Annotated in this window: 55 protein-coding genes and 1 riboswitch (2 of these 56 cut by a window edge); of the genes, 32 read left to right on the top strand and 23 right to left on the bottom strand. The window is 69.8% G+C overall.

Going from position 1 to position 55,693, the window contains the following annotated elements:
* Positions 1–899: the 5' portion of a trehalose-6-phosphate synthase gene (locus ACIBHX_RS39125; RefSeq protein ID WP_397072506.1), read on the bottom strand. It extends 526 nt beyond the left edge of the window; the window shows 899 of its 1,425 coding nt (coding positions 1–899); the start codon lies at positions 897–899; the stop codon falls past the left edge of the window.
* 31 nt (positions 900–930) lie between these two features.
* On the opposite strand from ACIBHX_RS39125, the gene ACIBHX_RS39120 reads away from it, so the two are divergent.
* The 5 genes from ACIBHX_RS39120 to groL all read left to right on the top strand — a co-directional run bounded on the left by ACIBHX_RS39120 (position 931) and on the right by groL (position 5,601).
* The gene (locus tag ACIBHX_RS39120) at positions 931–1,485 is read left to right on the top strand and encodes an RNA polymerase sigma factor (protein ID WP_214326468.1); all 555 of its coding nucleotides are present in this window, start codon (positions 931–933) and stop codon (positions 1,483–1,485) included.
* A gap of 70 nt (positions 1,486–1,555) precedes the next feature.
* A riboswitch (SAM riboswitch) is annotated at positions 1,556–1,696 on the top strand.
* A 13-nt stretch (positions 1,697–1,709) separates the two neighbouring features.
* Positions 1,710–2,939, top strand: a complete 1,230-nt coding sequence (gene thrC, locus ACIBHX_RS39115; RefSeq protein WP_397072505.1) for a threonine synthase — start codon at positions 1,710–1,712, stop codon at positions 2,937–2,939.
* 15 nt (positions 2,940–2,954) lie between these two features.
* Positions 2,955–3,230, top strand: a complete 276-nt coding sequence (locus ACIBHX_RS39110; RefSeq protein ID WP_397072504.1) for a MoaD/ThiS family protein — start codon at positions 2,955–2,957, stop codon at positions 3,228–3,230.
* Between the two features lie 236 nt (positions 3,231–3,466).
* Complete coding sequence (locus ACIBHX_RS39105; protein ID WP_397072503.1) at positions 3,467–3,667, top strand: cold-shock protein; 201 nt, start codon at positions 3,467–3,469, stop codon at positions 3,665–3,667.
* A gap of 305 nt (positions 3,668–3,972) precedes the next feature.
* The gene (gene groL, locus ACIBHX_RS39100) at positions 3,973–5,601 is read left to right on the top strand and encodes a chaperonin GroEL (protein ID WP_397072502.1); all 1,629 of its coding nucleotides are present in this window, start codon (positions 3,973–3,975) and stop codon (positions 5,599–5,601) included.
* 64 nt (positions 5,602–5,665) lie between these two features.
* Here the strand turns inward: groL and ACIBHX_RS39095 are convergent, their stop codons facing one another.
* Both ACIBHX_RS39095 and ACIBHX_RS39090 read right to left on the bottom strand, forming a co-directional pair.
* Complete coding sequence (locus ACIBHX_RS39095; protein WP_397072501.1) at positions 5,666–6,091, bottom strand: GNAT family N-acetyltransferase; 426 nt, start codon at positions 6,089–6,091, stop codon at positions 5,666–5,668.
* Between the two features lie 57 nt (positions 6,092–6,148).
* Complete coding sequence (locus ACIBHX_RS39090; protein ID WP_397072500.1) at positions 6,149–6,679, bottom strand: YbhB/YbcL family Raf kinase inhibitor-like protein; 531 nt, start codon at positions 6,677–6,679, stop codon at positions 6,149–6,151.
* A 74-nt stretch (positions 6,680–6,753) separates the two neighbouring features.
* On the opposite strand from ACIBHX_RS39090, the gene ACIBHX_RS39085 reads away from it, so the two are divergent.
* A complete protein-coding gene (locus tag ACIBHX_RS39085; RefSeq protein WP_397072499.1) occupies positions 6,754–6,861 on the top strand; it encodes an FAD-dependent oxidoreductase in 108 nt (35 codons plus the stop codon).
* A gap of 18 nt (positions 6,862–6,879) precedes the next feature.
* Here the strand turns inward: ACIBHX_RS39085 and ACIBHX_RS39080 are convergent, their stop codons facing one another.
* Positions 6,880–8,922 carry a HelD family protein gene (locus tag ACIBHX_RS39080; RefSeq protein WP_397072498.1) on the bottom strand — a complete coding sequence of 681 codons (2,043 nt, stop codon included), beginning with the start codon at positions 8,920–8,922 and terminating at the stop codon, positions 6,880–6,882.
* Positions 8,923–9,014: 92 nt separating this feature from the next.
* On the opposite strand from ACIBHX_RS39080, the gene ACIBHX_RS39075 reads away from it, so the two are divergent.
* Complete coding sequence (locus ACIBHX_RS39075) at positions 9,015–9,341, top strand: hypothetical protein (protein WP_397072497.1); 327 nt, start codon at positions 9,015–9,017, stop codon at positions 9,339–9,341.
* Positions 9,342–9,518: 177 nt separating this feature from the next.
* Here the strand turns inward: ACIBHX_RS39075 and ACIBHX_RS39070 are convergent, their stop codons facing one another.
* Together ACIBHX_RS39070 and ACIBHX_RS39065 are read right to left on the bottom strand one after the other, a co-directional pair.
* Positions 9,519–11,162, bottom strand: coding sequence for a DNA repair helicase XPB (locus ACIBHX_RS39070; protein WP_397072496.1), 1,644 nt, complete (start codon positions 11,160–11,162; stop codon positions 9,519–9,521).
* 69 nt (positions 11,163–11,231) lie between these two features.
* Entirely contained in the window at positions 11,232–11,555 is a 324-nt protein-coding gene (locus ACIBHX_RS39065; protein WP_397072495.1) for a hypothetical protein, read from the bottom strand.
* Positions 11,556–11,642: 87 nt separating this feature from the next.
* On the opposite strand from ACIBHX_RS39065, the gene ACIBHX_RS39060 reads away from it, so the two are divergent.
* Entirely contained in the window at positions 11,643–12,143 is a 501-nt protein-coding gene (locus ACIBHX_RS39060; RefSeq protein WP_397072494.1) for a SigE family RNA polymerase sigma factor, read from the top strand.
* A gap of 1 nt (position 12,144) precedes the next feature.
* The gene (locus ACIBHX_RS39055) at positions 12,145–13,044 is read left to right on the top strand and encodes a hypothetical protein (RefSeq protein WP_397072493.1); all 900 of its coding nucleotides are present in this window, start codon (positions 12,145–12,147) and stop codon (positions 13,042–13,044) included.
* On the opposite strand, the gene ACIBHX_RS39050 is transcribed toward ACIBHX_RS39055, so the two are convergent.
* Positions 13,041–14,504, bottom strand: coding sequence for a class I adenylate-forming enzyme family protein (locus tag ACIBHX_RS39050; protein WP_397072492.1), 1,464 nt, complete (start codon positions 14,502–14,504; stop codon positions 13,041–13,043). The genes ACIBHX_RS39055 and ACIBHX_RS39050 overlap by 4 nt on opposite strands.
* A gap of 44 nt (positions 14,505–14,548) precedes the next feature.
* Complete coding sequence (locus ACIBHX_RS39045) at positions 14,549–16,882, bottom strand: helicase-associated domain-containing protein (protein ID WP_397072491.1); 2,334 nt, start codon at positions 16,880–16,882, stop codon at positions 14,549–14,551.
* A 115-nt stretch (positions 16,883–16,997) separates the two neighbouring features.
* Between ACIBHX_RS39045 and ACIBHX_RS39040 the strand changes: the two genes are divergently transcribed.
* On the top strand, positions 16,998–17,855 hold the full coding sequence (locus ACIBHX_RS39040) for a hypothetical protein (protein WP_397072490.1): 858 nt from the start codon (positions 16,998–17,000) through the stop codon (positions 17,853–17,855).
* Here ACIBHX_RS39040 and ACIBHX_RS39035 read toward each other — a convergent pair.
* Both ACIBHX_RS39035 and ACIBHX_RS39030 read right to left on the bottom strand, forming a co-directional pair.
* On the bottom strand, positions 17,848–18,510 hold the full coding sequence (locus ACIBHX_RS39035) for a TetR/AcrR family transcriptional regulator (RefSeq protein ID WP_397072489.1): 663 nt from the start codon (positions 18,508–18,510) through the stop codon (positions 17,848–17,850). The genes ACIBHX_RS39040 and ACIBHX_RS39035 overlap by 8 nt on opposite strands.
* 18 nt (positions 18,511–18,528) lie before the next feature.
* Positions 18,529–18,933, bottom strand: coding sequence for a hypothetical protein (locus ACIBHX_RS39030; protein ID WP_397072488.1), 405 nt, complete (start codon positions 18,931–18,933; stop codon positions 18,529–18,531).
* A 113-nt stretch (positions 18,934–19,046) separates the two neighbouring features.
* On the opposite strand from ACIBHX_RS39030, the gene ACIBHX_RS39025 reads away from it, so the two are divergent.
* Both ACIBHX_RS39025 and ACIBHX_RS39020 read left to right on the top strand, forming a co-directional pair.
* Positions 19,047–19,667 (top strand): HAD family hydrolase, encoded by a 621-nt coding sequence (locus ACIBHX_RS39025; RefSeq protein ID WP_397072487.1) that lies wholly within the window; start codon positions 19,047–19,049, stop codon positions 19,665–19,667.
* Between the two features lie 91 nt (positions 19,668–19,758).
* A complete protein-coding gene (locus ACIBHX_RS39020; RefSeq protein WP_397072486.1) occupies positions 19,759–20,160 on the top strand; it encodes a cold-shock protein in 402 nt (133 codons plus the stop codon).
* On the opposite strand, the gene ACIBHX_RS39015 is transcribed toward ACIBHX_RS39020, so the two are convergent.
* Positions 20,157–21,644: an MFS transporter gene (locus tag ACIBHX_RS39015; protein ID WP_397072485.1), complete on the bottom strand. Its 1,488-nt coding sequence runs from the start codon at positions 21,642–21,644 to the stop codon at positions 20,157–20,159. The two genes, ACIBHX_RS39020 and ACIBHX_RS39015, sit on opposite strands and share 4 nt — an antisense overlap.
* Positions 21,645–21,945: 301 nt before the next feature.
* On the opposite strand from ACIBHX_RS39015, the gene ACIBHX_RS39010 reads away from it, so the two are divergent.
* Together ACIBHX_RS39010 and ACIBHX_RS39005 are read left to right on the top strand one after the other, a co-directional pair.
* On the top strand, positions 21,946–22,761 hold the full coding sequence (locus ACIBHX_RS39010) for a DUF3027 domain-containing protein (protein ID WP_397072484.1): 816 nt from the start codon (positions 21,946–21,948) through the stop codon (positions 22,759–22,761).
* Positions 22,762–22,861: 100 nt separating this feature from the next.
* A complete protein-coding gene (locus ACIBHX_RS39005) occupies positions 22,862–25,885 on the top strand; it encodes a sacsin N-terminal ATP-binding-like domain-containing protein (RefSeq protein ID WP_397072483.1) in 3,024 nt (1,007 codons plus the stop codon).
* A gap of 24 nt (positions 25,886–25,909) precedes the next feature.
* Here ACIBHX_RS39005 and ACIBHX_RS39000 read toward each other — a convergent pair whose 3' ends face one another.
* Both ACIBHX_RS39000 and ACIBHX_RS38995 read right to left on the bottom strand, forming a co-directional pair.
* Positions 25,910–27,391 (bottom strand): alpha/beta fold hydrolase, encoded by a 1,482-nt coding sequence (locus ACIBHX_RS39000; protein ID WP_397072482.1) that lies wholly within the window; start codon positions 27,389–27,391, stop codon positions 25,910–25,912.
* 69 nt (positions 27,392–27,460) lie between these two features.
* On the bottom strand, positions 27,461–27,676 hold the full coding sequence (locus ACIBHX_RS38995) for a DUF2530 domain-containing protein (RefSeq protein WP_397072481.1): 216 nt from the start codon (positions 27,674–27,676) through the stop codon (positions 27,461–27,463).
* Between the two features lie 83 nt (positions 27,677–27,759).
* Between ACIBHX_RS38995 and ACIBHX_RS38990 the strand changes: the two genes are divergently transcribed.
* From ACIBHX_RS38990 to thpR, 5 genes are all read left to right on the top strand, one after another.
* On the top strand, positions 27,760–29,190 hold the full coding sequence (locus ACIBHX_RS38990; RefSeq protein WP_397072480.1) for an NCS2 family permease: 1,431 nt from the start codon (positions 27,760–27,762) through the stop codon (positions 29,188–29,190).
* 95 nt (positions 29,191–29,285) lie between these two features.
* A complete protein-coding gene (locus ACIBHX_RS38985; protein ID WP_397072479.1) occupies positions 29,286–29,738 on the top strand; it encodes a MarR family winged helix-turn-helix transcriptional regulator in 453 nt (150 codons plus the stop codon).
* A gap of 23 nt (positions 29,739–29,761) precedes the next feature.
* Positions 29,762–30,985, top strand: coding sequence for an MFS transporter (locus ACIBHX_RS38980; RefSeq protein WP_397072478.1), 1,224 nt, complete (start codon positions 29,762–29,764; stop codon positions 30,983–30,985).
* Positions 30,986–31,007: 22 nt separating this feature from the next.
* A complete protein-coding gene (locus ACIBHX_RS38975) occupies positions 31,008–31,274 on the top strand; it encodes a hypothetical protein (protein ID WP_397072477.1) in 267 nt (88 codons plus the stop codon).
* Entirely contained in the window at positions 31,271–31,816 is a 546-nt protein-coding gene (gene thpR / locus ACIBHX_RS38970) for an RNA 2',3'-cyclic phosphodiesterase (protein ID WP_397072476.1), read from the top strand. The genes ACIBHX_RS38975 and thpR overlap by 4 nt, the downstream gene beginning before the upstream one ends.
* Before the next feature lie 161 nt (positions 31,817–31,977).
* Here thpR and ACIBHX_RS38965 read toward each other — a convergent pair whose 3' ends face one another.
* Positions 31,978–32,946, bottom strand: a complete 969-nt coding sequence (locus ACIBHX_RS38965) for an aldo/keto reductase (protein ID WP_397072475.1) — start codon at positions 32,944–32,946, stop codon at positions 31,978–31,980.
* Positions 32,947–33,020: 74 nt separating this feature from the next.
* On the opposite strand from ACIBHX_RS38965, the gene ACIBHX_RS38960 reads away from it, so the two are divergent.
* The gene (locus tag ACIBHX_RS38960) at positions 33,021–34,052 is read left to right on the top strand and encodes a hypothetical protein (RefSeq protein WP_397072474.1); all 1,032 of its coding nucleotides are present in this window, start codon (positions 33,021–33,023) and stop codon (positions 34,050–34,052) included.
* A 49-nt stretch (positions 34,053–34,101) separates the two neighbouring features.
* Here the strand turns inward: ACIBHX_RS38960 and ACIBHX_RS38955 are convergent, their stop codons facing one another.
* Together ACIBHX_RS38955 and ACIBHX_RS38950 are read right to left on the bottom strand one after the other, a co-directional pair.
* A complete protein-coding gene (locus ACIBHX_RS38955) occupies positions 34,102–34,473 on the bottom strand; it encodes a hypothetical protein (RefSeq protein WP_397072473.1) in 372 nt (123 codons plus the stop codon).
* Positions 34,474–34,550: 77 nt separating this feature from the next.
* Positions 34,551–35,276, bottom strand: coding sequence for a TetR/AcrR family transcriptional regulator (locus tag ACIBHX_RS38950; RefSeq protein WP_397072472.1), 726 nt, complete (start codon positions 35,274–35,276; stop codon positions 34,551–34,553).
* A gap of 93 nt (positions 35,277–35,369) precedes the next feature.
* Between ACIBHX_RS38950 and ACIBHX_RS38945 the strand changes: the two genes are divergently transcribed.
* From ACIBHX_RS38945 to ACIBHX_RS38925, 5 genes are read left to right on the top strand one after another with little or no spacing between them, the layout of a single operon-like run.
* Positions 35,370–36,365, top strand: a complete 996-nt coding sequence (locus tag ACIBHX_RS38945) for an SDR family NAD(P)-dependent oxidoreductase (RefSeq protein ID WP_397072471.1) — start codon at positions 35,370–35,372, stop codon at positions 36,363–36,365.
* The gene (gene lhgO, locus ACIBHX_RS38940; RefSeq protein WP_397072470.1) at positions 36,362–37,549 is read left to right on the top strand and encodes an L-2-hydroxyglutarate oxidase; all 1,188 of its coding nucleotides are present in this window, start codon (positions 36,362–36,364) and stop codon (positions 37,547–37,549) included. The genes ACIBHX_RS38945 and lhgO overlap by 4 nt, the downstream gene beginning before the upstream one ends.
* Before the next feature lie 17 nt (positions 37,550–37,566).
* The gene (locus ACIBHX_RS38935; RefSeq protein ID WP_397072469.1) at positions 37,567–38,259 is read left to right on the top strand and encodes a response regulator transcription factor; all 693 of its coding nucleotides are present in this window, start codon (positions 37,567–37,569) and stop codon (positions 38,257–38,259) included.
* Positions 38,259–39,668 (top strand): ATP-binding protein, encoded by a 1,410-nt coding sequence (locus tag ACIBHX_RS38930; protein WP_397072468.1) that lies wholly within the window; start codon positions 38,259–38,261, stop codon positions 39,666–39,668. Before ACIBHX_RS38935 ends, ACIBHX_RS38930 begins: the two co-directional genes overlap by 1 nt.
* 41 nt (positions 39,669–39,709) lie before the next feature.
* On the top strand, positions 39,710–40,390 hold the full coding sequence (locus ACIBHX_RS38925) for a response regulator transcription factor (RefSeq protein ID WP_397072467.1): 681 nt from the start codon (positions 39,710–39,712) through the stop codon (positions 40,388–40,390).
* Here the strand turns inward: ACIBHX_RS38925 and ACIBHX_RS38920 are convergent.
* Complete coding sequence (locus tag ACIBHX_RS38920; protein ID WP_397072466.1) at positions 40,368–41,507, bottom strand: MFS transporter; 1,140 nt, start codon at positions 41,505–41,507, stop codon at positions 40,368–40,370. The two genes, ACIBHX_RS38925 and ACIBHX_RS38920, sit on opposite strands and share 23 nt — an antisense overlap.
* An 87-nt stretch (positions 41,508–41,594) precedes the next feature.
* Between ACIBHX_RS38920 and ACIBHX_RS38915 the strand changes: the two genes are divergently transcribed.
* Positions 41,595–42,038: a hypothetical protein gene (locus ACIBHX_RS38915; protein ID WP_397072465.1), complete on the top strand. Its 444-nt coding sequence runs from the start codon at positions 41,595–41,597 to the stop codon at positions 42,036–42,038.
* A gap of 116 nt (positions 42,039–42,154) precedes the next feature.
* On the opposite strand, the gene ACIBHX_RS38910 is transcribed toward ACIBHX_RS38915, so the two are convergent.
* The 3 genes from ACIBHX_RS38910 to tdh are packed head-to-tail and all read right to left on the bottom strand — an operon-like array spanning position 42,155 to position 45,284.
* Positions 42,155–43,033 (bottom strand): LysR family transcriptional regulator, encoded by an 879-nt coding sequence (locus tag ACIBHX_RS38910; protein WP_397072464.1) that lies wholly within the window; start codon positions 43,031–43,033, stop codon positions 42,155–42,157.
* 13 nt (positions 43,034–43,046) lie between these two features.
* Complete coding sequence (locus ACIBHX_RS38905; protein ID WP_397072463.1) at positions 43,047–44,216, bottom strand: glycine C-acetyltransferase; 1,170 nt, start codon at positions 44,214–44,216, stop codon at positions 43,047–43,049.
* 42 nt (positions 44,217–44,258) lie between these two features.
* A complete protein-coding gene (gene tdh / locus ACIBHX_RS38900; protein ID WP_397072462.1) occupies positions 44,259–45,284 on the bottom strand; it encodes an L-threonine 3-dehydrogenase in 1,026 nt (341 codons plus the stop codon).
* A 498-nt stretch (positions 45,285–45,782) separates the two neighbouring features.
* Here tdh and ACIBHX_RS38895 point away from each other — a divergent pair, with 498 nt between their 5' ends.
* The 6 genes from ACIBHX_RS38895 to ACIBHX_RS38870 all read left to right on the top strand — a co-directional run bounded on the left by ACIBHX_RS38895 (position 45,783) and on the right by ACIBHX_RS38870 (position 52,773).
* Positions 45,783–46,916 (top strand): ROK family transcriptional regulator, encoded by a 1,134-nt coding sequence (locus ACIBHX_RS38895; RefSeq protein WP_397072461.1) that lies wholly within the window; start codon positions 45,783–45,785, stop codon positions 46,914–46,916.
* A 146-nt stretch (positions 46,917–47,062) separates the two neighbouring features.
* Entirely contained in the window at positions 47,063–48,322 is a 1,260-nt protein-coding gene (locus ACIBHX_RS38890; protein ID WP_397072460.1) for an ABC transporter substrate-binding protein, read from the top strand.
* A gap of 1 nt (position 48,323) precedes the next feature.
* Positions 48,324–49,268: a carbohydrate ABC transporter permease gene (locus ACIBHX_RS38885; protein WP_397072459.1), complete on the top strand. Its 945-nt coding sequence runs from the start codon at positions 48,324–48,326 to the stop codon at positions 49,266–49,268.
* Entirely contained in the window at positions 49,258–50,070 is an 813-nt protein-coding gene (locus tag ACIBHX_RS38880; RefSeq protein WP_397072458.1) for a carbohydrate ABC transporter permease, read from the top strand. Before ACIBHX_RS38885 ends, ACIBHX_RS38880 begins: the two co-directional genes overlap by 11 nt.
* A 10-nt stretch (positions 50,071–50,080) precedes the next feature.
* Complete coding sequence (locus ACIBHX_RS38875) at positions 50,081–51,253, top strand: Gfo/Idh/MocA family protein (RefSeq protein ID WP_397072457.1); 1,173 nt, start codon at positions 50,081–50,083, stop codon at positions 51,251–51,253.
* A complete protein-coding gene (locus ACIBHX_RS38870; protein ID WP_397072456.1) occupies positions 51,250–52,773 on the top strand; it encodes a glycoside hydrolase family 13 protein in 1,524 nt (507 codons plus the stop codon). The genes ACIBHX_RS38875 and ACIBHX_RS38870 overlap by 4 nt, the downstream gene beginning before the upstream one ends.
* 74 nt (positions 52,774–52,847) lie before the next feature.
* Here ACIBHX_RS38870 and ACIBHX_RS38865 read toward each other — a convergent pair whose 3' ends face one another.
* From ACIBHX_RS38865 to ACIBHX_RS38855, 3 genes are all read right to left on the bottom strand, one after another.
* Positions 52,848–53,918 carry an SPFH domain-containing protein gene (locus ACIBHX_RS38865; RefSeq protein ID WP_397072455.1) on the bottom strand — a complete coding sequence of 357 codons (1,071 nt, stop codon included), beginning with the start codon at positions 53,916–53,918 and terminating at the stop codon, positions 52,848–52,850.
* A 261-nt stretch (positions 53,919–54,179) separates the two neighbouring features.
* Positions 54,180–54,611 carry an NfeD family protein gene (locus ACIBHX_RS38860; RefSeq protein ID WP_397072454.1) on the bottom strand — a complete coding sequence of 144 codons (432 nt, stop codon included), beginning with the start codon at positions 54,609–54,611 and terminating at the stop codon, positions 54,180–54,182.
* A 78-nt stretch (positions 54,612–54,689) separates the two neighbouring features.
* Positions 54,690–55,693, bottom strand: partial view of an Ig-like domain-containing protein gene (locus tag ACIBHX_RS38855; protein WP_397072453.1) — the 3' portion only. It continues 181 nt past the right edge of the window; the window shows 1,004 of its 1,185 coding nt (coding positions 182–1,185); the start codon falls outside the window, past its right edge — the gene reads right to left on this strand; its stop codon occupies positions 54,690–54,692.

The following is a 55,693-nucleotide window of genomic DNA, read 5'->3' as shown; positions in this document are numbered from 1 at the left end:
TAGGCCACCAGGCCGCGCACGATGTTCTTCGACAGCTCGGTCCTGTCGATGCGGACGATCAGACGGCGATCACCCACCTGCTCGCGCAGCGCGGTCACGTGCGACTCGACATCGGGCTCGCAGGCGCGGGCCCACAGCTGGTCGCCGTCCACGCCGAGCGCGTGCACGCCGATCTGGGTCGTGCGCCCCTCATAAGTAACGCTATTTTCGGAAATATCAGCACCTAGGAGGGCGGCGCAGCAGTCCATGAACGCCGACGCCCACCGCTTGGCCAGGAACCCGGCGTGGTCGGCGCCCAGGATGCCCTCGAGCACCTCCCTGGCCACCTCGTCGGGCAGCAGCGAGAAGTACTCGGGCGGCGCCCACGGGGTGTGGCTGAAGTGCGCGATGCGCAGGTCGGGCCGCTCGGCGCGGAGCATCGCCGGGGTCAGGGTCAGGTGGTAGTCCTGCACCATCACCCGCGCCCCATGGCCGGCCTCCTCGGCCAGCGCCATCGCGAACGCCCCGTTGTAGTCGCGGTAGGACTCCCACTCCCGCTGGAACCTGGTGCCGAACAGCGGCGCGTTCGGGGTGTTGTAGAGCAGGTGATTCACGAACCACAGCGTGGAATTCGCCACGGCGTTGTACGCCCGGTGGAACGTGGCGGGCGGAATATCCAGCATCCGCACCGCCCCGGTCTCGTAGCCGGCGAGATCCAGGCGGCCGCCGGGAGCCTGCCGTACGGCACTCCTGTCGCCGTCGGACAGAGCCGCGCAAACCCACAGGACACCCCCGTCCTTGGCCACTCCGGACAGCCCGGAAACAAGCCCACCACCACCGCGCCTCATGGTGAGAACCCCGTCGTCGGACACGGTGAACGACACGGGCCCTCTATTGGAGGCCACCAGGACGCTGTTCATTTGAGCTCCCTCCGACCATAGGATCCCAGCTATGGCGCTTGATGAGCTAACCGAGGAACTGGCCCGCTCCGCCGCCGCCGGAGATCATCGCGCACTCGGCGAGCTCCTGCGGCGGATCGAGCCCGATGTGTTGCGGCACTGCAGCCGGATCCTGCCGTATCACCAGGATGCGGAGGAGGCCTCCCAGGACACGTTGCTGGCCGTCGCGCGCAACATCGGGCGGTTCGAGGGGCGGGCGAGGTTCAGCACCTGGCTGCACATCGTGACCGCCAACTGCGCGCGGACCACCTACCGCACGCTGAAGCGCAGGGCGGCCGAGCAGAGCTCCGACGAACTGCCCATGCAGAAGCCCGACGTGCGCCGGGTCAGCGTGATCGCCGGGTCGCGGCTCGACCTGCTCGACGCGATGGAGGCGCTGGAGTCCGACAAGCCGGATCTGGCCCAGGCGCTGGTGCTGCGCGACATCGTCCAGCTCGACTACAACGAGGTGGCCGAGCAGCTCGGCATCCCGCTCGGCACCGCCAAGTCCCGCATCCACCAGGCACGCAAGTACGTCCAGGGCGTGCTCGGGGAGGACTACCGCTGAGTCTCATTTGCTGAGACGTTTTTCTGGGCCCCGTTGCGCCCGGGTACAGTACTGGTCAACAACCGAATATTGCTCATCCAGAGGGGTGGAGGGACCGGCCCTGCGAAGCCCCGGCAACCCTCCCGGTTTGAGACTCGCGACAGGGCGAGGCCGACCGGGACAGGTGCCAATTCCGGTCTGCGGTCAAGGTGGCCGCGGGCGAAGATGAGGGAAGGCCTCGCTTCATGTCGCTCGACTTTGGTCCTGCCGTCGCTCTGTCCTGCCGCGAGTGCGGCGCCCGTTACGACCTGGGTCCCAACTTCGCCTGTATCGAGTGTTTCGGGCCGCTCGAAGCGGCCTACGACTTCGGTACGGTGACCCGCGCGCAGATCGAGGCGGGTCCCACCAACATCTGGCGCTACCAGCCCCTGCTTCCGGTCCCCGCCGACGTGGCGTCCAAGCGGAACATGAACCCGGGCTGGACCAAGCTCGTCAAGGCGGACAACCTGGGCAAGGCCCTGGGGATCCGCTCGCTGCACGTCAAGGACGACTCCGGCAACCCCACCCACTCCTTCAAGGACCGGGTCGTGGCCATCGCCGTCGAGGCGGCCCGCAACTTCGGCTTCCACACGCTGTCGTGCTCCTCCACCGGCAACCTGGCCGGCGCCGTGACGGCCGCCGCCGCTCGTGCCGGGTTCGACGCGTGCGTGTTCATCCCCGCCAACCTGGAGCAGGCCAAGATCGCCATGGCCCGGGTGTTCGGCGGCAAGCTCATCGGCATCGAGGGCACCTACGACGAGGTCAACCGCTTCTGCTCGGAGCTGATCGGCGACCCGCTCGGCGACAAGTGGGGCTTCGTCAACGTCAACCTGCGGCCCTACTACGCCGAGGGTTCCAAGACGCTGGCCTACGAGATCGCCGAGCAGCTCGGGTGGAGGCTGCCGGAGCAGATCGTGATCCCGATCGCCTCCGGGTCCCAGCTGACGAAGATCGACAAGGGCTTCAAGGAGCTGATCGCGCTCGGGCTGGTGGAGGACACGCCGTACAAGGTCTTCGGGGCGCAGGCGCTGGGCTGCTCGCCGGTGTCGGCCGCGTTCAAGGCCGGGCACGACGTGGTCCAGCCGGTCAAGCCCGACACCATCGCCAAGTCGCTGGCCATCGGCAACCCGGCCGACGGGCCCTACGTGCTCGACATCGCCCGCCGTACGGGGGGAGCGGTCGAGGACGTCACAGACCCCGAGATCGTCGAGGCGATCAGGCTGCTGGCCTCCACCGAGGGGATCTTCGCCGAGACAGCAGGCGGGGTCACGGTCGGCGTGCTGAAGAAGCTGGTCGAGAACGGCACGCTGGACCCCGAGGCGGAGACCGTGGTGCTCAACACCGGCGACGGGCTCAAGACGCTCGACGCCGTCTCGGACGATGCCCAGCCGACGGCCGTGATCCGGCCCTCTCTCGACGCGTTCCGCGCGATCTGAAAGGAAGTTTTGGAAATGAGCGTGTCAGTGCGGATTCCCACCATTCTGCGCACCTACACCGGGGGTAACGCAGAAGTCAGTGGCGAAGGTGCAACTCTGCGTGAGGTGCTCGCGAAGCTCGACTCGGACTATCCGGGGATCGGCCCGCGGATTCTGGATGAATCGGGCAAGATTCGTCGTTTTGTCAACGTTTACATCGGCGAAGAGGACGTCCGATTCGCCGAGGGGCTCGACACCGCAGCCCCGGAGGGAGCACAGATCTCCATCATCCCGGCGGTCGCCGGCGGCTGACCCGCTGGACGAGAAGGCGCCCCTTGTGGGCGCCTTCCACATTTCTGGACAATTCAAGATTGAACAACTCAGCCCTGGATGAAATGCGGAGTTTTCCGATTGACTCTGTTGCCATACACCGTGCCACAGGTATGGTCGAGGGCGATCGTCTGGCTTGATTTCGCATAAGTCATGGCGATTGCGGGTCTCGCGAGAGGAATGGGCGAGATCTGTGAGCCCAGTAAGAGGAGTCGGAAGTGGCGCAGGGCACCGTCAAGTGGTTCAACGCGGACAAGGGCTATGGCTTCATCGCTGTTGACGGTGGTAAAGATGTATTCGTCCATTACTCAGCGATCATGATGGACGGATACCGCTCTCTCGAACAGGGCCAGCGTGTCGAGTTCGAGATCACGCAGGGACAGAAGGGGCCGCAGGCGGAGGGTGTCCGCGCGGTCTGACGTCATTGCACCGGCAGATCGCACGGCAGCGCAGTCCGTGCGACCTGCCACCCGTCTTACCGTTCGACCTGGGGTGCGGCGGGTCCTGAGGGGGACCCGCCGTGCCGTATGACCTGGGCAGGAGTGGCTGTCGCTTGCACTCGACGGGGTAGAGTGCTAAACAGTTCGTTGGCACTCTCTGATGCAGAGTGCCAGCACTGGATCGAGACGATGGGGTCTGCCGAACGGAGTTGCGGACCCATATGCCGTCGCGGGCGTCGGCTCGGTCCTTGAGAAGCCACCCTGCATCTGGGAGGTCTAGCCTTATGGCAGCCAAGATGATCGCGTTTGACGAGGACGCCCGGCGCGGTCTCGAGCGCGGTATGAACCAGCTCGCCGACGCCGTCAAGGTGACCCTGGGTCCCAAGGGCCGCAACGTCGTGCTGGAGAAGAAGTGGGGCGCTCCCACGATCACCAACGACGGTGTCTCCATCGCCAAGGAGATCGAGCTCGAGGACCCGTGGGAGAAGATCGGCGCTGAGCTGGTCAAGGAAGTCGCCAAGAAGACGGACGACGTCGCGGGTGACGGCACCACCACAGCCACCGTGCTCGCCCAGGCGCTGGTCCGCGAGGGCCTCCGCAACGTCGCCGCCGGCGCCAACCCGATGGCCCTGAAGAAGGGCATCGAGGCCGCCGTCGAGCGCGTCAGCGAGGAGCTGTCCAAGCTCGCGAAGGACGTGGAGACCAAGGAGCAGATCGCCTCCACCGCCTCCATCTCCGCCGCCGACCCCGAGATCGGCTCGCTCATCGCCGAGGCGATGGACAAGGTCGGCAAGGAAGGCGTCATCACCGTCGAGGAGAGCAACACCTTCGGCCTCGAGCTCGAGCTCACCGAGGGCATGCGCTTCGACAAGGGCATGACGTCGATGTACTTCGTCACCGACTCCGACCGTATGGAGGCGGTGCTCGAGGACCCGTACATCCTGATCGTCAACTCGAAGATCTCGGCCAACAAGGACCTGCTGCCCCTGCTCGACAAGGTCGTGCAGTCCGGCAAGCCGCTCCTGATCATCGCCGAGGACGTCGACGGCGAGGCCCTGGCCACTCTGGTCGTCAACAAGATCCGTGGCCTGTTCCGCTCCGTCGCGGTCAAGGCTCCGGGCTTCGGTGACCGCCGCAAGGCCATGCTGGGCGACATCGCGATCCTGGCCGGCGGTCAGGTCATCGCCGAGGAGGTCGGTCTCAAGCTCGAGAACGCCACCCTCGACCTGCTCGGCCGCGCCCGCAAGGTCGTCGTGACCAAGGACGAGACCACGATCGTCGACGGCGCCGGTGACGCCGACGCGATCGCCGGCCGGGTCAACGAGATCCGCGCCGAGATCGAGCGCACCGACTCCGACTACGACCGCGAGAAGCTCCAGGAGCGCCTGGCCAAGCTCGCCGGTGGTGTGGCCGTCATCAAGGCCGGCGCCGCCACGGAGGTCGAGCTCAAGGAGCGCAAGCACCGCATCGAGGACGCCGTTCGCAACGCGAAGGCGGCCGTCGAGGAGGGCATCGTCCCCGGCGGTGGCGTGGCCCTGCTGCAGGCCGGCGCCAACTCCTTCGACAAGCTCGAGCTCAACGGCGACGAGGCCACCGGTGCCGCGATCGTCAAGAAGGCTCTCGAGGAGCCCCTCAAGCAGATCGCGGTCAACGCCGGTCTCGAGGGCGGCGTCGTGGTCGAGAAGGTTCGCAACCTCACCCCCGGTGAGGGTCTGAACGCGGCCACCGGCGAGTACGTCAACATGTTCGAGGCCGGCATCATCGACCCGGCCAAGGTGACGCGCTCCGCGCTGCAGAACGCCGCCTCCATCGCGGCGCTCTTCCTCACCACCGAGGCCGTCATCGCCGAGAAGCCGGAGAAGAACCCGGCTGCGCCCGCCGGCATGCCCGGTGGCGGTGACATGGACTTCTAGTCCGTCCACGAAGAAGGGCGTCCGTAACGGGCGCCCTTTTTTCGTGCCCGCGTATGGCGCGCCGCTACAGCGGCTTCACCCAGCGGCCCCATTCGGGCTGGCGCCGATATCCGGCGGCGGACCAGGCGTGGTGGGCCAGCGTGTTGCCGTCGAGCACCATGGCATCGGCCCTGAACGCCCCGAACTCGGCGAAGCGCGCCTCGGCCGCGGCCAGCAGCGTCCTGGCCACGCCCTTGCGCCGGTGATCAGGATGTACGGCGAGCCGATACAGATGCGCCCGCCAGCCGTCCCACCCGGCGATCAGCGTGCCCACCATGTCGTCGCCGAGCTCGGCGATCATCAGGGCTTCTGGGTCGCGCTCGATCAGGGCGAGCACCTTGCCGGCGGAGTCACGCCGGTCGGTGCCCTCGGCGGCGAACAGCCAGAAGTCGAGCACGGCCTCGACATCCTCGACCGTCCCGGATCGGACCTTAACCCCGAACTCGCCCATAACCCGCGAAACTACCAGACCTCCCCGTCGCGGCCCGGGGCGCTTGCCGTACGCGAATCAGATGCCGAAGTGGGCGACGACGTGGCCGCGGGCCAGGGTGTTGGCGGTGATGTTGAAGCCCGCCACCGCGGGGCTGACCGAGTCGTCGATGCCGAGCTTGTCGACCCCGAGGGCGTGCACCGTGAAGACGTAGCGGTGCGGGTCACCGGGCGGCGGGGCCGCGCCGCCGTAGTCCTTGGAGCCGTAGTCGTTGCGGGCGTGGACGGCGCCCTCGGGCAGGCCCTTGAAGTCCGCCGACGTGCCCGCGCCCGTGGGGAGCTCCGTGACCGTGGCGGGGATGTCGAAGACGACCCAGTGCCAGAAGCCGCTGCCCGTGGGCGCGTCGGGGTCGAAGCAGGTGACGGCGTAGCTGCGCGTGTCGGCGGGCGCCCCGGACCAGCGCAGGTGCGGGGACTGGTTCTGCCCCGTCATGCCCCAGTCGTTGAAGACGTGGGCGTCGCTCAGCCGCTCGCCGTGGGTGATGTCGTCGCTCTCGACCGTGAGCGACGGGACGGAGGGCAGATGATCATGCGGAAGCGGTGCAGGCACGGCATCCTCCTTGGGTGAGAGCTCCTCGGCACCATCCTAGGAGTGGCCACGCCGGGCGCGGGTATCCCGGGATCATGGATGCCGACGTCGCCGTGGTGGGCGCCGCGACCCGCTGGGCGGGATACATGGACGGCGCGGTCGAATCCGGCCACCGCGCCGCCCAGGAATGCCTCACCGACTGACGCTCGGTGGAAGCCGGGTCAACCCGCCAGCAGTGCGGGGAGAGGTTTGCTGTGCAGGACCGTCAGGGAGGTGACGGCGCGGGTGAGGACCACGTAGAGGCGGGCCAGGCCGCGGGGTTCGGCGGAGACGATGTCAGCGGGTTCGAGGACGATGACGTGGTCGTACTCGAGACCCTTGGCCAGCGTCGCCGGGATGACCAGGACGCGGTGCTCCTCGGTCGACTCGGGACCCAGGACGGCGTGGGGGACGCCGGAGAGGTCCGAGGAGATCGAGGGGACCAGGTCGTCGGGGGCGATGACGCCGATCGAGCCCTCCCTGGCCAGCACCTCGCGGACCGTGTCGGTGATCGTGCCGCTGGGCCGTACCGTCAGGGAGCCGGCGCCGGGGCGCAGGGAGCGTGGCGGGGCGAGCTCGGGGGCGATGGCCGGGAGCAGCCGGGCGGCGAAGTCGAGGACCTCGCGCGGCACACGGAAGCCCAGCGTGAGCTCCGTGACCTCGCCGGTGGTCTGGCCGAGGTGCTCGAGGACGCTCTCCCACGAGCTGGTCGACCAGGGCGTGGTGCCCTGGGCGAGGTCGCCGAGGACGGTGGCCGATCCGGTGCGGCAGCGGCGGCCGAGCGCGCGCAGCTGCATCTCGGACAGGTCCTGTGCCTCGTCCACGACCAGGTGGCCGATCGAGGGAGTGCGCTCGATCAGGTCCGCGAGCTCGTCGAGCAGCGCCGCGTCGGCCGCCGACCACTTGGCGGACTTCCAGCTCCGGTACGGTCGTGTCGAAGACGCGCCAGACGAACGCTGTGGCCACAGGAGCATCTCCTGCTCGGAGGCCGAGATCTCGGTCTTGGCGCACGCCTGGGCGAGGAAGTCGGGGTCGGACAGCAAGCGGTAGAGGACCTGCGCGGGCACGAGCTTGGGCCAGACGGCGTCCACCAGCTCCTTGACCGGCTTGGAGCGGGCGACCGCGTCCTGGACCCGGTCGTCGGGCGACTCCCCGCGCTGCTCCATCCGCACCAGCACCTGGTGGGCCAGCCGCTGCGCCAGCGCCGCCCGCCCGGGACCGTAGCGGGTCGTGCCGCGCAGGGAGGCCACGATCTCGCGCACCTCGTGGTCGGCCACCCGGAAGCGGTAGACACCCTTGGTGTACACCACGCCCTCGGCGGGCTTGACGATGTGCAGCCACAGCGCCCGCTCGAGGACGGCGGCCATCCGCGCCGACCCCTTGATCGCGGCCACCTCGGGATCCTCCGGCGCCGCGTGGCCGCCGAGCAGTTCCATGGCCGTGGTCTGGTCGACCTTGACCTCACCGAGCGCGGGCAGCACGGAGGAGATGTAGGACAGGAACGCCTTGTTCGGCCCGACGATCATCACCCCGGCACGGGCGAGCCGCTCGCGGTGGGTGAACAGCAGGTAGGCGGCCCGGTGCAGGCCGACGGCGGTCTTCCCGGTGCCGGGCGCGCCCTGGACGCAGACGGTCTGGGCCAGCGCGGCACGGACGATCTCGTCCTGATCGGGCTGGATGGTGGCCACGATGTCGCGCATCGGGCCGGTGCGGGGGCGCTCGATCTCCTCGGTCAGGATCTTGGAGGCACCGCTCGCGGGTCCCAGCTCGGCGCCGTCCGCCAGCGATTCGTCCTCGAACGCGGTCAGCGCGCCGCCGTGGTATCCGAAGCGGCGCCGCCGTACGACGTCCATCGGGTCTGTGGGGCTGGCCTGGTAGAAGGCGCGGGAGACGGGGGCGCGCCAGTCGATGACGAGCGGGCGGCTGCCGCCGTCGTGCACGTGGCGGCGGCCGACGTAGATCGTGCCCGGCAGGTCGTCGACGGCGGCACGGTCGAGGCGGCCGAAGAACAGCGGGGTGTCGGGGTGGTCGGCCAGCGCGGCCACCCGCTGGTCGAGCAGCGACTGCAGGATCTGCTGCGAGACCCAGTCGCCGGCGGCGTCGGCCGACAGCGACTGCGCGTGCTCCCGCATCGCCTGCAGCGCCTGGCGCGACTCGGCCAGGTGGGCCTGCTCGGCCGCGAGGACGTCGGAGGGTATGTCGGGAGCCAATTGATGTCCGGGCATGCGAAAAGCACCTCTCGGCAGGTAGCGAATCGGACAGTCTAATCCGCGCCCCGGCAGGCTTCCAAAGCATTTACCGGGGGTAGGGGGAGGGCGTGGCACGCGTGCGGTTAGGGTTCTCACCGATCATCCCCACCATCGCGAGCTTCCTGCTCGCGGCGTTGTGGGGGCTGTCAGTGTTCGCCGGGTGGGGCCTGCAGGCGTTCTGCGACGGCTCCGCATCCTGCGCGGAACGGCTGGGTTCGGTCTCGACGATCTCGGGGCTGTTCGCGGTGCTGGCCGCCTGCTGCACGGCCGCCGCCTGGCTGCTGCCCGCCTCGCGGCGCGATCAGCGGACGTTCTCGCTGCTCATGGGGTCCGCGGTGGTGGCATGGGTGATCGCCGAGGGCGTGCTGTTCCTCGGCGGCCTGATTGCCAGCTGATTGCCAGGTAACCAAAAGCGAAAAATGCGGGCATACCAGGTGCGTTTGTCGGATCATGGGGTATGCCGCAGGCGGCGGCCAAGCACGTAGGTGAGGGGGGTGGTTCGATTGTCGACGGCCCGCGGAGTCTCGTGGACCTGAACGTTCACGCCGGGGCCTGGTCCAGCGGACCAGGCCTCAGACTTCCAGCACGTCGTCCGCGTCGATGATCTGGTAGGCGTATCCCTGCTCGGCCAGGAAGCGCTGCCGGTGTGAGGCGAACTCCTGGTCGATGGTGTCCCTGCTGACGACCGTGTAGAAGCGGGCGCCCCCGCCGTCGGACTTGGGCCGCAGCACCCGCCCGAGCCGCTGCGCCTCCTCCTGGCGCGACCCGAACGTCCCCGACACCTGGATGGCCACGGTGGCCTCGGGCAGGTCGATGGAGAAGTTGGCGACCTTGGACACCACCAGGACCTGGATCTCCTTGTCGCGGAAGGCCTGGTAGAGCCGCTCGCGCTCCTTGACCCGGGTCTCGCCCTTGATGACCGGCGCGTTCAGGTGCTCGCCCAGCTCGTCGAGCTGGTCGATGTACTGGCCGATGACCAGCACCTGCTCGCCCAGGTGCTTACGGACCAGGGCCTCGGCCACGTACGTCTTGGACGGCGTCGTGGCGCAGAAGCGGTACTTCTCGTCCGCCTCGGCCATGGCGTAGGCCAGGCGCTCCTCGTCCGAGAGCGTGACGCGGACCTCGACGCAGTCGGCGGGCGCGATCCAGCCCTGGTTCTCCATCTCCTTCCACGGCGCGTCGTAGCGCTTGGGGCCGATCAGGGAGAACACGTCGCCCTCACGGCCGTCCTCGCGCACCAGCGTCGCGGTCAGGCCGACGCGCCTGCGGGCCTGCAGGTCGGCGGTCATCCGGAAGATCGGCGCGGGCAGCAGGTGGACCTCGTCGTAGACGACCAGGCCCCAGTCGCGCGCGTCGAACAGCTCCAGGTGGCTGTAGACGCCCTTCCGCCTGGTGGTCATCACCTGGTAGGTGGCGATGGTGACCGGGCGGATCTCCTTCTTGGTGCCCGAGTACTCGCCGATCTCGTCCTCGGTGAGCGAGGTGCGCTTGATCAGCTCGGTCTTCCACTGGTGCGCCGAGACCGTGTTGGTCACCAGGATGAGCGTGGTGGCCTGGGCGTGCGCCATCGCCGCCGCGCCCACGATGGTCTTGCCGGCGCCGCAGGGCAGCACGACCACGCCCGAGCCGCCGTTCCAGAACGCGTCCGCGGCCTCCTGCTGGTAGGCGCGCAGTGACCAGCCCTCCTGCCGCAGCTCGATCGGGTGGTGCTCGCCGTCGACGTAACCGGCCAGGTCCTCGGCGGGCCAGCCCAGCTTCAGCAGCGCCTGCTTGACGTTGCCGCGGTCGCTGGGGTGGACGATGACGCTGTCGGGGCCCAGGCGCTCGCCCAGCATCGGCTGGATCTTCCTGGAACGGAGCACCTCCTCCAGCACCGCGCGGTCGCTGGAGGTCAGCGTGAGCCCGTTGACCGGGTCCTTCTCCAGCCTGAGCCGGCCGTAGCGGGACATGGTCTCGGCCACGTCGACCAGCAGGGCGTGCGGGACCGGGTAACGGCTGAAGCTGATGAGCGCGTCGATGACCTGCTCGGCGTCGTGGCCCGCGGCGCGCGCGTTCCACAGCGCCAGCGGGGTGACGCGGTAGGTGTGGACGTGTTCGGGTGCGCGCTCCAGCTCGGCGAACGGGGCGATCGCCTTACGGCACTCGTCGGCCCGTTCGTGGTCGACCTCGAGCAGCAGCGTTTTGTCCGATTGGACGATGAGCGGGCCGTCGTTCACGAACTTCCCTTCCTCCGGCTACCGCCTATCCAACACAAGTGACGGCAAGAACAGTCCCCGAACAGGCAATCAGCTGGATTCCTCGTCCAGATAGCCGTTGAGACCGAGGAAGAGGAACACGCCGATGCTGACCGCGAACCCCAGGCCGAACAGCACCCAGCTCCACACGAGCATGCGGCGGGCACCCGCGGTGTCGTTGTTGACCCTGCCCAGTGCGAGCCCGGCCATGATCGCCCCGGGGATCGCCAGGAGGTTGCAGCAGGAGGGAATCGCCAGACAGTTGAGCACGAGCGCCACGATCGCGTTGGCCCTGGCCTTGTCGGCCTCCGGGCGCGGCGGCGGGTGGCCCCAGCTGGGAGGTGGTTGGTTGCCGTACGGCTCGCCGTATCTCATAACCCGTCAACATTTATCACGCGTCGGCATAGATAGACCGATCTGATGGCGTCTAGGAGGGGGAGACCCCGAGCAGGGAGGCCCCGCTTGCACCCGGACGACCAGCGCGTCTTCACGGACTTCGTCGCCACGCGCTCCAACAGCCTGATCAGGTTGGCCTACGTGCTGACCGGTGACCAGCACGCCGCCGAAGACCTGCTCCAGAGCGCTCTCGCCAAGACCGCGGACCGCTGGAAGGGCATCAGGGGCGACCCGGAGTCCTATGTGCGGCGGGTGATGTACCACGAACAGGTCGGCCGCTGGCGCAGCCCTCGGTGGGGCCGCGAGCGGGTGATGGAGGCGCCGCCGGAGGCCGCCGAGAGCGACCGCACCGCGGGCGTCGACGAGCGGATCACCCTGGAGCAGGCGCTGCGCCGCCTGCCCGCCAGGAAGCGCGCGGTCCTGGTGCTGCGCTACTTCGAGGACCTGCCGGAGTCGGAGGTGGCCCGCATCATGGGCTGCTCGATCGGCACGGTGCGCAGCCAGACCCACCGAGCGATCAAGCACCTGCGCGAGGTCGTGGGCGAGCACGTCAAGCTGGAGGCCTGACATGGCGGTCGACGAACGCACGATCAGCGAGGCGCTGCGCACCATGGCCGCACGCGCCACCCCGGCCGACCCCGCCCCGCTGGCCAGGCGGGCGTTGCGATCCCGGGTACGGCGGCGCGGCACGCGCTGGGTGGCGGGGCTGGTGACGGCGGCGGCGCTGACGGCCTACGGAGTCGTCCAGCTGCGGCCGGTCGAGACGAAGGATCCCACCCTGGTGGGTCCCATCCCGGTCAACCCGTCGCCCATGTATCCCACGCCCACGCCGTCGCCCACCAACAGCGGGGCGCCCGCGCTCGGGCCGCTGCCGGCCAACGACTCCGAGCGGTTCGGCCAGGTCCTGGCCTGCATGCCGCACGGCGGGACCGTGCACAACATGGACGGCGAGCGGGTGCTGCCGCAGCACGGCGTGCCCCAGGACTTCCGCTGGCTGGTGGAGGCCGCCGACAAGGAGGGCGTGACCAGGCTGGTGGGCAGCCTGAAGGGGTTCGTGCTGTGCACGCCGGGCGTGCGCGGGGTGAGCTACCCGACCGACGCGCTCTTCGCCTACTGGGGCGTCGAACCGCCGGGCGACCTGGCCTTCGACGCGGCGTTGAGCGTGGACGTCTACGACCTCCAGATGCAGTCGATGATCAACCCGCCCAAGGACGGTGACCCGCTCTTCCACGTCGTGGCCGGCCGGGTGAAGCCCGAGGTCAAGCGGGTCGAGGCCGTGTGGAAGGACGGCAGGCGCGCCGAGGCGGTGCTGGGCAACGGCTTCTTCATCATCAGAACCCGCGCCCACAAGCCCTACGTCCATGGCGACCTGCGCACGGTGACCGCCTACGACGGGGACGGCCGGGTGCTGGCCGTCAAGGACGGCGCCAAGGTCCCCGGGATGGGCGCACCCGACGACAACGACTAGAGCAGGGCCCGCAGCGCCTTGCGGTCCAGCTTGAGCACGCTCGTGATCGGGATCGAGTCGACGAAGACCACCTCGCGGGGGTACTTCACCCGGCCGACCCGGTCGCGGGCCCAGGCGATCAGCTCATCGGCGGTGACCGTGCCGCCGGGGCGCAGCTGGACGAAGGCCACCACCTCCTCGCCGATGCGCTGCTCGGGACGTCCGACGACGCCCGACATCACCACGTCGGGGTGCTGGTTGAGCGCGTCCTCCACGTCGCGCGGGAACACGTTGAACCCGCCGCGGATGATCAGGTCCTTCTTCCTGTCGACGATGTAGAGGTAGCCGTCCTCGTCCACGCAGCCGATGTCGCCGGTGCGCAGCTCGCCGTCGACCAGGGCGGTGTCGCCGCTCTCCGCCGCGCCCCAGTAGCCCAGCATGAGCGAGCCGGCCCGGATGCAGATCTCGCCCACATCGTCGGCCTCCATGGCCGCGCCGTCGGCGTCGCGGATCGTGACCGTGTAACCGGGCATCGGCAGCCCGACGCTGCCCACCCGGCGGCGGCCGGGCGGGTTGAACGAGGTCACCGCGCTCGTCTCGGTCAGGCCGTACCCCTCGAGGATCTGCACGCCCGGCACCCGGCGCTCGAACTCCTCGAGCACGTCCCGCCCGAGCGGCGCCGCGCCGCAGGTCAGGTACGCCAGATCCGGCAACGCGGTCGCCTCCAGCGGCTCCGCGAGCAGCATCTGCAGCATCGCGGGCACCACGGTCCCGAACTGGACGCGCTGCTCGGCGGCCAGCGCCAGGAAGGCCTTGGGGTCGAACCAGCGCATGAGGACGGCCTGCTGCGGCTCGGTCGCGTGCATCCCGGCGACCGTGACGATCAGCCCGTAGGAGTGCGAGAGCGGCACCGGCACCAGCCCGCGGTTGATCCCCTCCTGGTGGGAGATCTGGAAGGCGCTCCTGCCGGTGTGCCACAGCCCGCCGTGGGTCAGCATGACCCCCTTGGCCTTGCCCGTGGTGCCGCCGGTGTACATCAGCGCGGCCAGGTCGCCTGGATCCCGCGCGACCGGCCCGTGCTCGGCGACCCGCTCCAGTTCCCCCGTGTCCACATATATCGGGATGTCGACGGCGGTGGCCTGGACGGTCGGCACCAGCTCCGGCGACGTGATGACCGCGCTCGCCCCGCTGTCGGTCAGGATGTGCCGCAGCTCCTCGGCCCCGACCAGGAACACCACGGGCGTCACCACCGCACCCGCCGACCAGACGGCCTGGTAGATGAGCGGCACCTCCGGCGAGTTCGCCATCATCACCACGACCCGGTCACCCGGCCCGATGCCCGCCTCTATCAGCCCGCCGCACACGCGCCTGGCCCGCTCGGCGAGCGCGTGGCTGCGATGCCAGGCGCCCTCGTAGAACACCGACTCGTAGTCCCCGAACCGCTCCCAGGACTCCTCGGCCAGCCGCCCCAATGTGGTCATGGCATCAAAGTCACCCGGGCGCGGGGCCCCGTCAAGACAGCGCGTCAAGAGAGGCCGGCGACCCCGGTGATGCGGTGCAGCGCGAAACGGTGCACCGCCGCCCGCGTCTCGTCGTAGGCGGTCAGGTAGCCGCCCTCCATGCGCGCCGGCTCCAGGATGCGCGAGGTCGCGTTGCCCTGCGAGTCGAGGTAGCCGATCCACACCCGCACGCCCTGCCTGATGGCCTCCTGCAGCGCGTTGATGGTCGCGGTGGCCGGCCCGCGCGGGATCTGACCGCCCGGTGCCGCCACCGGCTCGCGCCGCGCCAGGTGCGCCGCGTCACCGGCTCGCAGAGCCCGTACGGCTGCCGCCGCCACCTCCGGGTCCAGCCCGTTGGCCGAGGAGACCGTGCGCGCCGGGGGCAGCCCCTCGGTGCGCCGGCTGTCGAGCTGGGAGATGATCACATCGCCGTCCAGCGACTCGGCCACCGGCGCGTACCCCATCGCCCGCAGCGAGTCCACCAGCACCGCCCGCGACGACCTGGAGGCGATCACGGTGGGCGCCAGCCTGCGCAGCCGCAGCTGGGCGGAGCGCCTGTCGGCGGTGATCTGGTCGAGCAGCGCCGGGTCGTCGCAGCGGATGTAGGCGCTGGCCGTACCGACCCTGATGCGTCCGTGGCGGCGCGCGACATCCGCGACCAGGTAGGACAGGGCCTGCGGGACGGGCGTGGCCGAGTGGCGCTCCAGCATGGCCAGCATCTCTTCGGCACCCTGGCCCGCATCGAGCGCGCGCCGGATGGAGCCCTCGCTGAAGCGGTAGACGGTCGCGCCGCCCTTGGACTCCACGTCGGCCGCCAGCGTCATCCACCGGTTCAGGTCGCTGGTCAGCGGGCCCGGCGCGACGGCGGTGAGGTCGGCCTGCAGCAGCACGTGGTCGACCGGCTCGGGCAGCAGCGGCTCCAGCGCCACGGCCGCCGCGCCGCCCTCGAGCAGCGCCCGCCCGTGCACCGACAGCGCGCCCAGCCCTGTGATGCCGACCTGCTCGGCCTCGCGCAGCGTGAACTCCGTCAGCCGCTCCCGCAACGGCCCCCTGCGCCGCGGCTGCTCCCAGGCCAGCCGGTCCAGCACCGAGTCGCGGGTCGGCGCCAGGCCGGGCGCCGAGGTCAGCACGCCGAGCGCGGCCGCCCTGACCGCGGGCGCGGCCGAGCGCCGCAGGTCGGTGTGCAGCGCGTTGAGTGGCCTGTCGCGGTCGTCGCGCTCACCGACCAGGCCGGGCACGCGGTCCATCTGCAGCCAGGTCGCCGCCAGCGACACCCAGCGGTCGGCGGTCGCCCGCACCCGCCACAGGTCGTAGCCGGTGGTGGGCAGCCACTCGCCGTCCACGGTGCCGCCCGCCGCGACCAGCCCGGCCGCGTGCGTCACCTCGACCACCAGCGCGGCCACCCACTCGGGCACGTCCAGGTCGGCGGACGCCCGTTTCATGTCGCGTACGCCGAGCCCGCCCGTGCGCAACACGCCCGGCGGGTCGATGCTCCACCGCTCGCACAGCTCCTCGACCAGCCTGACGAACGTGAACGCCTGTCCCGCGGCCGTCCGATCGGCCAGTTTCATGTCCCGCGTGGAGCCGTCCAGCGCGGGCGGCACGGCGTGCAGGTCGCGGTGGACGCGCCCGTCACGCAGGTACAGCGCCACCTCGCGCGGCAGCGTCACGCTTTCCTCGCCGGTCGCCGCCAGCAGGCCGCGCGCCAGCAGCTGCTCGATGGGGGAGCGGGCCGACTCCACCCGCACCTCGCGCCTGGCGTTCGGCACCCGGCCCGTCGGCGGGCCCCACGCGAGCTGGTCCAGCGCCGTCCTGGCCTCCGGCGACACCTCGGCGATCAGCTGCGCGGGCTCGGCCAGCGCCGCGGCCAGCCGCTCCTTGCCCGTCCCCGTCGTGCCGGGCGCGATCTCGTCGGCCATGTCCTCCAGCTGCTCGGGCGGATGGTGGCGGAACACCTCGGCCACCGGCGGCCCCAGCCCCGCCGGGTCGTCCAGCACCTTGCACACGCCCGGCGCCAGCGCGATAGCGCTGTCAGGCCCGTAGACCAGCGCCAACTCCCGCAGCCGCTCCAGCGCCGTCTCGAGCGCGGGCCCCGCCTCGCCCTCGGCCAGCGCCTTGGCCAGCAGCCTCCTGAGCGCCGCCTTGGTCGGCGGTTTCCGCTGTACGGCGAGCGTCTCGACGACCGCCAGCGTGAACCGGTCGAGCCGGTCGAGGACGCGGCCGATCGCCGACGGGCTGCCGGCCCGGGAGGCAAGCCCTTCCAGGTGGGCGGGCACCGGAGTGATCAGCTCGGGACGCGCGGAAACCAGCGCCCTGAGCTGTGCGTCGGTGCGCCCCCTGATCCACTCCGTGAACTCCATCGATGCCATGGTATGTCCCACCCGATTGGGGCAGAGTGGCTCGCGTGAGCGAGCGCAGCGAGCGAACCATCAAACGCGGCTTGATCTCTATCAAGGGGCCCGCGAAGGAGGCCCCGTGATAGAGCGCGCGGACCAGCTCGTGCTGAATTACGTCAGCAAGGCCGCTGACGCCGCTCACGGTGTCCTCAGGTCCGATCAGCGGCTCGACTTCGTCAAGCGGCTGCGGGCCAGGATCGAGGAGGAACGGCGCGGCAGCCAGAACGCCCGCGACGTGGCCAGGGTTCTCGCCCGCTTCGGTGACCCCAAGGCCCTCGTGGCCCGCGAGGTCAACCGGCTGGCCGCCGGCGCTTCGGGAAGCCCGCCCACGGGCCCGGGCGGCCTGCCGGGCTATCCCGGCGCTGACGCCGCGTCCGACGGGTCCACCGTGATCTTCCCGGCGATCGTGGACGACGCCGAGCCCACGTTGCCGCCGCCGGGGGTGCAACTGGGCAGGAAGGTGGCGCAGGAGCGGCTGGCAGGCAGGGGGCGAGGGCTGTCGTTCGCCGGGTTACGCAGGGCCGCGATGTCCAGCGCCAACCCGATGGCCACCGAGGGGCGCGACGCCGTGTCCATCCTGCGGGAGCATCGGCGCGAGGTGGTGGCCATGGCGATCCTGGTGCTGTCGGCGCTGCTGATCCCCTTCAACCTGCCGGCCGTGGCCATCTTCCGGGTGCCGGTGCTGGTGTGGGCGCTCGGCGCGCTTCTGGTGCTGGCCGGCGACAGCTGGACGCTGCGTGACCGGCTCCTCGGCCTCGGCGCGCCGATCCTCGGCTACACCGTGGGAGGTGTGCTCGTGGGCGGCTTGCGGGCGGGCGGCCAGCAGGGGCTGCAGGCGTTCTTCGTCCAGTTCTACGACGTCAGCGGCGTCATGTTCATGATCGGCGCAGGGCTGGGCGTGGTCTGGCTGGCCTACCGGCTCTTCGACGTCAACTGACCGGCGCGGGGGTGGGCAGGAGGCCCACCGCCAGCCGTACCCAGGCCTGGACGAACTGGTCCTTCTCCGCGTGGCCCGGCGACTCGCCCACCGTCTCCTGGAACAGGCGGTAGTGGACCACCGAGCCGCCGAGCACGGCGGCGATGCCGGTCCAGTCGACCTTGGCGGCGGCGTACTCGGGCTGGGCGCGGAACCAGGTGACGATCGCGTCGAACATCGGCTGGAGCAGCCCCTCGCGCACCACCGAGACCAGTTCGGGGAACTGGCTCAGGTCGCGGAAGAAGACCCGGGTCAGCTCCGACTCCTCGCGGACCTTGGCCAGCCCCGCCCTGACCAGGTGCGACAGCCGTAGCTCCAGGTCGGCCTGCTCCATGGTGTCGAGGTGGGCCAGGCTCTCGGCCACCTGGGTGCGGGTGCGGGCGGCGTGCTCGTTGATCGCCGCGGCGAGGACCTCGTACTTGGACTTGAAGTGCCGGTACAGGCCCCCGGCGCCGGGGGAGAGCCCGGAGGCGGCCTCGATCTCGGCGACCGAGGTGGCCGAATAGCCGCGCTCGGCGAACAGGCGCAGGGCCTCGTCGATGATCCGCTCGCGCGTGCTCACGGTCGCGCCCGCTTCCCGCTTGGCGGAAGCTCCTGCGCTAGGCGATCTGGTCATGTCCGTCCTAGTTTATGGTCACGGCGCCAGACGCCGGATGAGGCTCGCCAGCACCGAACCGATGATCAGCCAGACGACCGCCGCCAGCCCGTAGTCGATCAAGGTGGTCCAGCGGGCGTCGGAGACCTGGAACAGGTTGGCCAGGCCCAGCGACAGCAAACCGGCCAGGGACTCGACGAACTGGTACCAGACGTTGGCCGGGTTGGCCTTGAACACGGTGAAGACCGCGTAGAGGACCAGAATGAGCGCGGCCAGCCTGGTGGCCACCCGGACCGCCCAGACCAGGAACGTCACGGTCGTCCCCCAGGCGCTGCGCGCGGCCGAGACCTGCGCCGGGCGGGCGGGCCGGTGCCGGTGGGGTGGTTCCAGGGGAGCGGCGACGAGCCGGTCTCCAGGCTCAGGCGGTTTGGGGCTTTCCGTCATGGCCTCTCCTCCATGCTCTTGCCGTGGGATAAGTAATTCCTTTCTTCCCACTCCAACGGTCCCACAAGAGCCCCCGTTACGTGTAATGCACCGGTGTTTGGCATCCTGCTGGCGTGGGAACTGCGATGGGCTTCGACCTTGACATGACTTTGGCGGACACGCGCTCGGGCATAGCGGCCGTTTACGACCAGCTGGCGGCTCGGCTGGGGATCTTCATCGACAGCGCGGCCATCATCACCAGATTGGGGCCGCCGCTGGAGCGCGAGCTGGCCAACTGGGTGCCCGCCGAGGAGGTGCCCGCCGCGGTCGAGATCTTCCGGCAGATCTACCCCGACGTCGGCGTGCCCGCGCACACCGCGATGGCGGGCGCGCACGAGGCCGTCGAGGCGGTCAAGGCCGGCGGCGGCCGGGTCATCGTGGTGACGGGCAAGAACGTCCGCGACGCAACCGCCACGGTCAAGCTGCTCGGGTTCGCCGTCGACGAGGTGGTGGGCTCGGTCTTCGGCGCTGACAAGGGTTCGGCACTCGCGCGCTTCGGCGCCGCGGCCTATGTTGGTGATCACGTCGCGGACATCGAGGCGGCGCGAGCAGGTGGCGCGGTCAGCGTGACGGTCGCCACGGGACCCTACACGGTGGGAGAGCTGCGTGATCACGGAGCTGATGTGGCGCTGAGCGACCTCACGGAATTCTCCACATGGTTCGCCGACTGGCGTACTCGCCGCGTAATCGGGTAATTGCCCGTCAAATACCCGGTCGCTCCCGCGCCTCGCGGGGCATAACCTACGTCCATCCATCTTTTCCGACTGTTTGAACGAGGTCTGTCACGTGCCGAGTGGCAAGGTCAAGTGGTACGACGCCGACAAGGGTTTCGGCTTCCTCACCCGTGACGACGGTGGTGAGGTCTTCGTGCATTCCTCCGCGCTCCCCAGCGGGGCCGCGCCGCTCAAGCCCGGCCAGAAGGTCGAGTTCGGCGTCGCAGAGGGCCGTCGCGGCCAGCAGGCGCTCTCGGTCAGGATCCTCGATCAACCCCCCACCCTCGCCAAGGCGGCGGCCAAGCCCAAGGCCAAGCGCAAGAAGCCGGACGAGATGGTCGTCATCGTGGAAGACCTGATCAAGCTGCTCGACGACGTCTCCACCTCCTACCAGCGGGGCAAGCACCCCGAGGCGGCGCACGCCAAGAAGATCGCCCAGGTGCTCCGCGCCGTGGCCGACGACCTGGACGCCTAACCCTGCGGATTGCCGAGCGGCTCGGGCGGGTTGCTCAGCCGCTCGGTGTGCTCGCGCTGGATCCGGGCGTTCACCGCCCGGATCCGCCGCCTGCGCTTGATCAGCAGCCACACCAGGCCGGCGGTCAGCACCACCGCCAGCGTGACCAGCCCCGCCGTGCCGTTCTCGGTCAGCGACAGCAGCAGCCCGATCAGCCCGCCGAACACCCAGGACAGCTGCAGGATCGCCTCGGTCACGCCGAACGTGGACGAGAGCACCTCCTCGCCGATCTCCTGCTGCACGATCGCGTCCAGCGCCAGCTTGCCCAGGCCCGAGGCGAACGCGGTGATGAACGAGATCGCCACGGCCGCCCACAGGTTGAAGAAGACCGCGGTGGTGATCGTGGTGATCGCCGTGACGGCCAGCGTGAGCAGCGTGATGAGCTGCGGCGAGTGGTTACGCGACCAGTTGGCCACGGCCGCGCCCACCAGGCCGCCCACCCCCGCCGCGACCGCCAGCAGCCCGATCGTCACCTTGACGTCGAAGAACGTGTCGCGCACCAGCAGCCAGGGCGCCGCCTTGTCCTGGACCATGAACAGCAGGAAGAACAGCAGGAACCCGGAGAACAGCCGGATCAGCAGGTTCGCGCCGACCGCCTCGCCCACCACGGGGCCGACCTTGAGCAGCGTGCGCCAGCGCTGGGCCCTGCCCTCCGCCGGGTGCTCCTCCTCCACGTCGGGCGAGTCCACGTGCCGCGGCAGCCGTACCGCGAAGACCCCGACCAGCAGGAAGGCGACCATCGCGATGCGCAGCATGGCGGCGCTGCCCAGCCAGGCCGTCAGGCCGCCCGCGACCGGCACCGCGATGCCGGCCGAGAGCAGGATGAACAGCGTGATGCGGGCGTTGGCCGAGACCAGCGAGATGTCGGCGGGCAGCACGCTCGGCATGATCGCCGCTCGGGAGACGTTGTAGGCCTTCGACAGCACCAGCACGCCCAACGCCCCGGCGAACAGCGTGACCAGGTCGTTCGGGCCCACGGCCGCCGCCATGGCGAAGCAGAGCAGGCCCCGGCCGAACAGCGTGCCGGCCATCACGTAGCGGCGGCCCGACCTGAACCGGTCGAGGATCGGCCCGACGAACGGCGCGAGCAGCGCGAACGGGATCATCGTGATGACCAGGTACAGCGCGACGGGCCCGCGTGCCTCGCCGACCGGCAGGCCGAAGAAGACCGTGCTCGCCAGCGCCACCGTGACCAGCGCGTCGCCCGCGCTCTCGCCGGCGCTCAGCTCGATCAGCCGGCCAAGCCCGGTGCGGTCTGCGCCGTTGGCGTAGGTGACCTTCCTGGTGGCGCGGCCGACCCGCTGCGCGCCTCTGGCCGTGGCCTGACCTGCCTTCTTGGTGCCGACGGCGGTGGCCTTCCCGGCGCGGAACGTCGCGCGGCTCGCGTCGGCGACTCCATGCCCGACGCGCCGCGAGATCTCGCGCGCTCGATCCCAGCCACCCACAGCTAACAGTCTTACCCGATCCGGCATCTTTACCGGACACGGAGCGGATTCCTGAAGATTCCCGTACGGCGAGCCGCCCAACCCGCCGCCCGCCGCACGTCGGCTGAGGGCCCGCGACCGGCGCTGCCGGCGAGTCGGGGACGCTCGCCCGCCGCCACGGCGCCCGTCATCCGCCGTCATGGTCCCTGGAAGGCGGGCCGTACAGGATCTGGGACCGGTTCGGGACTGTCGGCACCGGCAGGTCGCTGGATGGGTGAGAATGAAGTGTGAGCGAACAGCACCTTTCGGCGGAGGCGGCCCGATGACCCGGACCAGGACTCGCGCCTCCGCGCCCGACCAGGCCTGTCTCGCCGCGGTTGACCTGGCGCGCGACGCCGCTCTCGAGCTCGCCTCGCCCGGCGAGCCCGGCGAGCACCTCGGCTTCGAGGTCGAGGGCGACCGGATCGTCACCCACTACTTCGCCTGCCTCGACCGGGCCTACCGCGGCTGGCGGTGGGCGGTGACCGTCACGCGCGCCTCCCGCGCGAAGAACGTGACGGTCAGCGAGGCCGTGCTGCTGCCGGGCACCGGCGCCCTGCTCGCCCCCGAATGGCTGCCGTGGAGCGAGCGGCTGCGCCCCGGCGACCTGGGCGTGGGCGACCTGCTGCCCACCCCGGAGGACGACGACCGGCTGGCGCCGGGTTTCACCGAAGCCGGCGACGACGTCGATCGCCAGCAGATTTTCGAGTACGGCCTGGGCCGAGCCCGTGTGCTCTCGGCCATCGGCAGAGACAGGGCGGCCAGGCGCTGGCACTCTGGCGAGCACGGGCCGCACACGCCGATCGCACACGCCGCGCCCGCGCAGTGTTCCACCTGCGGGTTCTACTGGCTGCTCGGGGGTGGGCTCCGGCAGATGTTCGGGGTGTGCACCAATGAGTACGCCCCCGACGACGGCAAGGTGGTCGCCGCCGACCACGGCTGCGGCGCCCACTCCGAGGCCGCGGTCATGCCGCCGCCGATAGAGGCGGCCTCGCCCATCCTCGACGACCTGGGCTTCGACCTGATCGAGGAGGAGGGGGCAGCGGACGAGGAGGGCTCGGTCGATGAGTCGGCCATCGAGGACCTCGGCCACTCCTGACCTGCCCCACGCCCGGTGGTTCGGGCGTCGTGCGAGTGTGAAAACGGGTGTCGGTGGGGGCCGCTAGGGTACGTGAGCCCCCTACGCACATTGGAGGACCGTGGACACCTTCGGCACCGACCGGATGCGGGCAGCAGTGCTCGCCGCCTGGACGGCCTCGCCTGCCCGATTTCGCGAGGACGCCAACGCCGAGGAGGATTTCGCCCTCGGCGGCTACCGCGACCGGTTGATCGTGGAGCTCGCGCAGAACGCGGCCGACGCCGCCCTGCGCACCGGCGTGCCAGGGGTGCTCCGGCTGACGCTCCGCGACAGCGTGCTGACGGCCGCCAACACGGGCGCGCCGCTCGACGCGACGGGCGTGGAGGGGCTGTCGACGCTGCGGGTGTCCGGCAAGCGCGACGAGGCCGGCGCGGCCGGCCGCTTCGGTGTCGGCTTCGCGGCGGTCGTGTCGGTGTGCGACGAGCCGGTGATCGGGTCCCGCGAGTCCGGGTTCGTCCGCTGGTCCCGCGCGGAGACCGCCGACGTGGTCGCCTCGATGCCCGCGCTGTCGGCGGAGCACGCCTCGCGTTCGGGTCATGTGCCGCTGCTGCGCCTGCCCTTCCCCGCCGACCCGATCGACGTCCCCGACGGCTTCGACACCCTCGTACGGCTGCCGCTGCGCGACCGCGCGGCCGTCGACGCCGTCCGCCAGATGCTGACCCAGACGTCCCCGGCCCTGCTGCTCGGCCTGTCCGCCCTGTCGTCCATCGAGATCGACCTCGACGGCGACACCCGCACCGTGGCCGCCGACGGCTGGCACGAGGTCTCCGACTCCGGCACCTTCACCCCGGAGGAGATCGCGCACCTCTTCGCCACCCGCCCGACCGAGGAACGCGCCCGCCCCTACTGGTCCGTCCGCTGGGCCGTCCCCGTCACCCAGCCCTCGGGCGAGCCTGACGGCTTCCCCAAGGCCGTGCCGCAGATGGTGCACGCGCCGACGCCGAGCGACGAGCCGCTCGACCTGCCCGCGCTGCTGATCGCGTCGTTCCCGATGGCCACCGACCGTCGCCACGTCGCCAAGGGGCCGCTGACCGACTTCCTGGTGGACAAGGCGGCCGACGTCTACGTCCGGCTGCTGCGCGAGCTGCCCAGGACGCCCAAGCTGCTCGACCTGGTCCCGGCGCTGATGGGCAAGGGTGAGCTGGACGCGCGGATCCGGCGGGCGATTCTGGCGCGCCTGCCCGAGGTGCCGCTGCTGCCCGCGCTGTCTCCGCCGCCGCCCGCCGTGCGGACGCCGACCTTCCAGGACGCGGCCGTCTACGAGCCCGACGCCGAGTGGAAGGTCGAGCACCCCGTCGAGGAGCCCGACGGCGACGGCTGGGTGGTGCGCGGGCGCGAGGCGTCCGTGGTGGCCGGTTCGGCCGAGCTGCTTGAGGTGCTGGCGGCGTTCGTGCCCGGGCTGCTGCCGGCCGGGTGGCCCGCCCGGCATCCGGGGATGAACGCGCTCGGCGTGCGCAGGGTCGAGCTGGCCGACGTGGTCGACCTGCTGTCCGGCGAGGCCGTCGAGGGGCGCGACCCCGCCTGGTGGCAGTCGCTCTACCAGGTGCTGCCCGCCGACGACCCCGAGGCGCTTGGCGCGCTGCCCGTCCCGCTTTCCGACGGCCGGCTGGTGCGGGGGCCGCGCGGCACGCTGATCCTCACCGGGGCCCAGCTCGACCTGGAGGCGCTGGGGCTGCGCATCGTGCACCCGGAGGCCGCCCACCCGCTGCTGCTGCGCCTGGGCGCCGCCGAGGCCACGCCGCGCACCGTGCTCGAAGACCCGCTCACCAGGGCGGCCGTCGCCGAGTCGCTCGACAGTCCCGATCCGGAGCCGGTGGCGCGTGCCGTGCTGTCGCTGGTCCAGGCCGCGACGCTCGCGCCAGGCGAGCTGCCGTGGCTGGCCGACCTGGCGCTGCGCGGCGCCGACGGCGAGCTCTATCCCGCCGGCGAGCTGCTGCTCGGCGACGGCGCGCTGGCCAGGCTGCTGGAAGACGACACGCACTTCGGCGTCGCCGCGCGGGAGCTCGAGGAGGGGTACGGCGCGCGCGTCCTGGAGGCCGTCGGCGTGCTCGACGGGTTCGCCGTCGTCAACGACGCCGACGTGTTGCTCGACCACGATGACTGCGACCACGACCTCGACAGCGAGGACGACTGGCTCGACCACGTGCACGACCTGCTGCCCGACCTCGAGGTGCCGCCGGTGGTGGCGGAGTTCTCGGCGGTGCGCGACCTGGAGCTGGTGGCCGACTGGGAGGGGGCGCTGCGGCTGCTGACCAGGCCGCCGCTGCGGGCGGTGCTGCAACCGCTGCGCGTGCAGGGCGTGGAGGTGCCCTCCTACACCGCCTGGTGGCTGGGCAACCACCCGGTGCTCGGCGGGCGGCGGCCACGCGAGCTGCGGCTGCCCGGGGCCGACCCGCTGCTCCAGGGGCTGTACACCGACGCGCCGGCCGGGCTGGACGAGGCGGCGCTCGGCATGATCGGCGTGCGGACCACGCTGGCGGAGCTGCTGGTCTCGCACGGCGGGCCCGAGGAGCTGCTCGACCTGATGGCCGATCCGGAGATCTCCGTCGACAGGGCCCAGCTGCGGGCGCTGTGGATCGCGTTGGCGGGGGTCGACCCTTCGCGGGTGGCGCCTCCGTCCAAGGTGCGGGCGGTGCTCGGCGGCGACATCGTGGTGGCCGACGCGGAGGACGCCGTCGTGGTGGAGGCGCCCGACCTGCTGCAGCTGGTCACCTCCCGGCCGCTGGTGCTCGCGTCCTACGACCTGGCCGAGTCGCTTTCCGAGCTGCTCGACCTGCCGCTGGCCGGGGAGCTGGCGCCCGGGGAGGTCACCTCGGAGGGCGTCGTACGTCCCGTGCCTGCCGAGGTGCGCTCGCTGCTTCCCACGGCGCCCGAAACCTACGTCGAGCACGACAAGCTCCTGGTCGACGGGGTGGCCTGCGCCTGGCGCTACTTCGAGGGCGCCGTCCACTGCACCGGCCCCGACGGCCTGGCGCGCGGGCTGGCCTGGGCGACCGGGCAGTGGGGCGACCGGCTCGCGGTCGCCGCCCTCCTGAGGGATCCCACCGCGGTCCCCCTCCTGCTGGCCGAGGCCGACCTCTCCTAGCCCGCCCGCCAGGCATCGCCGGGATCAGACGGCGGGGCAGGTGGCGGGAGCGCCGGGCAGGGTGCCGTTGAGGAAGTAGGTGTCGATGGCCCGGGTGACGCAGGGGCTGCCGCTGAGGTAGGCGCCGTGGCCCTCGCCCTCGTAGGTGAGCACGACACCCGTCTTGAGGGAGGCGGCGAGCTTGGGGGCCCACTCGTAGGGGGTGGCGGGGTCGCCCTTGCCGCCGACCACCACGATGGGGGCCGAGCCGGTGGCGTCGACGTGCTTGGCCTCGTCCGTGCCCTTGACCGGCCAGTCCTGGCAGAAGACACCGGCGTTGGAGGTGGCCAGGAGCGGGAAGATGCGTCCCACCTTGGTGACGATGCGCTTCATGGCCGCCGCGTCGGGGCGCTCGGTGGTGTCCGCGCAGTTGACGGCGGTGTTGCTGGCCAGCATGGTGGCGTACGTGCCGTCGGGCTTACGGCCGGTGTAGGCGTCGGCCAGCGCCAGCAGGATGCTCCCGTCGCCCTGCTGCGCCGCCGTCGTCGCCTGCTCGAGCACCGGCCAGGTCTGCTTGGCGTAGAGCGAGGTGAGCATGCCCAGCTGCGCCAGGCCCTTGGTGAGCGTGCGGCCCTTGACGTCCATCGGCATGCGCTTGAGCAGGTCCCGCAGCGTGCGGTCGACGGCGGCGGGGTCCTTGCCCAGGGCGCAGGCGCGCTTGGCGCAGTCGGCGGCGAAGGCGTCGTAGGCGTGCTTGAAGCCGTGCATCTGGATGACCGTCCGCTGCTCCAGCGTCACCGACGGGTCCAAGGCGCCGTCGAGCACGAACCGGCCCACGTTCTTGGGGAACTTGGTGGCGTAGACGGCTCCGAGGTGCGTGCCGTACGAGATGCCGAAGTAGTTGAGCCGCGCGTCACCGAGCGCCTGCCGCATCCGGTCGAGGTCCTGGGCGGCGTTGACCGTGCCGACGTAGGGCAGCACCTTGCCGGAGTCCTTCTCGCAGGCGGCGACGAACTGCTTGTTGAGGCCCGTGAGCTCGATCGGCAGAACGTCGTCGGAGACCGAGGTGAGCTTCTCGATGAGGTTGCCGCACTTCACCCCGGCGCTGCGGTCGACGCCGCGCGGGTCGAAGCTGACCAGGTCGTAGCGGCTGCCGAGCCCGGCGAACGCCTTGGCCGCCATACCGAGCGTGGTGACGCCTGAGGCGCCCGGCCCGCCGAAGTTGAACACCAGCGAGCCGAGCCGGTCGCCGGTGGCCTTGACGCGGATCAGCGCCAGGTCGATCGTCTCGCCCTGAGGCTTGGCGTAGTCCAGGGGGACGGCGAGCTTGCCGCACTCGATGGCGGGGTCGGGCTTGGCAGGCCGGCCGTCGGGACCGGTCAGATCGGTGCACGGCGCCCACGCGAGCGAGCCGCCGGGGGAGGAGGGCGTCCCCGACGCGGGCTTGCCCGTCGAAGGCTTCTCCGAGGCCGAGCAACCCGCGAGGGCGAGCACGAACAGGAGGGAGGTGGCAACGGTCTTCTTCATGGACAAAAGCGTGATCGAACCGCTTTTGCCCAGGTAGTGGCCAAAAACAGCGGTTGGAGGTGACTAATGTCAGCTCCGGGACGCGCGTCTGCGCACGAACCAGAGACCGAAGAGGCCGAACCCGATCCCGGTCACGCACGTCCAGATCCACCACGAGTTCTCGGGCGCGGGCCGGAAGATCAGCAGGATGACCAGCGCGACCGCCCACAGCCCAATCCCCACGGCGACGGCCGCCGCGTCATTGGTCTTGATCGGCTCCGGATCGGGATGCCACTGTTTGTCCACATTAGTCACCATAGCTTCCAATCAGGTCTCGATCCGATCACCGGATCTATCTGACCGGTCGGGACGGCTGCCACTCTGCGCGCGTGAGTGCAATAGACCGTTTCTTCGAAATCTCCGCACGAGGCTCGACGATCTCCCGTGAGGTCCGTGGCGGGTTAGCCACGTTCTTCACCATGGCGTACATCGTCGTGCTGAACCCGATCATCATCGCCAACGGCAAGGACATCCAGGGCCAGTTCATCGGCGACGGCACCAGCGCCAACCTGCCCCTGGTGGCGGCCGGGACGGCGCTGGTGGCCGGCATCATGACGATCCTCATGGGCGTGGTGGCGAGGGTGCCCTTCGCCATGGCCGCGGGGCTCGGGCTCAACGCCTTCGTCACCTTCAACATCGCCACCAAGATGACCTGGGAAGAGGCCATGGGCCTGGTCTTCGTCGAGGGTGTCATCATCGGCATCCTGGTGTTGACCGGATTCAGGGTGGCGGTGTTCAACGCCATCCCCGCCCAGTTGAAGACCGCGATCAGCGTGGGTATCGGATTGTTCATCGCGCTGATCGGTTTCGTGGACTCCGGTTTCGTGCGCCGGGTCCCGGCCGGGCCGCCACTGGAGATGGGCATCAGGGGCGACCTGACCTCGTGGCCGATCTTCGTGTTCGTGGTCGGCCTGCTGGTGACGGCCGTGCTCGTGGCCAGGAAGGTCAAGGGCGCGATCCTGATCGGCATCATCGGGACCACGATCCTGGCCGTCGTCGTCGAGCTGATCGCCAAGGCCGGGCCTTCCTCCGACAAGAACCCCGGCGGCTGGCAGCTGAACGTGCCGGCCGTCCCTAACAGCATGCCGGGGCTGGAGAACCCGTTCCGGCTGTTCAAGGAGTTCGACCCGATCGGCGCGTTCACCCACGGTTCGGTGCTGCTGGCCGTACTGCTGGTGTTCACGCTGCTGATCACGGACTTCTTCGACACGATGGGGACGATCGTCGGCGTCGGGCGGCAGGCCGGGCTGGTCGACGGGCAGGGGCAGCTGCCGCGCACCCGGGAGATCCTGCTGATCGACTCGATCGGCGCGGCCGCGGGCGGCGCCGGGTCGGTGTCGTCCAACACCACCTACATCGAGTCGGCCGCGGGCGTCGGCGAGGGCGCGCGCACCGGGCTGGCCAGCGTGGTCACCGGACTGCTCTTCCTGGTCGCGATCTTCTTCGCGCCGCTGGTCAAGATCGTGCCCTACGAGGCGGCCGCGCCCGCGCTGGTCGTGGTGGGCTTCCTGATGATGACCTCGGTGAAGGACATCGACTTCACCGACTACGAGGTGGCGATCCCGGCCTTCCTCACGATCGTGGTCATGCCGTTCACCTACTCCGTCACCAACGGCATCGGCGCCGGCTTCGTCAGCTACGTGCTGATCAAGCTCGTGCGGGGCAAGGGACGTGCGATGCACCCGCTGCTGTGGGGCGTGGCCGTGCTGTTCATCGTCTACTTCGCGCTGGGGCCGATCAAGGCTCTGCTGCATCTCTAGGGGTTCGATCCTGTCTCGTACGGTGGGACGGCCCGCCGTACGAGGCACTATGGAAATAACCGCGCAGTGTATATAGTTAGCAAAGGTAATGACTCATGCTAACCAAGAACCAGCACAAGATGGACCTGCGGAGCGACGCAGGCCTGGCTTCAGCCCTGCGCGTGTCACTGGCGCGGCTGACCAGGCGACTACGACGACAGGCGGCGGCGCACTCGCTGACTCCCACCCAGTTCGCGACGCTCGCCGCGGTGGAACGGCATTCCGGGATAACCCCCGGCGAATTGGCCGAGCTCGAGAAGGTGCAGCCCCCCTCGATGACACGCGTGATCGCGGCGCTCGAGGAGCGCGGGTTGGTCGCGCGCACCCCACACCCGACCGACCGGCGTCAGGTGACCGTGACCGTGACCGAGGCTGCGCAGGCGCTGCTGAAGGAGGAACGGCGCCGCAAGGAGGCGTGGCTGAACCAGCGATTGAAGGAGCTGACACCCGAGGAGCGGGCGATCCTCAGGCAGGCGGCGCCGATTCTGGAGAAGCTCAGCAGGATCTAGAGCCTGAAGATCCCGGGACCGGGATGTTCCGGTCGCTCAGGATTCGCAACTACCGCATGTTCCTGTCGGGCACCGCGGTCTCCAACGTCGGCACCTGGCTACAGCGCACCGCGCAGGACTGGCTGGTGCTCGACCTCACGCACGGCAGCGCCGCCGCCCTCGGTACGGCCACGGCGCTGCAGTTCCTGCCCATGCTGCTGTTCGGCCTGTTCGGCGGCGTGCTGGCCGACCGGTACCCGAAGCGGCCGATCCTGATCGTGGCGCAGTCGCTGATGGCGCTGCTCGCCCTGACCATCGGCGTGCTGACCGTGACCGGGGTCGCCCAGGTCTGGCACGTGTACCTGATGGCGTTCACGCTCGGCGTGATCTCCTGTGTGGAGGTGCCGACCCGGCAGGCGTTCGTGGTCGAGATGGTCGGCAGGCGCGACCTGTCCAACGCGATCGCGCTGAACAGCTCCATGTTCAACCTGGCCCGCGTGGTCGGCCCGGCGCTCGCCGGTGTGCTGATCTACGTGCTCGGCGGCACCGGCCCGCTGTTCCTGATCAACGGGCTGACCTTCACCGCGGTGATCTCCAGCCTGGTCTTCATGCGCCGCTCCGAGCTGAACCCGGCAGTCCCGGTGCCGCGCGCCAAGGGGCAGTTGCGCGAGGGCCTGCGGTACGTGATCCAGCGCGAAGAGCTGCTGCTGCCGATCCTGCTGATCGCGTTCGTGTCGATGTTCTCGCAGTCGTTCTCGATGTCCATCGCGCTGATGGCGCGGCAGGTGTTCAACGCGGGCGCGTCGTCGTTCGGGCTGGCCTCGAGCATGTTCGCCATCGGCGCGCTGGGTGGTGCGCTGCTGGCCGCGCGGCGTGCCCGGCCGTCGAAGCGGATGCTGATCGCGGGGGCGATCGGATTCGGGCTGTTCCAGGTGGCCACCGCGGTCGCGCCGTTCTACCCGGCCTACCTGCTGCTGCTCGTGCCGACGGGGATCGCGCTGATCACGATCAACACGGCCGCCAACGCGAGCGTGCAGCTGGCCACCTCGCCCGACATGCGCGGGCGCGTGATGGGTATCTACATGCTGGTCTTCACCGGCGGGGCGCCGCTCGGAGCGCCGCTGATCGGGTGGCTGTCGGACCTCGGCGGGCCGCGCGCGGGCGTGCTGCTCTCCGGCCTGATGGTTCTGGTGGGCACCGGGCTGGCGGTGCTGTGCGCCCGCATGATCGGCGCGCGCGTGGCCAAGCCGGCTCTGGCCACCGCATGATCGCTGCGTAGACAATCATGGAATGTGGTGGATTCTGATCGAGGAGAACCATGGTTCCTCGGATGCCAAGGAATGGCGCACCTCGACCGTCAAGGTCAACGGTGACCGGTGGCTGGCGCGGGCCAAGGCGGAAGAGCTGGCGCGCACTCACGTGCCCCGGCACCCGGCGTTCGCGCAGCGGCGCTCGGTTCTCAAGGTCGACGACGATCACTGGGTGACCATCGTGCAGGGCGCCACCAGGGACTACCACTTCCGGGTCACGGTCGCCGAGCTGGTGCACGACGAATGAGGCTGTTCGCGGCCCTGCTGCCGCCCGAACCGGTGCTTGACGAGATCTCCCACGCCATCGCACCGCATGTCGGGCAGGTACCGGGGCTGCGCTGGCCCGACCGGGCCACCTGGCACATCACGCTCGCCTTCTACGGCGACGTGCCCGATCACGTCCTGCCCGATCTGGAGGTACGGCTGGCCCGCGCCGCCGGCCGGCACGATCCGCTCGACGTGTCCTTCGCCGGGTTCGGGGCCTTCGCTTCCGTACGGCGGGCCAGGGTGTTCTGGATCGGCGTGGCGGGCGACCCGATGAACCGGCTGGCCGATTCCGCGCGGGCCGCGGGCCGGCGGGCGGGAGCCGTACAGACCGACGAGAAACGCTTCCACCCGCACCTGACGCTGGGCCGGGCGAAGTCGGAGACCGACCTCCGCCCGCTGGTGGAGTCGCTGGCTGGATTCCAGGGCTCGCCGTGGCGGGCGGAGGAGGTGCGGCTCGTGCGCAGCTACCCGGGAGCCCAGGTGCGGTACGAGACGCTGAGGGCGTGGACACTGGGCAGGTGAGGCCGAAATCACGGCGCTCGCACCCGTCTGGCGGGGTTAGGCTCCACAACGTGGACCGTCCTCGCCCTTGGCTGCTGCCTCTCGTGCTCGGCCTCCTGCTGCTCATCGTCATCATCGGCGCGCTGCTCACCTAGGCGCTCAGCGCGCCGCGCCTGATGCTTCTACCAGGCGTAGTCCTCCGGGGCCGTGCGGTGGCCGGGGAAGATCTCGTCCAGGCGGGCCAGGGCCTTGTCGTCGAGCTGGATCTCCACGGCCCGCAGGCTGCCCTCGAGCTGCTCCATCGTGCGCGGGCCGATGATCGGCGACACGACGGCGGGGCGGGTGAGGAGCCAGGCCAGCGCCACGTTCGCCGGGTCCTCGCCGAGCTCGTCGCAGAACTGCTCGTACTGCTCGATCTTGTCGCGGTGCTTCTCGAGCTCCCTGACCATGTGGTCGGCCGCCGAGCGGTTCTTGTCGATCTTGCGGAGCACGCCGCCGAGCAGGCCGCTGGCCAGCGGGCTCCACGGGATCACACCGATGCCGTAGTCCTGCGCGGCGGGCAGCACCTCCAGCTCGGCCGTCCTGGTGAGCAGGTTGTAGTGGCTCTGCTCGGTGACCAGACCGAAGAAGTTGCGCTGCTTGGCCGTCTCCTGGGCCTTGGCCAGGTGCCAGCCCGCGAAGTTCGAGGAGCCGACGTAGAGGATCTTGCCCTGCAGCCGCAGGACCTCCATGGCCTCCCAGAACTCCTCGAACGGGGTGTCTCTGTCGACGTGGTGTGCCTGGTAGATGTCGATGTAGTCGGTCTGCAGGCGCTTCAGCGAGGCGTCGCACGCCCTGCGGATGTTCAGCGCCGACAGCATGCCCTCGTTGGGCCAGTCGCCCATCGAGCCGTACAGCTTGGTGGCGATCACCGTCTTCTCACGGCGCTGACCGCCCTGGGCGAACCAGCGGCCGACGATCTGCTCCGTGGCGCCACGGCCGGCCTGCCTGCCGTACACGTTGGCGGAGTCGAAGAAGTTGATGCCCAGCTCATGGGCCCTGTCCATGATCGCGAAGGAGTCCTCTTCGCTGGTCAGCGGCCCGAAGTTCATGGTGCCGAGGCACAGCGGACTGACCTTGAGCCCACTTCGTCCAAGGTTCACGTAATCCATGCCTTCAACCCTAAGCACCTGGAGTGCACTCCAGGCCAGGGCTGGCTCGGCCGCGGATTGGGCATGATGTCGGAATGGGGGATGTCTTGATCAAAATGTTCGCCGCCGCCGTCGTGACCTGCGCGCTGTTCCCGACGCCTGCTCAGGCGGCCATCCTGGCACCCACCCAGGCGTCCCGTTCGGACGACGACGCCCAGGAGAAGCTCTTCACGATCAAGGATCCGCGGATCGCCGAGTCGAGCGGCCTGGCCGTCTCGCCCACGCACCCGGACGTCTACTACACCCACAACGACAGCGGCGCCGGGCCGGTCTTCTACGCGTTGGGCCCCAACGGCCGGACGAAGGCCACGTTTCGCCTGCGGGGGGCGGAATCTCGCGATTGGGAGGCCATGGCGGCCACCAAGGACCCGAAGACCGGGCGGGGCGTGCTGTGGTTCGCCGACATCGGCGACAACATGGACGGTGCCTGGCCCGACGTGTCCATCTATCGAGTGATGGAGCCCACCGTGCTGAAGGACGCCACGCTTCCTGCGGTCCGGTACCGGTTCCGGTACTCCGGCGGCGGGCGCAACGCCGAGGGCATCATGATCAACCCGCGGACCGGGCGGCTGTACGTGGTCTCCAAGGAGTTCTCCGGGTCGGTCTACATCGCGCCCAAGCAGCTCAGGACCTCGGGGATCAACATCCTGCGCAAGGTGGGCGACGCGCCCATCATGGCCACGGACGCGGCCTACGCGCCCGATGGGTCGAGCTACGTGATCCGGACCTACTTCTCGGCCACCCTCTACCGGCCGTCGGGCGAGATGATCACCCGGGTGTCGATGCCGGAGCTCCACCAGGCGGAGTCGATCGCCTACGCGCCCGACGGCAAGGCCCTGCTGACGGGTAGCGAGGGCCTCAACAGCCCCGTCTACCGGGTCCCGATCCCCTCTCGCGCCCGGCCTGTGCGGGCTTCCCCCTCTTCGACCCCGTCTGCCCGCCCGGTCGCCGACACCGCCGCCGCCGACCGCGGCTCCGGGCTCACGGGGCGCGGGCTGGTGATCTGGATCGCCGCCGCCCTGGGCGCCGTCGCCCTCATCACCTTCATCGCCCGCCGCACGAGATAACTTCTTCTTCTTTTCTACGCGGTTCTTCCTGTACGGCGAGCCGCCCCTTTCAGGGGTTGCGGAGGGTGGGGGTGAAGATCTCGCCGCGGAGGGCGCGGTCGACGACCTGGATGGAGCGGGCCAGGCGGACCAGGCGGGGCCCCTCCTCGCGGTAGACGTCGAGGACGGCCTCCACGGCGTGCGGCGGGAGGTGGCTTTTGAGGTCGACCGAGGCGCCCCGGTAGCCGGACCTGGCCGCCTCGATCGCCGAGTCGACGTGGTAGATCGCCATCCTGGCCAGCGCGATCGGGTGGCGGCGCAGCACCTCGTAGGCCCGGTAGTCGGGCGGCACGGCATCGAGCAGCCAGGCCACGGCCGAGGTCTCCCAGTCGGGAACGCTGGGCGGGCGGACCTCGGACGGCCACTCCGGCGGCAGGTACATGCCGTCAATCGTACTCAGGTTCGAGTACATGTCACCGACCCGTCCCCAGGTTCGACTTCCCAGGTGAAGAGGGGAACTCAGGGCAACCGGGTCGCCAGGCCGTCGAGGATGCGGTCGACGCCGTAGCGGAAGTCGGCGTCGCGGATCACCTGGGGGTCCTCGTCGCGCAGCGACGCGAAGCCCTCGCGCACGTACGGATGCTCCTGCGCCGCCTGCTCGGCCGCCGGGCGGATGCTCTCCACCCACTCCTGCTCCGACAGCCCGCTCCTGGCGATCAGCGACAGGTAGGCCGCCTCGCTGGTCGTCATGCCGATGACGAAGGCCATCAGCGTGTTCAGTGCCTGCTCCGCCTCCCGCGCCTGGAACCCGGCGTCCCTGAACAGGGCGAGCATGCGGTCGTGCTGGCCGGCCAGGTTCGGCCCGAGGTCGGCGAGGCCCACCTGGCCGAGCACGGAGACGAGCCAGGGGTGCCCCAGGATCACCGCGCGCAGGCTGTGGGCGCACTCGGTCATCCCGGCCCGCCACTGTGCGGGGTCGGACACCTCGGGCACCCGCACCTCGCCGTAGACCTCGTCCACCACCAGCTCGATCAGCTCGTCCTTGTTGGCCACGTGCCGGTACAGCGAGGTCGCCCCGGCGTTCAGCCTGGTGCCGAGCGTGCGCATGCTCAGGGCGTCGATGCCCTCCTCGTCCAGCAGCTGAACGGCCTCCGACACGATCCGGTCCCGGCTGAGCGCCGGCTGCTCCCGCTTGGTGCGCTCACGGGCCCACACGGAGGGAATGGTCGGTTTGGTGGCAGCCATCGGGGTCCTCCTCGTTCCTTGCGGCGACCCAGCATAGCGCACAGCGTGCGCAAGTGCGTACAGGTGGGTTGGGGGATAGTGTAGCTTCCTGCCATGCGGGTCTTGATCACCGGGGCATCGGGCTTCGTCGGGTCGCACGCGACGGTGGCGCTTCTCGCGGCCGGCCACGACGTCCGCCTTCTTGTGAGAAATCCGGACAAGGCCGTTCGCGTGCTGGCCAACCTGCTGCAACAAGACGTACGGCCCGCCATCGTCCCGGGCGACATCCGCGACAGGACCGCTGTCAGGGAGGCCCTGGCCGAATGCGACGCCGTCCTGCACTCCGCCGCCGAGATGGGCGTGACCGGCCACGGCGCCGACCTGCGCGGCGCCAACGTCCAGGGCCTGGAGAACGTCCTCGGCCAGGCCGTCGAGCTGGGCCTGGATCCCGTCGTGCACGTGTCCACGGTCGCGGTCTTCGTCCCGCCGAACGAGCCGCTGATCACCGCCGGCAGCCCGCTGGCCAGCCCGCGCAACGCCTACGGCCGCTCCAAGGTCGAGGGCGAGCGGTACGCCAGGGGGCTCGGCGGCGTGACCATCGTCTACCCGGGCGGCGTCGTCGGCCCGTACCAGCCCACGCTGGACGCGCTCAACGAGGGCCTGTGCGCGGGCCTGCGGATGGGCTGGCCGATCGTCCCCGGCGGCGTGAGCATCCTGGACGTCCGCGACCTGGCCACCGCCCTGGCCGCCTGCTTCACCGAGGGACAGGGCGCCCGCCGCTACCTCATAGGCGGACATTTCCGGAATTGGCGGGAAGTGGCGGAGCTGTGTGCCCGGCTCACGGGACGCAAGCCCACCACGTTCCCCATCCCCGGATGGACCCTGCGCGCGATGGGCGCCGCCCTCGACGCGATCAGGATCGTCGACCATCCGCTCACCAGGGACGCCGCCGACTTCATGCTCACCCTCGTCCCCACCGACGACTCCCTCGCCCTGGAGGAGCTCGGCGTGACGCTGCGCCTGGTGGAAGACACCGTTTCGGACACATTGCGGTGGCTTGCCGCCGAAGGCCACCTGAATCCCCGCAAAATCGGGAGACTGGCGACGTGACGGAGAAGATTGGGGTCGTCGGGGCCGGGATCGTCGGGCTGGCCGTGGCTCGCGAGCTGGGTGCCAGAGGCGCCGAGGTGACGGTCCTGGAGAAGGAGAACCGCGTCGCCGCCCACCAGACCGGGCACAACAGCGGCGTCGTGCACGCGGGCATCTACTACCCGCCGGGCTCGCTCAAGGCCAGGTTGTGCCGCGAGGGCGTGGCCCTGCTCAAGCAGTACTGCGCCCAGCACGGCCTGCCGTACCAGGAGGTCGGCAAGCTGGTCATCGCCTCCAACCAGGCCGAGCGCCCCAGGCTGAAGGCGCTGGCCGAGCGGGCCAGGGCCAACGGCGTGCCGGATATCGCCGAGCTCGACGCGCTCACGCTGCGCGAGATCGAGCCGCACGCGGTCGGCGTCGGCGCCATCCACTCGCCGCACACCGCGATCGCCGACTTCCCCGCGATCGCACGCCGCCTCGCCCGGGATGTCGCCGACCAGGGCGGATCGGTACGGCTGTCGCACCCGGTCCGGGCGATCCGCGAGACCTCCCGGGGCGTGGACGTGCTGGCCGCCAGGCGCAGGTTCACCTTCGACCGGCTGGTGGTGTGCGCCGGGCTGGGCACCGATGCGGTGGCCCGGATGGCGGGCGATCCGGGCGACATCAGGATCGTGCCGTTCCGCGGCGAGTACTACGCGCTCACCGGCAACGCCAAGGACCTGGTCAACGGCCTGATCTACCCCGTGCCCGACCCGCGCTACCCGTTCCTGGGCGTCCACCTGACCCGCCACATCGACGGCGAGGTCCTGGTCGGGCCGAACGCGGTGCTCGCCCTGGCCTACGAAGGCTACAGATGGCGAAATATCCGTAACGTCCGGCAGATCGCGTCCTGGCCGGGCACGATCCGCCTCGCCAGGCAGCACTGGCGCACCGGCGTCAAAGAGGTCTACGGCTCCCTGATCAAGCGCGCCTTCCTCAAGGCCGCCCAGCGCTACGTGCCGGAACTCGTGGCCGACGACCTGGAGCGCGCCCACGGCGGCGTCCGCGCCCAGGCGGTGTCCAGGGACGGCAAGCTGGTCGACGACTTCGCCGTGGACGTGCACGGGAACGTCGTCCTGGTCCGCAACGCGCCCTCGCCGGCGGCCACCTCGAGCCTGGCAATTGCCCGACACATTGCCGGAATTGTCCCAGCACCGGTCAGGTGAGGGCATCCTTGGAAGTAATGGAAGCGCGCCTGCTCATCGTCGAGGACGACCCGAACATCCTCGAGCTGCTCGCCGCGAGCCTGAGGTTCGCGGGTTTCGACGTGACCACCGCCAAGAGCGGCACGGACGCGGTCACCGCCGTCCAGCGGCACCGCCCTGACCTGGTCGTGCTCGACGTCATGCTGCCCGACCTGGACGGGTTCGAGGTCGTGGGCCGTCTGCGCGGCGGCGGCGTGCACACGCCGGTGGTCTTCCTGACCGCCCGCGACGAGACCGAGGACAAGATCCGCGGGCTGACCATCGGCGGCGACGACTACGTGACCAAGCCGTTCAGCCTGGAAGAGGTGGTGGCCAGGATCCGCGCGGTGCTCCGCCGTACCGCGGGTGAGGCGCCTGCCGCGCCGCCGCGGCTGACGTTCGCCGACATCGAGCTGGACGAGGAGAGCCACGAGGTCTGGCGCGGCGGGCAGATGGTGGCGCTGTCGCCGACCGAGTTCAAGCTGCTGCGCTACTTCATGACCAACGCCGGCCGGGTGCTGTCCAAGCCGCAGATCCTCGACCACGTGTGGGACTACGACTTCCGCGGCGAGGTCGGCATCGTCGAGTCGTACGTCTCCGTGCTCCGCCGCAAGATCGACAACAGGAACCCGCGGCTCATCCACACCCTGCGCGGCGTGGGCTACGTGTTGCGCCTGCCGCCGAGTCCCTGATGCGGGCCCTGCCGCTGCGGATCAAGCTGATCGCGGCCATGCTGGCGCTGCTCGTGCTCGGCATGTCGTTCATCGGCGTGGTCAGCGTGTCGGTGATGCACGGCTACCTGGTCGATCGCGTCGACAGCCAGGTCGATCTGCTCGCGCAGCGCATGACCAAGCGGCTCAAGCTCGGCCGCCACCAGCCGGGCGGCACGCCGCTGCTCATCGAGTCGGACTCGATCGTGCTGGTCAAGCAGCCCGACGACGACGCGTTCACCCCGCTGGGGACCGGCGGGCGCGACGTCGACCTCAAGCCGGGCCCCGCGCTGCCGCCCGATGCCGGGCCGGAACCCTTCACCGCGCTCGCGGTCAAGGGCGGCGGCGAGTGGCGGGTGCTGCAGACCGTGACGCCCTACGGCACGCTCGTGGTCGCCGCCGACCTGGAGGAGGTCAAGGAGATCACCAAGCGCCTGGTGCTCATCGAGGTGCTGGGCGGCGGCGGGATCCTGCTGATCCTGGCGGTGGTGGGCGTCACGACCGTGCGGCGCAGCATGCGGCCGCTGGGCGAGATCGAGCGGACCGCACACGCCATCGCCGGCGGCGAGCTGGGCCGCCGGGTGCCCGACGCCGACCCGCGTACCGAGGTGGGGAGCCTGGCCAGGTCGCTCAACAGCATGCTGGCCCAGATCGAGGCGGCCTTCGCGGCCCGCTCGGCCTCCGAGGCGGCGGCGCGCCGCTCCGAGGACCGGATGCGCCAGTTCGTCGGCGACGCCTCGCACGAGCTGCGCACCCCGCTCACCTCGATCAAGGGCTTCGCCGAGTACGCCAGGCAGAACCCGAACGCCGACCCCGCCGAGCTGATGCAGCGGGTGGAGAAGGCGGCCGGACGGATGAGCCTGCTCGTGGACGACCTGCTGCTGCTCGCGCGGGTCGACCAGCACCGCCCGCTGCGCATGCGGCCGGTCGACATGCTCGCGCTGGCCGCCGACGCCGTCCACGACGCCAGGATCCTGGCCGCCGACCGGACGATCAACCTGGACGTCGTCGGAGGCGCGGCCCTGATCGTCTCGGGAGACGAGGTACGGCTGCGCCAGGTCGTCGGCAACCTCATGACCAACGCGCTCATCCACACTGAGAAGGGCACGCCGGTCACCATCCGGGTCGGGGCGACGCACCAGACGGTCTTCCTCGAGGTCGTCGACCAGGGGCCCGGGCTCACGCCCGAGCAGGTGGAGCACGTCTTCGAACGGTTCTACCGGGCCGATTCGGCCAGGTCACGCCGGGTGTCGGGGGAGGACAGGGGCAGCGGGCTGGGTCTGGCCATCGTGCAGGCGCTCGTGCATGCGCACGGCGGCACCGTCACGGTGGACTCCGCCGTGGGAATCGGCTCCACGTTCAGGGTGGAACTCCCACTCGCCTTGGAGTGAGCCTTCAGTCTTCTTTCAGGTGACCGCGTCATCCTGAGAGTGTGAGTACACCGGAAGCGCTGATCCTGGTGGTGGACGACGAGCCCAGCATCAGGGACCTGCTTTCTGCGAGCCTGCGCTACTCCGGCTTCGAGGTGCTGACCGCCGCCGACGGCTACGAGGCCGTCGAGGTGACCGAGCGGGCCGGACCCGACCTGGTGATCCTGGACGTGATGCTGCCCGACCTGGACGGGTTCGAGGTGGCCAAGCGGATCGACGCCCCCGTGCTGTTCCTGACCGCCCGCGAGTCCACCGAGGACAAGCTGGTCGGGCTCGGCGTGGGCGACGACTACGTGACCAAGCCGTTCAGCCTGGAGGAGGTGCAGGCCAGGGTTCGCGCGGTGCTGCGCCGTACCAGGGGAGAGGCCGCGCCCAAGCGCCTCCTGCAGGTGGCCGACCTGGTGCTGGACGAGGAGGCCGGGGAGGTCACCCGGGCGGGCAAGTCGGTCCGGCTGTCGCCGACGGAGTACAAGCTGCTGCACTACTTCATGACCAACGCCGGGCGGGTGCTGTCGAAGGCGCAGATCCTGGACCACGTGTGGAACTACGACTTCGGCGGCGACACCGGCGTGGTCGAGTCGTACATCTCCTACCTGCGGCGCAAGGTGGACGACGTCGAGCCGCGCCTGATCCACACCCTGCGCAGCGTCGGCTACGTGCTCAGGGAGTCACCCGCCGAGTAGCCAGGCCCGCGCCCGCCAGCGCGAACAGCGCGCCCACCAGGAATGGCGCCATCGTGCCGAACTGCTGCCCGGCCACGCCCGCCACGCCAGAGCCCGCGGCGGCCCCGGCACTGGCGGCCGTCGACATCCAGCCGAAGGCCTCGGCCTGCGCCGCCGGGGCGAGCTCGTCCACCAGCAGCGACGTGGTCGTCAGTGCCGGGTTGAGCGCCATCCCCGCCACGAAGAGCATCGCCCAGAACGCGGGTAGCCAGGGCAGCACCACGAGCGGGAGCGTGGCCACGCCCATCGCCAGCATGAGGACCACGAGCCGGGTCCGCGGTGCCACGGTCCACTCGCGCATGCCGTACAGGGCGGCGCCGGCGATGCCTCCCAGCGAGAGCGCGGCGACCAGCAGGCCGGTGGCGGCGGGCATGCCGCGGGCGGCGGCCAGCGCGGGCAGGCCCACCTCCAAGGCGCCGATCGTGCCACCGAGCAGGACCATCACGGCGAGCAGGATCCGCATGCCGGGATGGGCGAACACCCGGCCTCGCCCCTCGCGGGTGCCCGGCTCGGAACGCGAGGACAATGCGGAGAAGGCCAGCGTGCCGACCCCGGCGGCGACGGCGACCACGCCGAGCGCGAGGGAGGCCGAGGCCAGCGCGACAGCCACACCGAACAGTAGCGGCCCGGTCAGGATCGCCAGCTCCTGCACCAGGAAGACCAGGCTGTAGGCGCCCGTGCGGTCCTCGCTCTGCCGGCCCCACTCCAGGCGCATGCTCACCGAGATGGGGGGCAGGTTCCCCCCGGCCACCAGGGCCAGCACGGCCAGTACCCAGCCGGGCGCGCGCACGCCCGCGCAGGCGACCAGCCCGGCCAGCGCGCCGACGTGCGCGAGCGCCGTGACGACCAGCACCGGCCTGGCTCCGCGGCGGTCGATGAGCCGCCCCTGGACCGGCCTGGCCAGGCCGGTGCCGATCGACATCGCCGCGGCGCACGCGCCGGCCAGCGCCAGTGACCGGGTCGAATCCCGCACCACCAGCACGGTCCCCACGGGCGCCACCTGCTGGGTCAGTTGCGCCGCGAGCCCCAGCATGGCCTGCGCCGCCAGCCCGGGCCGCCGTAACAGATCTCTGTACATGGGTCGAGTATAAGAAGTCTCTTGACAGCCAAATAACTTGAATGCCAAGATATAGGAGAATCAAGAGTTCCGGAGAGGGGCACCACGATGAACACCCTGCAGACCACCCAGCGCGTCGAGGCCTTCCACACCGCCACCAAGAAGCTCGGCCGGTGGACCGACGCGAGCAGCTTCGAACTGCGCGCCCACCGCGGCTACGCCGTGCTCGACCTGCGCGCCATCGAGGCCGACGAGATCGAGATCCGCATCGACGCCGGGCGCTCCGCGATCAAGCTGCTCGTCGCCGACGACGCCGTCATCGACCAGTGGGACCTGCGCATGATCGGCCGCGGCAAGGTCAAGGACTGGACCGGCCTTCCCAGCCAGTCGGGCCCGCGCATCCGCCTGATCGGCGAGATCCGCCACGGCGAGGTGCGGATCTCACGAGGTGGCGTCGCCGTCCTGACCGCCATGCTGTCGCGCGAGTTCGTCGACGACTGCCTGCGCGCCCACCGTGAGGGGACCGCCCCGACTGTCCACGACCCTGCTTGATCCTTTACGGCAAGCCGTCCACCGGCCGCCCGCCGTACTTCGGCTGAGGGCCCGCGACCGGCGCTTCCGGCGAGTCGGGGACGGTGACCCGCCGTCACGGCGCACGGTACCCGTCGCTAGGACGCGGCGGAAAGCGCGTCCAGGAGTGGCTTCAGCAGCGGATGCGTCTCCGCGCCTCTGCGTACCGCGGCGAAAACCCGTCGTTCCGGACCGGAGACCTGCTGGATCGTCACGCCCGGGAGGGCCATGTCCCGCAGCGCCCGCCTCGGTACGAGGGCGACGCCCGCGCCGGCGCCGACCAGGGCGACGACCGCTCTGAAGTCGTCGGAGGAGTGGGCGAAGCGCGGGGTGAAGCCCGCCTGCTCGCAGGCGAAGGTGATGACGTCGTGGACCGGGTTGCCCGGGTAGGGGCCGATCCAGGTCTCCTCGGCCAAGGCGGGCAGGTCCACCGGCTCGTCGCGGCCAGGCGGCAGGACCAGGTCGAACGGCTCGGCGTACAGGGGACGGCGGGTGATGCGGCGGTCCGTCGCGTCGGGCGCGCCCCGGTACTCCACCGCGATCGTCAGGTCGGCCAGCTCGTCCAGGAGCATCTTCAACCCCTGGTCGCCCTCGGCGTCCAGCACCCGCACCCGCAGCCCCGGCTTCGTCACGGACAGCGCGGCCATCGCGGGGGAGAGCACGGCGCTGATCGCGGTGGCGAAGCAGGCCACCGTGACCTCGCCCGCCGCACCGTTGGCGTAGGCGGCCACCTCGGCCTCGGCGCGCTCCAGCTGGGCCAGCACCTCGTTGGCGTGGCCCAGCATGATCTTGCCCACCGCGGTCAGGTGGACGCCCCGGCCGTCACGGGTGAACAGTCGGTGCCCCACCTCGTGCTCCAGCGCGCCGAGCTGCTGGGACACTGCCGACGGCGTCAGGTGCAACGCGGCCGCCGCGGCGGTGACCGTACCGTGGTCGGCCACCGCCCGCAGAGTGCGCAGGCGCCGCGTGTCTATCACGCAGCGAGGATACTCACCCCCGAGCCTGGATGAACGCCTCCACCGCCCGGTCCACGTCCTCGGTGGAGTGCGCGGCCGACAGCTGGACCCGGATCCTGGCCTGGCCGTGCGGAACCACCGGGTAGGAGAAGCCGATCACGTAGATGCCCAGCTCGAGCAGGCGCTCGGCCATCGCGGCGGCCTCGGACGCATCGCCGATCATGACGGGCGCGATCGGGTGGTCGCCGGGCAGGATGTCGAAGCCCGCCTCGGTCATCTTCGTGCGGAACCGCGAGGTGTTGTCACGCAGCCGCTCGCGCGCCTCGCTGGTCGTCTCCAGCAGGTCCAGGATGCGCAGCGACGCCGAGGCGATCACCGGGGCGAGGGAGTTGGAGAACAGGTACGGCCGCGAACGCTGGCGCAGCAGGTCGCAGATCTCCTTGCGGGCCGCCACGTAGCCGCCGCTGGCCCCGCCCAGCGCCTTGCCCAGCGTGCCGGTGATGATGTCCACCCGGTCGGTGACGCCGTGCAGTTCGGGCGTGCCCCGTCCGGTCGGGCCGACGAAGCCGACGGCGTGCGAGTCGTCCACCATGACCATCGCGCCGTACTGGTCGGCCAGGTCGCAGATCTCGCGCAGCGGCGCGAGGTAGCCGTCCATGGAGAACACGCCGTCGGTCACGATCAGCTTGCGGCGGGCGTCCGCGGCCTCCTTCAACCGGGCCTCGAGCTCGCCCATGTCCCGGTTGGCGTAGCGGTAGCGGCGGGCCTTGGACAGCCGGATGCCGTCGATGATCGAGGCGTGGTTGAGTGCGTCGGAGATCACCGCGTCCTGTGCGTCGAGCAGGGTCTCGAACACCCCGCCGTTGGCGTCGAAGCACGAGCTGTACAGGACGGTGTCCTCCATGCCGAGGAAGTCCGACACGCGGCCCTCGAGCTCCTTGTGCACCTCCTGCGTCCCGCAGATGAACCGCACCGACGCCATGCCGAAGCCCCACCGGTCCAGCGCCTGCTTGGCGGCCTCGATCACCTCGGGGTTGTCGGCCAGGCCCAGGTAGTTGTTGGCGCAGAAGTTCAGCACCTCCCGCCCGGCCACGCCGACCGACGCGTTCTGCGGGGTGGTGATCACCCGTTCCGGCTTCAGCAGCCCGGCCTCGGTGATCTCCTCGAGGGTCTCCCGCAGTTGCGAGCGCACCTCAGTGAACATGTGACCCTCCCACGGATCCTTCTGCGGCTTCGCCGTACGAAATCATGACCAGTCCAGGATGACTTTGCCGGTGCGGCCGCTCGCGGCCGTGTCGAAGGCGGCCTCGAAGTCGCGGTAGGAGAAGCGGTCGGTGATGACCGGCGTCAGGTCGAGGCCCTTCTCCAGCAAGACCGACATGTTGTACCAGGTCTCGTACATCTCCCGGCCGTAGATGCCCTTGATGGTGATCATCGAGGTGACGATCGTGGACCAGTCGACGGCGAATTCCTCGGCGGGCAGGCCGAGCATGGCGATCTTCCCGCCGTGGGTCATGTGGGCGATCATCTCGCGCATGGCCGCCGGGTTGCCCGACATCTCCAGCCCGACGTCGAAGCCCTCCCGCATGTCCAGCCGCTTCATGCCGTCCTCGAGCGAGCTGTGCGAGACGTCCAGCGCGAGGTTGACGCCGAGCTTGCCGGCCAGAGCCAGCCGCTCGGGGCTGACGTCGGTGATGACCACGTTGCGCGCGCCCACGTGCGTGGCGACCGCCGCCGCCATCAGCCCGATCGGGCCGGCGCCGGTGATCAGCACGTCCTCGCCGACCAGCGGGAAGGACAGCGCCGTGTGCACGGCGTTGCCGAACGGGTCGAAGATGGCCGCCACGTCCGGGTCGACCGGGACCCGGTGCACCCAGACGTTCGAGGCGGGCAGCGTGACGTACTCGGCGAAGGCGCCGTCGCGGTTGACGCCCAGCCCGATCGTGTTGCGGCACAGGTGGCGGCGGCCCGCCATGCAGTTGCGGCACCTGCCGCAGACGATGTGGCCCTCGCCGCTGACCAGGTCGCCGACCTTGATGTCCTCGATGCCGGGCGCGACCTCGACCACCTCGCCGCTGAACTCGTGTCCCACGATCAGCGGCAGCTTCAGCGTGTGCCGCGCCCAGTCGTCATATTTCCGGATATGTAGATCGGTGCCGCAGATACCAGTGCGAAGCACCTTGATCAGCACCTCGCCGGGGCCGACCTCGGGCTCTGGCACGTCCATGAGCCACAGCCCGGCCTCGGGCCTCTCCTTGACCAGCGCTTTCATCGGCCAAACCCCCTCGTCTGAACCTAACGCACTGTGCCCGCTGCGCTCTGGAGGTGTCCATCGAGGGTTTCTTAACTCCCCCCACAGCGCTTCTTCACGCCTCATGAATCTCCTGCTGTACGGCGTCTTCATTGCTCTTTCGTACGGCGAGGCCGCCGCCACCGGCCGCCCTTCGTACTTCGGCTGAGGGCCTGCGCCCGGCGCTTCCGGCGAGTCGGTGCCGCTTGCCCGCCGTCACGGCGATTCGTCATCCAGGCACCGCGGTCCTCCCGCGTCGCCGTACATCGCGCCGGACGACCGCCACACGCCTCCTCGCCGACCCCGGCGCGGTGAGGCCCGGGCACCGCGATTTCCCTGGCGTGCCGTACGGGCGGGGGAGCGTATCCGGTGGTCGAGGGGGCGCTTACCCTGGCTGGGCGGGCGAAAACGGGTGTCGGGGCGGGAACGTGCTGCAAAATCTATTTTCACAACCTTCTTCACTAAAAGTAGGATGATCTGGTGCTACAGCAGAGCGGTGACGCCTCACTCCTGCGCAGGCTGAACTCGGCCGCCATCCTGCGCTTGCTTCGTGACGCCGAGGTGCTCACGCTGAGCGAGCTGGCCAGGGGCGCCAGGGTGTCCAGGCCGACGGTCGAGGCGATCGTCGAGGAGCTGGTGACCGAGGGCTGGGCCGAGGAGTGCCCCGACGAGCCCGGCGACAGGCCGCGCGGCAGGCCGGCGCGCCGCTTCAGGTTCCGTGCCTCGGCGGGGCACGTGGTGGGCGTCTCCATCGGCCACACGTCGGTGCAGGCCATGGTCTCCGATCTGAACGGCGCGACCGTGGCCGTCCAGGCCGTGCCGATCTCGCCCGGCGTGCGCGCCGCCGACCGGCTGGCGGCCGTGGTGGATCTCGTCACCACCGTCACCGCCCAGGCCAGGCTGGCCGTACACGAGATCGCCGCGGTGGGCGTGGGCACCACCGGCGTGGTCGACGGCGACGGCCGGGTGGTCAAGAGTGTGGTGCTGAGCGACTGGACGGGCGTGCCACTGCAGGCCGAGCTGGCCTCCCGGCTGCCGGTGCCCGTGGTGGTGGAGAACGACATGCGCCTGGCCGTGATCGCCGAGCACTGGCGTGGCGTCGCCCAGGGCTACGACGACGTGGTCTACCTCTACACCGGGACCCGGTTGGGGCTCGGCCTGCTCATCGGCGGCATGCCGTACCGGGGAGCCCATGCCGCCTCGGGCGAGATCGGCCAGATGCCGGCCGGCACCTGGGTGGCCTTCAAGGCGGTCACCGACTACGCGATGAGCGTCGAGCCGGGGGAGCTGCGCTCGCCGCTGGACTGTGCCCGCTTCGCGATCGAGCGCGCCCGCCGCGGGGATGCCAAGGCCTCGGACGCCGTCAAAGCGTTCGGGGTGGGGCTGGGCGAGGGCCTGATCACGATCGTGAACCCGCTCGACCCGTCGCTGGTCGTCATCGGCGGCAGCCTCTCGCCCGCCGGTGACCTGCTGGTCGGGCCGGTGCAGGAGGTCTTCGACGACACCTGCCTGTACCCGCCGCTGGTGGTGGCCTCGGAGCTGGGCAGCGAGTCGATCACGCTGGGTGCCGTCCGGCTCGCACTCAATCATGCGGACAAGGTGCTCTTTTCGTAGGTTGTCTGGATAAATCGGTCACGAGACTGTCACAGGACGGCCTCGTGCGCGCATCTTCTGACCGCATCTGAGTGATTAACCCTAGTTTCTTGCATAAATACGCCTTAGCCTCCAGTCACTCGTTCAGCCCGACAGATGGGGACGACATGACAGGCAAGATGCGGGCGCTGATGTGCGCCGGTGCGCTCGTGGCAGGACTCGCGGGATGCTCCTCCTCGGGCGAAAGTTCGGATGGCACGGTCACCGTCACCTGGGGACACTGGGGGACGGCGGAGACCTGGGGCCCCACCGCGACCAAGCTCGCGCAGGCCTTCGAGAAGAGCCACCCGAAGATCAAGATCAAGATCGAGTTCACTCCGAACAAGGAGTACTGGACCAAGCTGCAGACCGCCGCCGCCAGCGGCAGCGCTCCCGACGTGTTCTGGATGAACGGCCCGCGCATCGGCGTCTACGCCTCCCAGGGCGCGCTGCTGCCGCTGTCGGACCAGATCGCCAAGGACAAGCTCGACATGAGCAAGTACCCCAAGGCGCTGGTCGACCTCTACCAGCTCGACGGCAAGCAGTACGGCATCCCGAAGGACTACGACACCATCGGGCTGTTCTACAACAAGGACCTGTTCGACAAGGCCAAGGTGAAGTACCCCACCGCCGACTGGACCTGGGACGACGTGCGCAAGGCCGCGGCCAAGCTGACCGACGCGGGCAGCGGCGTGTGGGGCATCGGCGCTCCTGCCTGGAACCAGACCCACTACTACGACACGATGGTCCAGGCTGGCGGCTACATCATCTCCGACGACAAGAAGAAGTCGGGCTTCGACGACCCCGCCTCGATCCAGGGACTGCAGTTCTGGAAGGACTTCCTGGACAAGAAGCAGTCGCCGACGCAGCAGCAGATGACCGACACCGACCCGAGCGTGCTGTTCCAGAACGGCAAGCTGGCCATGTTCTACGACGGCTCATACGACGCGGTCATGTACCAGAGCTCCAAGGGCCTCAACTGGGACGTCGCGCCCATGCCGAAGGGCCCCAAGAGCAACGCCAGCATCATCCACGGCCTGGCCAACGTCGTCTACGCCAAGACCAAGCACCCGCAGGAGGCCTGGGAGTTCGAGAAGTTCCTGTCCTCGGAGGAGGGGAACAGGATCCAGGCCGAGTCGGGTTCGGTGATCCCGGCCTATGAGGGGCTGGCCGATGTCTGGGCCAAGTCGATGCCCGGCAAGAACCTGCAGATCTTCCTCGACGCCGCCAAGACGGCCGTGCCGTACCCGATCTCCCAGAACACCGCTGTCTGGGCGCGCAAGGAGGTCGACGCGATCACCAAGGCCTACACCGACGGCAACCAGGTGGAGCCGATCGCCAAGGAGTTCGCGGCGAGCATGAACGCCGACCTGTCCGCCGAGAAGTGACATGAGCACAGTCGAGAGGACGGTCGCCGCTCCGGCGGCGGCCGCCCGCCCGATACCCAGGCGCAGGATGCGCGACCGCGAGTGGGTCTGGGGCTACCTGCTGATCGCGCCCACGGTCCTCGGCCTCGGGGTCTTCTACCTGTGGCCGATGGTCCAGTCCGTCTACTACAGCTTCACCGAGTGGACGCTGTTCGGCGACTCCAGCTGGGTGGGGATCGCCAACTACACCAAGCTGCTGCACGACCCGGCGATCGGGAAGGCGCTGGTCAACACGTTCGTGTACTCGGTGCTGATCCTGCTCGGCATCCCGGTCTCCGTCATGGTGGCCGCGCTGCTCAACGCCAAGGGGCTGCGCCTGGTCGGCCTCTACCGGACGCTGTACTTCCTGCCCGTGGTGACCATGCCCGCGGCCGTCGCGATGGTCTGGGCCTGGCTCTACAACGGCGACTACGGCCTGTTCAACTACCTGCTCGGGCTGGTCGGCATCAAGGGCACCTCCTGGGTGGCCGATCCCGACACCGCGCTGTACGCCGTAGTGATCATCGCGATCTGGTCGGCCATCGGCTACAACACGGTCATCTTCATGGCCGGGCTGCAGGCGATCCCGCAGCACCTTTACGAGGCCGCCTCCATCGACGGCGCGGGCAGGATCCGGCAGTTCTTCAAGATCACGCTGCCGCTGCTGTCGCCGAGCGTGTTCTTCGTCTCCGTGCTGACCGTCATCGGCGGGCTGCAGGCCTTCGACATGTTCTTCCTGCTGTTCAGGAAGGGCAACCCGGCGCGGGAGGACAGCCAGACCGTTGTGTCGCTGTTCTTCACCTACGCCTTCGAAGAGGGTGCCAAGGGGTACGCCGCCGCGCTGGCCGTGGTGCTGCTGATCATCACGCTGCTACTGACCGTGATCCAGTTCCGGCTGCAGAAGAGGTGGGTGCACTATGCGAGCTGACCGTCTGTGGCCCGTCCACGTGGTCCTCGCCGTGGGCGCGGCGGCCATGGTCCTGCCGTTCTTCTGGGAGGTCCTGACGTCGCTGAAGACCTTCACCGAGGCGACCAGGGTGCCGCCGGTGTGGATCCCCTCCTTCCAGTGGTCCAACTACGTCAAGATCTTCGAGCAGACGCCGTTCCTGCACCAGTTCTGGAACACCGTGGCCATGACGGTCATCAGGACCTGCGGGCAACTGCTGTTCTGCTCGATGGCCGCCTACGCCTTCGCCAGGCTCAAGTTCCCCGGCCGCAACGTCATCTTCGTGGCGCTGCTGTCGGTGCTGATGGTGCCCGGGCAGCTGTTCCTGATCCCGCAGTACCAGATCATTCAGGGGCTCGGCTGGCTGAACACGCTGCCCGGCCTGGTCGGGCCAGGGGTGTTCAGCGCGTTCGGCACGTTCATGCTGCGCCAGTTCTTCCTCGGCCTCCCCAGCGAGGTCGAAGAGGCGGCCAGGATCGACGGGGCCCACCCGATCCGTATCTACTGGAGCGTGATGCTGCCGCTGGCCAAGCCGGGTCTGATGGCTCTGGGCGTGCTGACCGTGATGTGGTCGTGGAACGATCTCATGTGGCCGCTCATCGTCAACACCGACCCCGAGCAGATGACGCTCTCGGCCGGGCTCTCCTCGCTCCAGCAGGAGCATCTGAACGAGTTCCACGTGCTCATGGCCGGCTCGCTGGTCGCCAGCCTGCCGATGATCATATTGTTCATCGTGATGCAGAAGCAGATCATCCAGGGCATCGCGTTCACCGGCTCGAAGTGAAAGGACACCAGTGGAAGACCTGCGCATCGGCGTCGTCGGGCTGGGACTGCGCACCAGCCTCGCCCGCGCCGCGCACCGGCCGGGCAAGGGCTCGGTCGTGGCCGCTCTCTGCGACACCGACCCGGCCGTGCTCAAGAGGCAGGCAGGCCAGTTCCAGGCCGGCGTCCTGACCGAGGACTACCGGACGCTGCTCGAGAGGCCCGACCTCGACGCGATCATCGTGATGACGCCCGACGACACCCACGAGCGCATCGCGATCGACTGCCTGGAAGCCGGCAAGCCTGTTTACCTGGAAAAGCCGCTGGCCATCACCGTCGAGGGCTGCGACCGCATCCTGGAGGCCGCCCGCCGTACCGGGACCAGGCTGTACGTCGGCCACAACATGCGCCACATGGGCGTGGTCCGGCTGATGCGCGACATCATCCGCAAGGGCGTCATCGGCGAGCCCAAGACGGTCTGGGTCCGCCACTTCGTCTCCTACGGCGGCGACTACTACTTCAAGGACTGGCACGCCGACCGCACCCGCACCACCGGGCTGCTGCTGCAGAAGGCCGCCCACGACCTGGACGTCGTCCACTGGCTGGCCGGCGGCTACACCACCCGTGTCAACGCCCTCGGCGACCTCATGCTGTACGGTGACCTGCCGCGCAGGGCGCCCGACACGCCCCGGCCCGAGGGCTGGCTGAAGGAGTTCGACTGGCCGCCCGCCCAGCGGCGCGACCTGAACAGCGTGATCGACGTCGAGGACGTCAGCGTGATGAACATGCGGCTCGACAACGGGGTCATCGCCGCCTACCAGCAGTGCCACTTCTCGCCCGACTACTTCCGCAACTACACCGTCATCGGCACCGAGGGGCGGCTGGAGAACTTCGGCGACCGGCCCGGCGACACGGTCAAGGTGTGGAACACCGGGCCCACGGACTACCGCGACGACTGCGACATCGCCTACCGTGTGCCCGAGGCCAAGGGCGGCCACGGTGGGGCCGATCCGCAGATCATCGGCGAGTTCGTGCGGTTCGTCCGGGAGGGTGGCGTCACCGACACCTCGCCGGTCGCCGCCCGGATGAGCGTGGCGGCGGGCTACATGGCCACGCTGTCGCTGCGGGAGGGTGGCATGCCGTACGACATCCCGCCGCTCGATGCGGAGCTGGCCGCCTACTTCGACCGGGGGCAGATGCGTTGACCGAACCGTGGTGGCGCCAGGCCGTCGTCTACCAGGTCTACCTGCGCTCGTTCGCCGACTCCGACGGTGACGGCGTAGGCGACCTGGAGGGACTGCGGGAGCGGCTGGACTACCTGCGGCGGCTGGGGGTGGACGGGATCTGGCTCAACCCGTGCTACCCGTCGCCTGGCGCCGACCACGGCTACGACGTGTCCGACTATATGGACATTGATCCTCTGTATGGCGGTCTGTCCGCTTGGGATCGCTTTTTGGGGGATGCGCACGCGCACGGGCTCAAGGTGCTCATGGACCTGGTGCCCAACCACTGCTCGGTCGAGCACCCGTGGTTCAGGGCGGCGCTGGCGGGCGACAGGGAGATGCGCGACCGGTTCATCTTCCGCCGGCAGCCGAACAACTGGCAGTCGATCTTCGGCGGACCCGCCTGGACCCAGGTCGACGACGAGTGGTACCTGCACAGCTTCGCCCCGGAACAACCGGACTTCAACTGGCGCAATCCGGCCGTGGCCGAGTACTTCGAGCAGGTCCTGCGGTTCTGGTTCGACCGGGGCGTCGACGGCATCCGCATCGACGTCGCCCACATGATGTACAAGCACGCCGAACTGCTCGACTGGCCGGGGACCGGTCACAACCCGCACATGAGCAACCAGCCCGAGGTGCACGACGTCCTGCGGCGCTGGCGCCGCATCGCCGACGGTTACGCGCGCGACCTGACGCTGGTGGGCGAGATCTGGGTCCCCACCGTCGACGACCTGGCCCTGTTCCTGCGCCCCGACGAACTGCCGCAGGCCTTCTACTTCGACCTGCTCGTGTGCCCGTGGGACGCCGGGCGCTTCCGCGACTCCATCACGCGCGGCCTGTCCACCGCCGGCGGCACCTGGACGCTGGCCAACCACGACGTCCACCGCTCCGTCAGCCGCTACGGCCTGCTCACCCGCACCGGCGGCCCGGCCACCCGCCCCCGCGGCGAGGTCGACGTCGCCCTGGGCGTACGGCGGGCCAGAGCGGCGGCCCTGCTCACGCTCGCCCTCCCTGGATCCGTCTACCTCTACCAGGGCGAGGAGGCCGGCCTGCCCGAGGTCCTCGACCTGCCGGACTCGGCCAGGCAGGACCCGACCTTCCACCGCTCCGGCCCCGCCGACTACGGCCGGGACGGCTGCCGCGTCCCCCTCCCGTGGACCTCCACGGGCCCCTCATTCGGCTTCTCCCGGTCACCCTCGCCGTGGCTGCCCCAGCCCGCGTGGTTCGCCGACTACGCGATCGAGGACCAGATCGGCCACCCGGACTCGACCTGGGAACTCCACCGCCAGGCCCTCACCCTCCGCCGTGACTTCACCGGCCCCCTGGAATGGCTGTCCACGTCAAGGGACGACGTCATCGCCTTCCGCCGAGGCCCCCACACCGTCCTCACAGTCTTCGGCCCCACCCCCTACCCAACCCCGCAGGCCACCCCCCTCCTCGCCTCCACCCCCTGCCCCCCAAACGAGGTCCCCGGCAACACCACCGCCTGGTTCGTAGGCTGATCAACCTCTCGGGGAAAGGCGGGCCGTACAGCAGGATGCCCGCCGCTGTGGAGGCGGCGGGCATCGGGTGGGGGTCAGCGTTCGGCTTGTTTGGGGTCCTTGGACAGGTCGTGCAGGGGGTCGGGCTCGGTGGACGGGGCGGCGATCTGGCGGGGGCCGTTGGGGCTCTCGGCCTCCTGGGCGTCCGCCACGGCCTCGGCCGCCGCCTCCGCCGCCTTCGCGATCTCCTCCTCGGCGGCGGAGAACTCCGGCTCCTCGCGTACGGCCTCCACCTTGGGCAGCGCCTCGGTGAACGCCTTGGACACGGCGCCGAGGGCGGAGGTGACCTCGCTCGGGATCACCCAGGTCGTGTTGCCGCCCTGGGCGAGCTGCGGCAGCACCTGCAGGTACTGGTAGGCCAGCAGCTTGGGATCGGGGTCGTTACGGTGCACGGCCTGGAACACCTGGTCGATCGCCCGCGACTCACCCTCGGCCTTGAGCACGGCGGCGGTCCGCTGGCCCTCGGCGCGCAGGATCGAGCTCTGCTTGTCGCCCTCGGCGGTCAGGATCTGGGACTGGCGCTGGCCCTCGGCGTTCAGGATCGCGGCCCTTTTGTCACGCTCGGCCCGCATCTGCTTCTCCATCGCGTCCTTGATGGTCTTGGGCGGGTCGATGGCCTTGATCTCGACGCGGTTGACCCGGATGCCCCACTTGCCGGTCGCCTCGTCTAGCACGCCGCGCAGCTGGCTGTTGATCGTGTCGCGGGAGGTCAGCGTCTTCTCCAGGTCCATGGAGCCGACGACGTTCCGCAGCGTGGTGACGGTCAGCTGCTCGACGGCCTGGATGTAGTTGGCGATCTCGTAGGCGGCCGCCCGGGGGTCGGTCACCTGGAAGTACAGCACGGTGTCGATCTCGACGACCAGGTTGTCCTCGGTGATGACCGGCTGCGGCCGGAAGGAGACCACCTGCTCGCGCAGGTCGATCATCGGATAGACGCGGTCGACGTACGGGATGACGAAGTTCATCCCCGGCTTCAGCGTCCGGTGGTAGCGCCCCAGCCGCTCCACGTTCCGCGCCCGCGCCTGCGGGACGATCCGCACCGCCTTCAACACGGTGATGACCGCCAGGAGGATGATGAGTACTCCAACTATCAACAGCGGATCCATGGCGTCACCAGTCCTCTTTACTGCCTATTGCCCCGGTTCTTCGGGGCGGGAGGAAACGCGGCTCGTTGCCGCGCGCTTGTGTCGGTCGTGCCCGCCGGCGTGATCACGCGTCCCGCTACCGGCTGATTCCCGCTCGCGAGCAGGTCCATGCCCTGCTGCGGGAACGCGGCCAAGCCCGACACTCGCCGGAAGTGCGGGCCGAGCCCGCACGGGGAGACCGTGAACCTCAAGCTGCGCACCTCCTGTTGCCGGGGAAAGTTGTCATTCCCGTGGATATACGACGGCGGTGGCTCCTTCGATTTCCATGACATCGACGGTGGCACCGATGGGGATAACGAGGGATTCGTCATAGGCGCGGGCCGACCATTCCTCGCCGCCGATGCGGATCCTGCCGTCCCTGCCTGTCACCTCGCGGACGACGTAGGCGGGTTTGCCGACGAGCGCTTCGACGCCGAAGCGCTGCAACTGCGGTTGGCGGAGGTGGCGCATGGCGATGGGGCGGACGATGATCAGTCCGGCCGCGGACGACAGGGCGAAGACCAGCAGTTGGATGGGAACCGGCAGTCCGATGGCCGCGGTGGCGGCAGCCAGGAGCGCGGCGGCGCCGAGCAGGCCGAGCGAGGCTGTCACGGTGAAGATTTCGGCCACGCCTAGCACTACAGCGAGGATTACCCAGATGATCCATTCATCCATGCTCCGGCCCTCCAAACTGGTTAACGGGCCTATATCCGCAACTGGTTCCCCTTATCTACGGTATTCCTCTCTTTCAAGCTACGGCAGGGTTGGCGGTGGTGCCTGCCGTACCCAGCCGCCGGCCGGAGTGGGGTCGTAGAGAGCGCTCCCGAGCTGCCATTTCTCCCACGGGAGTTGCCAGAATCCCCAGCCGTTGTCCCACTCGAGCACCCGGGTCGTGCCAGTGATCGTTACCGGATCGCCGCGCAGCGAGGAATCGAAGAACCAGGTGGCCTGGTCGGGTCTGGCGTTGACGCAGCCGTGGCTGACGTTGGCCCGGCCCTGGGCCCAGAGGTTGTTCTTGGCGTGCACGTATTCGCCGCTGTTGGAGATGCGTACGGCGTGGTCGATCATCACGTCGTAGAAGCCGGGGTCGCCCTTCTTGCGGCCCGGGGAGATCATCCGGACCGGGTTGCCCTTGTCCATGGTCAGGTGGACGCCGCTGGTGGTGGTGTATTCCTTGGTGGTGGCCATGCCGGCGCTGATGGCCATGCGCTGGACGATCTTGCCGTCGCGGCGCACGAGCATCTGGTGTGCCACGGTGTCGATGGTGCTGGTCTGCTTGCGGCCCACGGTGAAGGAGAAGGTGGTGTCGGCCGTGCCGTACATGCCGAGGGTGGGGCGCACGCCGGACAGGTGGGCGGTGACCGTGACCCGCTGCCTGGCCGGCCAGTAGCTGCGGGTGCGGTAGACGACCTGGGTGTCGTTGATCCAGTGCCAGGCGCCCTCGACGGGTTTGCTCGCCTTGACCTCCAGCGCTCGCTCGACGACGGCCTTGTCGCGGACGGGGGAGTCGAAGTTGAGGATGATCGGCATGCCCACGCCGACGGTCTCGTCGGGCAGCGGTTCGGCGGAGGCGACCTGGAAGCCCTGGACGGCCGGCCGGGTGCGGAAGCGTCCCATGGCCACCGTGGCCGGGGTGCCGGGTCTGGTGGCCGTGGCGGTGACGGTGTATTCGGTGTCGGGGGCCAGGGTCCAGTCGGAGTGCCAGGTGGTGCGGGTCGGGTCGAGCTTGCCGGTGACGAGCTTGTCGCCGGCGTAGG

The organism is Nonomuraea sp. NPDC050536, assembly GCF_044457685.1.
In the GTDB taxonomy this organism is placed as follows: Bacteria; Actinomycetota; Actinomycetes; order Streptosporangiales; family Streptosporangiaceae; genus Nonomuraea.
The sequence above is the reverse complement of the archived record's forward strand: the minus strand, read 5'-3'. Positions and strand labels throughout refer to the sequence as shown.

What these genes read in the sequence shown, in the direction of transcription:
- ACIBHX_RS39120 (WP_214326468.1), top strand. Translation starts at nt 931, where the DNA reads ATGGCGCTTGATGAGCTAACCGAGGAACTGGCCCGCTCCGCCGCCGCC.
- thrC (WP_397072505.1), top strand. Translation starts at nt 1,710, where the DNA reads ATGTCGCTCGACTTTGGTCCTGCCGTCGCTCTGTCCTGCCGCGAGTGC.
- ACIBHX_RS39110 (WP_397072504.1), top strand. Translation starts at nt 2,955, where the DNA reads ATGAGCGTGTCAGTGCGGATTCCCACCATTCTGCGCACCTACACCGGG.
- groL (WP_397072502.1), top strand. Translation starts at nt 3,973, where the DNA reads ATGGCAGCCAAGATGATCGCGTTTGACGAGGACGCCCGGCGCGGTCTC.
- ACIBHX_RS39095 (WP_397072501.1), bottom strand. Translation starts at nt 6,091, where the DNA reads ATGGGCGAGTTCGGGGTTAAGGTCCGATCCGGGACGGTCGAGGATGTC.
- ACIBHX_RS39085 (WP_397072499.1), top strand. Translation starts at nt 6,754, where the DNA reads ATGGATGCCGACGTCGCCGTGGTGGGCGCCGCGACCCGCTGGGCGGGA.
- ACIBHX_RS39080 (WP_397072498.1), bottom strand. Translation starts at nt 8,922, where the DNA reads ATGCCCGGACATCAATTGGCTCCCGACATACCCTCCGACGTCCTCGCG.
- ACIBHX_RS39065 (WP_397072495.1), bottom strand. Translation starts at nt 11,555, where the DNA reads ATGAGATACGGCGAGCCGTACGGCAACCAACCACCTCCCAGCTGGGGC.
- ACIBHX_RS39055 (WP_397072493.1), top strand. Translation starts at nt 12,145, where the DNA reads ATGGCGGTCGACGAACGCACGATCAGCGAGGCGCTGCGCACCATGGCC.
- ACIBHX_RS39050 (WP_397072492.1), bottom strand. Translation starts at nt 14,504, where the DNA reads ATGACCACATTGGGGCGGCTGGCCGAGGAGTCCTGGGAGCGGTTCGGG.
- ACIBHX_RS39045 (WP_397072491.1), bottom strand. Translation starts at nt 16,882, where the DNA reads ATGGAGTTCACGGAGTGGATCAGGGGGCGCACCGACGCACAGCTCAGG.
- ACIBHX_RS39035 (WP_397072489.1), bottom strand. Translation starts at nt 18,510, where the DNA reads ATGACCAGATCGCCTAGCGCAGGAGCTTCCGCCAAGCGGGAAGCGGGC.
- ACIBHX_RS39030 (WP_397072488.1), bottom strand. Translation starts at nt 18,933, where the DNA reads ATGACGGAAAGCCCCAAACCGCCTGAGCCTGGAGACCGGCTCGTCGCC.
- ACIBHX_RS39010 (WP_397072484.1), top strand. Translation starts at nt 21,946, where the DNA reads ATGACCCGGACCAGGACTCGCGCCTCCGCGCCCGACCAGGCCTGTCTC.
- ACIBHX_RS39000 (WP_397072482.1), bottom strand. Translation starts at nt 27,391, where the DNA reads ATGAAGAAGACCGTTGCCACCTCCCTCCTGTTCGTGCTCGCCCTCGCG.
- ACIBHX_RS38985 (WP_397072479.1), top strand. Translation starts at nt 29,286, where the DNA reads ATGCTAACCAAGAACCAGCACAAGATGGACCTGCGGAGCGACGCAGGC.
- ACIBHX_RS38980 (WP_397072478.1), top strand. Translation starts at nt 29,762, where the DNA reads ATGTTCCGGTCGCTCAGGATTCGCAACTACCGCATGTTCCTGTCGGGC.
- ACIBHX_RS38975 (WP_397072477.1), top strand. Translation starts at nt 31,008, where the DNA reads ATGTGGTGGATTCTGATCGAGGAGAACCATGGTTCCTCGGATGCCAAG.
- thpR (WP_397072476.1), top strand. Translation starts at nt 31,271, where the DNA reads ATGAGGCTGTTCGCGGCCCTGCTGCCGCCCGAACCGGTGCTTGACGAG.
- ACIBHX_RS38965 (WP_397072475.1), bottom strand. Translation starts at nt 32,946, where the DNA reads ATGGATTACGTGAACCTTGGACGAAGTGGGCTCAAGGTCAGTCCGCTG.
- ACIBHX_RS38960 (WP_397072474.1), top strand. Translation starts at nt 33,021, where the DNA reads ATGGGGGATGTCTTGATCAAAATGTTCGCCGCCGCCGTCGTGACCTGC.
- ACIBHX_RS38955 (WP_397072473.1), bottom strand. Translation starts at nt 34,473, where the DNA reads ATGTACCTGCCGCCGGAGTGGCCGTCCGAGGTCCGCCCGCCCAGCGTT.
- ACIBHX_RS38950 (WP_397072472.1), bottom strand. Translation starts at nt 35,276, where the DNA reads ATGGCTGCCACCAAACCGACCATTCCCTCCGTGTGGGCCCGTGAGCGC.
- ACIBHX_RS38945 (WP_397072471.1), top strand. Translation starts at nt 35,370, where the DNA reads ATGCGGGTCTTGATCACCGGGGCATCGGGCTTCGTCGGGTCGCACGCG.
- ACIBHX_RS38935 (WP_397072469.1), top strand. Translation starts at nt 37,567, where the DNA reads ATGGAAGCGCGCCTGCTCATCGTCGAGGACGACCCGAACATCCTCGAG.
- ACIBHX_RS38930 (WP_397072468.1), top strand. Translation starts at nt 38,259, where the DNA reads ATGCGGGCCCTGCCGCTGCGGATCAAGCTGATCGCGGCCATGCTGGCG.
- ACIBHX_RS38920 (WP_397072466.1), bottom strand. Translation starts at nt 41,507, where the DNA reads ATGTACAGAGATCTGTTACGGCGGCCCGGGCTGGCGGCGCAGGCCATG.
- ACIBHX_RS38915 (WP_397072465.1), top strand. Translation starts at nt 41,595, where the DNA reads ATGAACACCCTGCAGACCACCCAGCGCGTCGAGGCCTTCCACACCGCC.
- ACIBHX_RS38905 (WP_397072463.1), bottom strand. Translation starts at nt 44,216, where the DNA reads ATGTTCACTGAGGTGCGCTCGCAACTGCGGGAGACCCTCGAGGAGATC.
- tdh (WP_397072462.1), bottom strand. Translation starts at nt 45,284, where the DNA reads ATGAAAGCGCTGGTCAAGGAGAGGCCCGAGGCCGGGCTGTGGCTCATG.
- ACIBHX_RS38890 (WP_397072460.1), top strand. Translation starts at nt 47,063, where the DNA reads ATGACAGGCAAGATGCGGGCGCTGATGTGCGCCGGTGCGCTCGTGGCA.
- ACIBHX_RS38885 (WP_397072459.1), top strand. Translation starts at nt 48,324, where the DNA reads ATGAGCACAGTCGAGAGGACGGTCGCCGCTCCGGCGGCGGCCGCCCGC.
- ACIBHX_RS38880 (WP_397072458.1), top strand. Translation starts at nt 49,258, where the DNA reads ATGCGAGCTGACCGTCTGTGGCCCGTCCACGTGGTCCTCGCCGTGGGC.
- ACIBHX_RS38865 (WP_397072455.1), bottom strand. Translation starts at nt 53,918, where the DNA reads ATGGATCCGCTGTTGATAGTTGGAGTACTCATCATCCTCCTGGCGGTC.
- ACIBHX_RS38860 (WP_397072454.1), bottom strand. Translation starts at nt 54,611, where the DNA reads ATGGATGAATGGATCATCTGGGTAATCCTCGCTGTAGTGCTAGGCGTG.